At 72.1% G+C, this 55,228-nt stretch carries 55 protein-coding genes and 1 tRNA gene (1 of these 56 cut by a window edge); 38 read left to right on the top strand and 18 right to left on the bottom strand.

What is annotated here, in order from left to right:
- The 13 genes from ACFXMG_RS33965 to ACFXMG_RS33905 form a co-directional block, all read left to right on the top strand.
- Positions 1-1,151, top strand: the final stretch of a protein-coding gene (locus tag ACFXMG_RS33965; protein ID WP_383821576.1) for an ABC transporter family substrate-binding protein. Its footprint begins 1,189 nt before the window's first position; only the last 1,151 of its 2,340 coding nucleotides appear in the window; its start codon lies beyond the left edge, outside the window; it ends in the stop codon at positions 1,149-1,151.
- Positions 1,152-1,426: 275 nt separating this feature from the next.
- Complete coding sequence (typA, locus tag ACFXMG_RS33960) at positions 1,427-3,328, top strand: translational GTPase TypA (protein ID WP_383821573.1); 1,902 nt, start codon at positions 1,427-1,429, stop codon at positions 3,326-3,328.
- Between the two features lie 425 nt (positions 3,329-3,753).
- Entirely contained in the window at positions 3,754-5,394 is a 1,641-nt protein-coding gene (locus tag ACFXMG_RS33955; protein ID WP_383821571.1) for an ABC transporter substrate-binding protein, read from the top strand.
- A gap of 173 nt (positions 5,395-5,567) precedes the next feature.
- Positions 5,568-6,500, top strand: a complete 933-nt coding sequence (locus ACFXMG_RS33950) for an ABC transporter permease (RefSeq protein WP_383821675.1) — start codon at positions 5,568-5,570, stop codon at positions 6,498-6,500.
- Positions 6,493-7,440, top strand: coding sequence for an ABC transporter permease (locus ACFXMG_RS33945; protein WP_383821568.1), 948 nt, complete (start codon positions 6,493-6,495; stop codon positions 7,438-7,440). Before ACFXMG_RS33950 ends, ACFXMG_RS33945 begins: the two co-directional genes overlap by 8 nt.
- A 14-nt stretch (positions 7,441-7,454) precedes the next feature.
- Positions 7,455-8,513 (top strand): ABC transporter ATP-binding protein, encoded by a 1,059-nt coding sequence (locus ACFXMG_RS33940; RefSeq protein ID WP_383821565.1) that lies wholly within the window; start codon positions 7,455-7,457, stop codon positions 8,511-8,513.
- The gene (locus tag ACFXMG_RS33935; protein WP_383821562.1) at positions 8,506-9,594 is read left to right on the top strand and encodes an ABC transporter ATP-binding protein; all 1,089 of its coding nucleotides are present in this window, start codon (positions 8,506-8,508) and stop codon (positions 9,592-9,594) included. The genes ACFXMG_RS33940 and ACFXMG_RS33935 overlap by 8 nt, the downstream gene beginning before the upstream one ends.
- Before the next feature lie 244 nt (positions 9,595-9,838).
- Positions 9,839-11,464 carry an ABC transporter substrate-binding protein gene (locus ACFXMG_RS33930; protein ID WP_383821560.1) on the top strand — a complete coding sequence of 542 codons (1,626 nt, stop codon included), beginning with the start codon at positions 9,839-9,841 and terminating at the stop codon, positions 11,462-11,464.
- Between the two features lie 116 nt (positions 11,465-11,580).
- Positions 11,581-12,504, top strand: a complete 924-nt coding sequence (locus tag ACFXMG_RS33925; RefSeq protein WP_383821557.1) for an ABC transporter permease — start codon at positions 11,581-11,583, stop codon at positions 12,502-12,504.
- The gene (locus tag ACFXMG_RS33920; RefSeq protein ID WP_383821554.1) at positions 12,497-13,483 is read left to right on the top strand and encodes an ABC transporter permease; all 987 of its coding nucleotides are present in this window, start codon (positions 12,497-12,499) and stop codon (positions 13,481-13,483) included. The genes ACFXMG_RS33925 and ACFXMG_RS33920 overlap by 8 nt, the downstream gene beginning before the upstream one ends.
- A gap of 6 nt (positions 13,484-13,489) precedes the next feature.
- Positions 13,490-14,473, top strand: a complete 984-nt coding sequence (locus ACFXMG_RS33915; protein WP_383821551.1) for an ABC transporter ATP-binding protein — start codon at positions 13,490-13,492, stop codon at positions 14,471-14,473.
- A complete protein-coding gene (locus ACFXMG_RS33910; RefSeq protein WP_383821549.1) occupies positions 14,466-15,701 on the top strand; it encodes an ABC transporter ATP-binding protein in 1,236 nt (411 codons plus the stop codon). The genes ACFXMG_RS33915 and ACFXMG_RS33910 overlap by 8 nt, the downstream gene beginning before the upstream one ends.
- A 190-nt stretch (positions 15,702-15,891) precedes the next feature.
- A complete protein-coding gene (locus tag ACFXMG_RS33905) occupies positions 15,892-16,836 on the top strand; it encodes a hypothetical protein (RefSeq protein WP_383821546.1) in 945 nt (314 codons plus the stop codon).
- Here the strand turns inward: ACFXMG_RS33905 and ACFXMG_RS33900 are convergent.
- Positions 16,812-18,998 carry a prolyl oligopeptidase family serine peptidase gene (locus ACFXMG_RS33900; RefSeq protein ID WP_383821543.1) on the bottom strand — a complete coding sequence of 729 codons (2,187 nt, stop codon included), beginning with the start codon at positions 18,996-18,998 and terminating at the stop codon, positions 16,812-16,814. The genes ACFXMG_RS33905 and ACFXMG_RS33900 overlap by 25 nt on opposite strands.
- 226 nt (positions 18,999-19,224) lie before the next feature.
- Between ACFXMG_RS33900 and ACFXMG_RS33895 the strand changes: the two genes are divergently transcribed.
- From ACFXMG_RS33895 to ACFXMG_RS33880, 4 genes are all read left to right on the top strand, one after another.
- Positions 19,225-19,419, top strand: coding sequence for a hypothetical protein (locus ACFXMG_RS33895; RefSeq protein ID WP_360314411.1), 195 nt, complete (start codon positions 19,225-19,227; stop codon positions 19,417-19,419).
- Positions 19,420-19,460: 41 nt separating this feature from the next.
- On the top strand, positions 19,461-20,426 hold the full coding sequence (mshB, locus tag ACFXMG_RS33890) for an N-acetyl-1-D-myo-inositol-2-amino-2-deoxy-alpha-D-glucopyranoside deacetylase (protein WP_383821540.1): 966 nt from the start codon (positions 19,461-19,463) through the stop codon (positions 20,424-20,426).
- Positions 20,423-20,782, top strand: coding sequence for a DUF6113 family protein (locus tag ACFXMG_RS33885; protein WP_383821537.1), 360 nt, complete (start codon positions 20,423-20,425; stop codon positions 20,780-20,782). Before mshB ends, ACFXMG_RS33885 begins: the two co-directional genes overlap by 4 nt.
- A gap of 152 nt (positions 20,783-20,934) precedes the next feature.
- Positions 20,935-23,292: a hypothetical protein gene (locus tag ACFXMG_RS33880; protein ID WP_383821534.1), complete on the top strand. Its 2,358-nt coding sequence runs from the start codon at positions 20,935-20,937 to the stop codon at positions 23,290-23,292.
- Between the two features lie 77 nt (positions 23,293-23,369).
- Here ACFXMG_RS33880 and ACFXMG_RS33875 read toward each other — a convergent pair whose 3' ends face one another.
- Positions 23,370-23,732 carry a DUF1304 domain-containing protein gene (locus ACFXMG_RS33875; protein WP_383821531.1) on the bottom strand — a complete coding sequence of 121 codons (363 nt, stop codon included), beginning with the start codon at positions 23,730-23,732 and terminating at the stop codon, positions 23,370-23,372.
- 145 nt (positions 23,733-23,877) lie between these two features.
- Here ACFXMG_RS33875 and ACFXMG_RS33870 point away from each other — a divergent pair.
- Positions 23,878-23,952 (top strand) — tRNA-Ala (locus ACFXMG_RS33870).
- Positions 23,953-24,075: 123 nt separating this feature from the next.
- Positions 24,076-24,879, top strand: coding sequence for an inositol monophosphatase family protein (locus ACFXMG_RS33865; RefSeq protein WP_383821529.1), 804 nt, complete (start codon positions 24,076-24,078; stop codon positions 24,877-24,879).
- A 24-nt stretch (positions 24,880-24,903) separates the two neighbouring features.
- On the opposite strand, the gene ACFXMG_RS33860 is transcribed toward ACFXMG_RS33865, so the two are convergent.
- Positions 24,904-25,761, bottom strand: a complete 858-nt coding sequence (locus tag ACFXMG_RS33860) for a tetratricopeptide repeat protein (RefSeq protein WP_383821526.1) — start codon at positions 25,759-25,761, stop codon at positions 24,904-24,906.
- Between the two features lie 7 nt (positions 25,762-25,768).
- Positions 25,769-26,773, bottom strand: coding sequence for a GNAT family N-acetyltransferase (locus ACFXMG_RS33855; RefSeq protein ID WP_383821523.1), 1,005 nt, complete (start codon positions 26,771-26,773; stop codon positions 25,769-25,771).
- A gap of 112 nt (positions 26,774-26,885) precedes the next feature.
- Here ACFXMG_RS33855 and fdxA point away from each other — a divergent pair, with 112 nt between their 5' ends.
- Together fdxA and ACFXMG_RS33845 are read left to right on the top strand one after the other, a co-directional pair.
- Complete coding sequence (gene fdxA, locus ACFXMG_RS33850; RefSeq protein WP_030207635.1) at positions 26,886-27,206, top strand: ferredoxin; 321 nt, start codon at positions 26,886-26,888, stop codon at positions 27,204-27,206.
- Between the two features lie 92 nt (positions 27,207-27,298).
- Positions 27,299-28,393, top strand: coding sequence for a bifunctional succinyldiaminopimelate transaminase/glutamate-prephenate aminotransferase (locus tag ACFXMG_RS33845; RefSeq protein ID WP_383821519.1), 1,095 nt, complete (start codon positions 27,299-27,301; stop codon positions 28,391-28,393).
- Positions 28,394-28,459: 66 nt separating this feature from the next.
- Here ACFXMG_RS33845 and ACFXMG_RS33840 read toward each other — a convergent pair whose 3' ends face one another.
- A complete protein-coding gene (locus ACFXMG_RS33840) occupies positions 28,460-28,909 on the bottom strand; it encodes an ATP-binding protein (RefSeq protein ID WP_383829013.1) in 450 nt (149 codons plus the stop codon).
- Between the two features lie 679 nt (positions 28,910-29,588).
- The gene (locus ACFXMG_RS33835) at positions 29,589-30,488 is read right to left on the bottom strand and encodes a hypothetical protein (protein WP_383829015.1); all 900 of its coding nucleotides are present in this window, start codon (positions 30,486-30,488) and stop codon (positions 29,589-29,591) included.
- Positions 30,489-30,517: 29 nt separating this feature from the next.
- Here ACFXMG_RS33835 and dapE point away from each other — a divergent pair, with 29 nt between their 5' ends.
- A complete protein-coding gene (gene dapE, locus ACFXMG_RS33830) occupies positions 30,518-31,633 on the top strand; it encodes a succinyl-diaminopimelate desuccinylase (RefSeq protein WP_383829017.1) in 1,116 nt (371 codons plus the stop codon).
- Between the two features lie 79 nt (positions 31,634-31,712).
- Positions 31,713-32,462 carry a TIGR00730 family Rossman fold protein gene (locus tag ACFXMG_RS33825; RefSeq protein ID WP_383829019.1) on the top strand — a complete coding sequence of 250 codons (750 nt, stop codon included), beginning with the start codon at positions 31,713-31,715 and terminating at the stop codon, positions 32,460-32,462.
- 61 nt (positions 32,463-32,523) lie between these two features.
- Here the strand turns inward: ACFXMG_RS33825 and folP are convergent, their stop codons facing one another.
- Complete coding sequence (gene folP / locus ACFXMG_RS33820) at positions 32,524-33,384, bottom strand: dihydropteroate synthase (protein ID WP_383829020.1); 861 nt, start codon at positions 33,382-33,384, stop codon at positions 32,524-32,526.
- A gap of 121 nt (positions 33,385-33,505) precedes the next feature.
- On the opposite strand from folP, the gene ACFXMG_RS33815 reads away from it, so the two are divergent.
- Entirely contained in the window at positions 33,506-33,832 is a 327-nt protein-coding gene (locus ACFXMG_RS33815; RefSeq protein ID WP_383829022.1) for a DivIVA domain-containing protein, read from the top strand.
- Positions 33,829-34,413, top strand: coding sequence for a DNA-3-methyladenine glycosylase I (locus tag ACFXMG_RS33810; protein ID WP_383829024.1), 585 nt, complete (start codon positions 33,829-33,831; stop codon positions 34,411-34,413). The genes ACFXMG_RS33815 and ACFXMG_RS33810 overlap by 4 nt, the downstream gene beginning before the upstream one ends.
- A gap of 58 nt (positions 34,414-34,471) precedes the next feature.
- Here ACFXMG_RS33810 and ACFXMG_RS33805 read toward each other — a convergent pair whose 3' ends face one another.
- Complete coding sequence (locus tag ACFXMG_RS33805) at positions 34,472-35,275, bottom strand: enoyl-CoA hydratase/isomerase family protein (RefSeq protein ID WP_383829026.1); 804 nt, start codon at positions 35,273-35,275, stop codon at positions 34,472-34,474.
- 312 nt (positions 35,276-35,587) lie between these two features.
- Between ACFXMG_RS33805 and ACFXMG_RS33800 the strand changes: the two genes are divergently transcribed.
- Positions 35,588-35,755 (top strand): DUF3117 domain-containing protein, encoded by a 168-nt coding sequence (locus ACFXMG_RS33800; RefSeq protein WP_009997451.1) that lies wholly within the window; start codon positions 35,588-35,590, stop codon positions 35,753-35,755.
- Between the two features lie 116 nt (positions 35,756-35,871).
- Here the strand turns inward: ACFXMG_RS33800 and ACFXMG_RS33795 are convergent, their stop codons facing one another.
- Positions 35,872-36,537 carry an O-methyltransferase gene (locus tag ACFXMG_RS33795; protein ID WP_383829028.1) on the bottom strand — a complete coding sequence of 222 codons (666 nt, stop codon included), beginning with the start codon at positions 36,535-36,537 and terminating at the stop codon, positions 35,872-35,874.
- Between the two features lie 142 nt (positions 36,538-36,679).
- On the opposite strand from ACFXMG_RS33795, the gene sigE reads away from it, so the two are divergent.
- The 5 genes from sigE (at position 36,680) to ACFXMG_RS33770 (ending at position 41,163) form a co-directional block, all read left to right on the top strand.
- The gene (gene sigE / locus ACFXMG_RS33790) at positions 36,680-37,435 is read left to right on the top strand and encodes an RNA polymerase sigma factor SigE (protein WP_383829030.1); all 756 of its coding nucleotides are present in this window, start codon (positions 36,680-36,682) and stop codon (positions 37,433-37,435) included.
- Entirely contained in the window at positions 37,432-38,280 is an 849-nt protein-coding gene (locus ACFXMG_RS33785; protein WP_383829032.1) for an anti-sigma factor family protein, read from the top strand. Before sigE ends, ACFXMG_RS33785 begins: the two co-directional genes overlap by 4 nt.
- 76 nt (positions 38,281-38,356) lie before the next feature.
- Positions 38,357-39,949, top strand: coding sequence for a trypsin-like peptidase domain-containing protein (locus ACFXMG_RS33780; protein ID WP_383829034.1), 1,593 nt, complete (start codon positions 38,357-38,359; stop codon positions 39,947-39,949).
- Between the two features lie 93 nt (positions 39,950-40,042).
- On the top strand, positions 40,043-40,498 hold the full coding sequence (locus ACFXMG_RS33775) for a sec-independent translocase (RefSeq protein WP_383829036.1): 456 nt from the start codon (positions 40,043-40,045) through the stop codon (positions 40,496-40,498).
- A 62-nt stretch (positions 40,499-40,560) separates the two neighbouring features.
- Positions 40,561-41,163, top strand: a complete 603-nt coding sequence (locus tag ACFXMG_RS33770) for a hypothetical protein (protein WP_383829038.1) — start codon at positions 40,561-40,563, stop codon at positions 41,161-41,163.
- A gap of 126 nt (positions 41,164-41,289) precedes the next feature.
- Here the strand turns inward: ACFXMG_RS33770 and ACFXMG_RS33765 are convergent, their stop codons facing one another.
- Genes ACFXMG_RS33765 through ACFXMG_RS33755 form a run of 3 tightly spaced genes read right to left on the bottom strand, consistent with a single transcriptional unit; the run spans position 41,290 to position 44,304 of the window.
- Positions 41,290-42,423, bottom strand: a complete 1,134-nt coding sequence (locus ACFXMG_RS33765; protein ID WP_383829040.1) for an Mrp/NBP35 family ATP-binding protein — start codon at positions 42,421-42,423, stop codon at positions 41,290-41,292.
- Between the two features lie 44 nt (positions 42,424-42,467).
- The gene (locus tag ACFXMG_RS33760) at positions 42,468-43,043 is read right to left on the bottom strand and encodes a DUF1003 domain-containing protein (protein WP_383829042.1); all 576 of its coding nucleotides are present in this window, start codon (positions 43,041-43,043) and stop codon (positions 42,468-42,470) included.
- Positions 43,036-44,304 (bottom strand): magnesium transporter MgtE N-terminal domain-containing protein, encoded by a 1,269-nt coding sequence (locus tag ACFXMG_RS33755; protein WP_383829044.1) that lies wholly within the window; start codon positions 44,302-44,304, stop codon positions 43,036-43,038. Before ACFXMG_RS33755 ends, ACFXMG_RS33760 begins: the two co-directional genes overlap by 8 nt.
- Before the next feature lie 327 nt (positions 44,305-44,631).
- On the opposite strand from ACFXMG_RS33755, the gene ACFXMG_RS33750 reads away from it, so the two are divergent.
- The gene (locus ACFXMG_RS33750; RefSeq protein ID WP_383829063.1) at positions 44,632-45,411 is read left to right on the top strand and encodes a hypothetical protein; all 780 of its coding nucleotides are present in this window, start codon (positions 44,632-44,634) and stop codon (positions 45,409-45,411) included.
- A gap of 7 nt (positions 45,412-45,418) precedes the next feature.
- On the opposite strand, the gene ACFXMG_RS33745 is transcribed toward ACFXMG_RS33750, so the two are convergent.
- Entirely contained in the window at positions 45,419-45,787 is a 369-nt protein-coding gene (locus ACFXMG_RS33745) for a winged helix-turn-helix transcriptional regulator (protein ID WP_383829046.1), read from the bottom strand.
- Positions 45,788-45,849: 62 nt separating this feature from the next.
- Here ACFXMG_RS33745 and ACFXMG_RS33740 point away from each other — a divergent pair, with 62 nt between their 5' ends.
- On the top strand, positions 45,850-46,263 hold the full coding sequence (locus ACFXMG_RS33740; protein ID WP_383829048.1) for a YybH family protein: 414 nt from the start codon (positions 45,850-45,852) through the stop codon (positions 46,261-46,263).
- Here the strand turns inward: ACFXMG_RS33740 and ACFXMG_RS33735 are convergent.
- A complete protein-coding gene (locus ACFXMG_RS33735; RefSeq protein WP_383829050.1) occupies positions 46,260-46,760 on the bottom strand; it encodes a hypothetical protein in 501 nt (166 codons plus the stop codon). The genes ACFXMG_RS33740 and ACFXMG_RS33735 overlap by 4 nt on opposite strands.
- Positions 46,761-46,785: 25 nt before the next feature.
- A complete protein-coding gene (locus ACFXMG_RS33730; RefSeq protein ID WP_383829051.1) occupies positions 46,786-47,913 on the bottom strand; it encodes a magnesium and cobalt transport protein CorA in 1,128 nt (375 codons plus the stop codon).
- Positions 47,914-48,340: 427 nt separating this feature from the next.
- Here ACFXMG_RS33730 and ACFXMG_RS33725 point away from each other — a divergent pair, with 427 nt between their 5' ends.
- Positions 48,341-48,931 (top strand): suppressor of fused domain protein, encoded by a 591-nt coding sequence (locus ACFXMG_RS33725; RefSeq protein ID WP_383829053.1) that lies wholly within the window; start codon positions 48,341-48,343, stop codon positions 48,929-48,931.
- A 22-nt stretch (positions 48,932-48,953) separates the two neighbouring features.
- On the opposite strand, the gene ACFXMG_RS33720 is transcribed toward ACFXMG_RS33725, so the two are convergent.
- A complete protein-coding gene (locus tag ACFXMG_RS33720; RefSeq protein WP_383829055.1) occupies positions 48,954-50,237 on the bottom strand; it encodes an MFS transporter in 1,284 nt (427 codons plus the stop codon).
- A gap of 201 nt (positions 50,238-50,438) precedes the next feature.
- Between ACFXMG_RS33720 and ACFXMG_RS33715 the strand changes: the two genes are divergently transcribed.
- The 3 genes from ACFXMG_RS33715 (at position 50,439) to ACFXMG_RS33705 (ending at position 52,907) form a co-directional block, all read left to right on the top strand.
- Entirely contained in the window at positions 50,439-51,077 is a 639-nt protein-coding gene (locus ACFXMG_RS33715; protein WP_043230401.1) for a DUF6758 family protein, read from the top strand.
- Positions 51,078-51,201: 124 nt separating this feature from the next.
- Complete coding sequence (locus tag ACFXMG_RS33710; protein WP_383829057.1) at positions 51,202-52,068, top strand: PHP domain-containing protein; 867 nt, start codon at positions 51,202-51,204, stop codon at positions 52,066-52,068.
- Positions 52,069-52,301: 233 nt separating this feature from the next.
- Positions 52,302-52,907: a MarC family protein gene (locus ACFXMG_RS33705; protein WP_383829059.1), complete on the top strand. Its 606-nt coding sequence runs from the start codon at positions 52,302-52,304 to the stop codon at positions 52,905-52,907.
- An 88-nt stretch (positions 52,908-52,995) separates the two neighbouring features.
- Here the strand turns inward: ACFXMG_RS33705 and ACFXMG_RS33700 are convergent, their stop codons facing one another.
- Positions 52,996-53,148, bottom strand: coding sequence for a hypothetical protein (locus ACFXMG_RS33700; RefSeq protein WP_106978848.1), 153 nt, complete (start codon positions 53,146-53,148; stop codon positions 52,996-52,998).
- 184 nt (positions 53,149-53,332) lie between these two features.
- On the opposite strand from ACFXMG_RS33700, the gene ACFXMG_RS33695 reads away from it, so the two are divergent.
- A complete protein-coding gene (locus tag ACFXMG_RS33695) occupies positions 53,333-54,259 on the top strand; it encodes an NYN domain-containing protein (RefSeq protein WP_383829065.1) in 927 nt (308 codons plus the stop codon).
- On the opposite strand, the gene ACFXMG_RS33690 is transcribed toward ACFXMG_RS33695, so the two are convergent.
- Positions 54,243-55,151: an alpha/beta fold hydrolase gene (locus tag ACFXMG_RS33690; RefSeq protein ID WP_384119798.1), complete on the bottom strand. Its 909-nt coding sequence runs from the start codon at positions 55,149-55,151 to the stop codon at positions 54,243-54,245. The genes ACFXMG_RS33695 and ACFXMG_RS33690 overlap by 17 nt on opposite strands.
- Positions 55,152-55,228 lie beyond the last annotated feature (77 nt).

The following is a 55,228-nucleotide window of genomic DNA, read 5'->3' as shown; positions in this document are numbered from 1 at the left end:
ACGAGCGCGTCCGGCGCGCGGTCGCCCGCGCGATCGACCGCAAGGAGCTGGCCGAATCCGTGCTCAAGCCGCTCGGGCTCCCCTCCGACCCGCCCGGCAGCCACCTCGCCCTGGTCGGCCAGGCCGCCTACGCCGACAGCAGCGACGCCCTCGGCGACCAGGACACCCAGGAGGCCCGCGCCCTCCTCGCCGACGCCGGCTGGGTCCCCGGCGGGGCCCAGAAGAAGCCCGCGGGCACCAAGGCCGGCTCCGAGGCGGAGCGGAAGAAGCAGGGCGAGGCGGCCAAGAAGAAGACCGAGGACAAGGCGTCCGACGAGGGCCTCTACATCGTCGGCGACGACAAGCCCGGCGAGCTCCGCGCCGCCCCCCGGATCGGCCCCGGCGGCCCCGAGGCCGGCACCCGGGTCCTCGCCCCGGCCCCCGCCGCCGCCCGCGAGAGCGCCGCCCTCCTCGCCCGCGCCGAGGCCCTCGACACCGGCGCCCGCGCCGCCCGCCCCGGCAACACCAAGCCGGACAAGGGCGTCGCCGGCGCCTACGCCCCCATGGGCAGCGCCGCACCCGCCGCCGTCCCCGCCGCCTCCCAGGCTCTCGGCAAGGACGGCAAGGCCCTCAGCCTCCGCTTCGTCCTGCCCTCGGGACCCGGCTCGGAGACGCTGCGGGCGGTCGGCGACAAGATCGTCCGGATGCTCGACGCGGTCGGGATCCGTACCGAGGTCACCAAGGTCTCCGACGAGAGCTTCTTCAAGGACCACATCGCCTCGGGCGACTACGACCTGGCCCTCTACTCCTGGCCCGCGTCCGCCTTCCCGGCGACCGACGCCCGGCCGATCTTCGCCAAGCCCGAGCCCGCCTCGGACGGCTCCCTGCTGGTCGAGCAGAACTACTCACGCGTCGGCACGGACCGGATCGACCAGCTCTTCGACCAGGCGGCCGGCACCCTCGACGAGGAGGAGGCGGGCGAGCTGATCCGCCAGGCCGACGCCCGGATCTGGGCCGCGGCCGGATCCATCCCGCTGTACCAGCGCCCCCAGCTGGTCGCCGCGCGGCAGGACGTGGTGAACGCCGGAGCCTGGGGCTTCGCAGCCCCCCAGTACCAGGACATCGGTTTCAAGAAGAGCGAAACGACCAAGGGTAGCCCGTCGAACCGCTGAAATCACAGGTCACAACCTCAGAATCAGCTCAAGTTCCTTGCCCGCCGGTGATCCCGGCGGGCAGGATCGCGTCGGCCCCTTGACCCGGACCGCATGACCTTCCCCACACCCTGCGCACCACCCTGAAACGTCCCAGTAGACCCTCTCGGATCGATCCGGGGAAGCCCCTTGCACGGCAGCCCCGTACCATAGGACATAGCCGTGGCGCGTCCGCCCGGCGGGCGTAAGAGGAACTGACGCCGATTCCCACGATCCGAGAGAAGCGCAAGCCACCCATGCCCACGCGCCACGACATCCGTAACGTCGCCATCGTCGCCCACGTCGACCACGGCAAGACGACCATCGTCGACGCCATGCTCAAGCAGGCCGGTGCCTTCGCCGCCCACCAGCAGCTCGACGACCGCATGATGGACTCGAACGACCTGGAGCGTGAGAAGGGCATCACGATCCTCGCCAAGAACACGGCGGTGAAGTACCACCCCAAGGACGGCGGGGCCCCGATCACGATCAACATCATCGACACCCCCGGCCACGCCGACTTCGGCGGCGAGGTCGAGCGCGGTCTGTCGATGGTCGACGCCGTCGTCCTCCTGGTGGACGCCTCCGAGGGTCCGCTCCCGCAGACCCGCTTCGTGCTCCGCAAGGCGCTCCAGCAGCGCAAGCCCGTCATCCTCTGCATCAACAAGACGGACCGCCCGGACTCCCGGATCGACGAGGTCGTCAACGAGACCTACGACCTCTTCCTCGACCTGGACGCCGACGAGGACCAGATCGAGTTCCCGATCGTCTACGCCTGCGGCCGCGACGGCGTCGCCTCGCTGACCAAGCCGGAGGACGGCACCGTCCCCGCGGACAGCGACAGCCTGGAGCCGTTCTTCTCCGCGATCCTGGAGCACGTCCCGGCCCCGGTGTACGACGAGGAGGCCCCCCTCCAGGCCCACGTCACCAACCTGGACGCCGACAACTTCCTCGGCCGCATCGCGCTGCTCCGCGTCGAGCAGGGCGAGCTGCGCAAGGGCCAGACGGTCGCGTGGATCAAGCGGGACGGTTCGGTCTCCAACGTCCGCATCACCGAGCTGATGATGACCGAGGCGCTCACCCGCAAGCCCGCCGAGGTCGCCGGCCCCGGTGACATCTGCGCCGTCGCCGGTATCCCCGACATCATGATCGGCGAGACCCTGGCCGACCCGGAGAACCCGATCGCGCTTCCGCTGATCACGGTCGACCAGCCGGCCATCTCCATGACCATCGGCACCAACACCTCGCCGCTCGTCGGCCGCGGCGGCACCGGCAAGGGCGCCGAGGCCAAGTCCGCGGTCAAGGACCGCAAGGTCACTGCCCGCCAGGTGAAGGACCGCCTGGACCGCGAGCTGATCGGCAACGTCTCGCTCCGCGTCCTGGAGACCGAGCGCCCCGACGCCTGGGAGGTCCAGGGCCGCGGTGAGCTCGCGCTCGCCATCCTGGTCGAGCAGATGCGCCGCGAGGGCTTCGAGCTCACCATCGGCAAGCCCCAGGTCGTCACCAAGGAGGTCGACGGCAAGATCCACGAGCCCGTCGAGCGCCTCACGGTCGACGTGCCCGAGGAGCACATGGGCGCCGTCACCCAGCTCATGGGCGTCCGCAAGGGCCGCATGGACAACATGTCGAACCACGGCTCCGGCTGGGTCCGCATGGAGTTCGTCGTCCCGTCGCGCGGCCTGATCGGCTTCCGTACGGAGTTCCTCACCAACACCCGCGGCACCGGCATCGCCCACTCGATCCACGAGGGCCACGAGCCGTGGTTCGGCCAGCTCCAGACCCGTAACAACGGCTCCCTGGTCGCCGACCGCGCCGGTGCGGTCACCGCGTTCGCGATGACCAACCTCCAGGAGCGCGGCGTCCTGTTCACCGACCCCGGCACCGAGGTGTACGAGGGCATGATCGTCGGCGAGAACTCGCGCTCCGACGACATGGACGTGAACATCACCAAGGAGAAGAAGCTCACGAACATGCGGTCCTCGTCGGCCGACTCGTTCGAGGCGATCGTCCCGCCGCGCAAGCTCTCCCTGGAGCAGTCCCTGGAGTTCTGCCGCGACGACGAGTGCGTCGAGGTGACCCCGGAGGCCGTCCGCATCCGCAAGGTCGTCCTCGACCAGAAGGAGCGCAGCCGCTCCGCGTCGCGCGCCAAGAACGCCTGACGGAAGTCCGTCGAGATCGGCTGAGCCGCATCTCACACCAAGGGCCTGGCCACTCGCTAATGTGCGAGTGGCCAGGCCCTTTTCGTCAAACGCTTTGCCTCGACCGAGCGTCCGGATTCCGGTCATCGCTCTCCGGTACGTGTGTTAACAGTCCGTTTCGGGCGTGTCTGTCTGGGCTCATTTTGTCCGGATTTCGGTATCTGGGCCCGAGGTGATGTTGTCAAAACGAGACCGCTTAAGTGTGGTTTACAGCCCGGACGTACTTAATAGTTGGCTCCATTGAGCTCGGGTCAATGGGTCACGCACTGTGGGGAGTGCCGACTCACGAGCACACTCGGGGTACCGGGGGATCAGCGCCGTCAGGGGTGTCGGCAGGTCTCGAAGTGCCCTTCTTGATGACAAGTGGACTCATGAGGAGGAAACCCATGCGCGGTGCCAAGAGCGCCAAGTGGGTAACGGGCGCGATCATCGTCGCCCTGGCTGCGACCGCCTGTGGCGGTGGCAACGACGGCAAGGGCAACAGCGCCGGCGGCAAGGTCGACCCGAACGGCATCTTCTCCGTCGAGCTGGGCGAGCCGGAGAAGCTCCTGCACACCGGTGACACGATGGAGTCCAACGGCTCCGCGGTCATGGCCGGCCTGTTCTCGACCCTGGTCGACTACAAGGCCGACGGTTCGCTCGAGATGATCAACGCCGAGTCGGTCACCACGACGGACTCGAAGACGTGGACCGTCAAGCTCAAGAAGGGCTGGACCTTCCACGACGGCACCCCGGTGACCGCCAAGTCCTTCGTGGACGCGTGGAACTGGAACGCCAACATCGAGAACGCCCAGGGCCTCTCGTCCTGGTTCGCGGACATCAAGGGCTTCGAGAAGGTCCACCCCGAGGCGGAGGGCGCCAAGCCCACCTCCAAGACGCTCGACGGCCTGAAGGTCGTCGACGAGACCAGCTTCACCATCGAGCTCGCGAAGCCGGTTCCGTACTTCGCGCACAAGCTCGCCTACATCGTCTTCGCGCCGCTCCCGGAGTCCTTCTACAAGGACTCGAAGGCCGCGGGCCTGAAGCCGGTCGGCAACGGTCCCTACAAGTTCAAGTCGTGGGACCGCAAGAAGCAGATCGAGATCGTCCGTTACGACGACTACAAGGGCCCGAACAAGGCGAAGAACGGTGGTGTGACGTTCAAGAACTACACCACCCTCGAGGCCGCGTACGAGGACCTGAAGTCCGGCAACGTCGACGTCCTGCGTCAGATCGCCCCGAAGGACCTCCCGGTCTACCGTCAGGACCTCGGCGACCGCGCCGTGGACCAGGCGTACTCCGCGATCCAGACCATCGCCGTCGCCTTCTACGCCGACCAGTGGAAGAAGCCGAAGCCGGTCGACCCGCGCGTCGTCCAGGGCCTCTCCATGGCGATCGACCGCGCGACCATCACCAAGACGGTCCTCAACGGCACCCGTGAGCCCGCCACCGGCTGGGTCGCCAAGGGCGTGCTCGGCTACCAGCCGAACTCCGTCGAGATCACCAAGTTCGACCCCGCCAAGGCCAAGGAGCTCATCAAGGCCGGCGGCGGCGTCCCGAACAACAAGATCTCCATCCAGTACAACGCCGACGGTGGCCACAAGGAGTGGGTGGAGGCTGTCTGCAACTCCATCACCCAGGCCACGTCCGTCGAGTGTGTCGGCGACGGCAAGCCGGACTTCCAGTCCGACCTGAACGCCCGCAAGGAGAAGCAGGTCAAGTCCCTGTACCGCTCCGGCTGGGTGCTCGACTACCCGGTGAACGCCAACTTCATCTCGGACCTGTTCCGTACGGGTGCGGCCGGCAACCAGGGCGACTTCTCCAACAAGGAGCTGGACGCCAAGATCGCCAAGGCTGACGCCGCCGCCACGCTGGAGGAGTCGGTCAAGGAGTTCCAGGCCATCGAGAAGGACCTGGTCAACTACATGCCGTCCATCCCGCTCTGGTACTACAAGGTCAACGCGGGCTACTCGGAGAACGTCTCCGGTGTGGCGTACGGCCAGGACGGCGACCCGATCCTGACCGGCGTCGAGGTCAAGCAGAAGTAATCACCCGAGCGTAGTCCGCATGCCGTCACGGGACTGACGGATCGTCAGTCCCGTGTGCGGTGCCTTACGCAGCGGCTGGGGGGCCCTTCCGCGGCATCACGCTGTCCGAATCCGGGCAGCCATGTCGAGGGAGGGCCCGTCGGCTGCGGCCGTCACATCTCAACGGAGGCATGATGGGGCGCTATGTCGCACGACGACTGCTCCAGATGATCCCGGTCTTCTTCGGGACAACCCTGCTGATCTTCCTCATGGTCTACAGCCTGCCCGGCGACCCCGTGGCCGGACTGTTCGGAGACAAGGGGGCATCCCCCTCGACCCTGGCGGAACTCAGACACAAGTACGGTCTCGATCAGCACATCCTGAAGCAGTACTGGGACTACATCACCGGAATCGTCCTGCACTTCGATTTCGGTACGCAGTTCCGGAACGACCGGCCTGTGACCGAGGTCCTGGGCGACGCGTTCCCCGTCACGATCCAGCTGGCGGCCCTGGCCTTCGCGTTCGAGCTCGTCTTCGGCATCGGTCTCGGCATCATCGCCGGCCTCCGCGCCGGACGGCTCGCCGACAACGCGATCCTGATCTTCACCCTGCTGATCATCTCGATCCCGGTCTTCGTGCTCGGCTTCATCATCAAGATGGTGTTCGCCTTCCAGCTCGGCTGGATCCAGCCGAACGTGAGCAACGACCAACTGCTCTCCGAGATGATCGCTCCCGCCATCGTCCTCGGTGGCCTCTCGCTTGCCTATGTGGCACGGCTCACCCGTACCTCGATGGCGGAGAACCTGCGCGCCGACTACATGCGCACGGCCGTCGCCAAGGGTCTGCCGAAGCGCCGCGTCATCGGCGTCCACCTCATGCGCAACTCGATGATCCCGGTGATCACCTTCCTCGGCACCGACATCGGCGCCCTCATGGGCGGCGCGGTCGTGACCGAGGGCCTCTTCAACGTCAAGGGCGTCGGTGGCCTGATCTACGAGTCGATCACCCGCCGCGAGGGCTCCACCCTCGTCGGTCTCGTCACCGTGCTGGTGGTCGTCTACCTCATCACCAGCCTGCTCATCGACCTGCTGTACGCGGTCCTGGACCCGAGGATCCGGTATGCCTGACGTGACCAAGACCGCTGACGCGGCCGTCGTCGCCACCCCCTCGGTGGACGCCCCCGTGCCTCCGGTGAAGCAGGACAAGCCCCGCTCCCTGTGGGGCGACGCGTGGCGCGACCTGCGCCGCAACCCGTACTTCATCGTGTCGTCGGTGCTCATCTTCTTCCTGCTGCTCATCGCGGCGTTCCCGGGGATGTTCACCAGCGCCTCGCCCACCGCGGGCGACCTGGTGAAGCACTACATCGGCAAGCCGGAGCTGGGCAACGTCGGTTCGGCCGGCTGGCTCGGCTACGACATCCAGGGCCGGTCCGTCTACGCCCGCCTGATCTACGGCACCCGTGCCTCGGTCATCGTCGGCATCTGCGTGACCCTGATCGTCACCGTCGTCGGCGGCACCATGGGCATGCTCGCCGGCTACTTCGGCGGCTGGATCGACGCGGTCCTCTCCCGGATCACCGACGTCTTCTTCGGCATCCCCTTCCTGCTGGGCGCCATGGTCGTCCTCCAGGCGTTCACCGAGCGCACCGTCATGGTCGTCGTCTTCGCCCTCGCCTTCCTCGGCTGGACGCAGATGGCCCGCGTCATGCGCGGCGCCGTGATCACGGTCAAGCAGGCGGACTACGTCCACGCGGCCAAGGCGCTCGGCGCCGGCACCACGCGGATCCTGTTCCGGCACATCCTGCCGAACGCCATGGCTCCCGTGATCGTCGTCGCCACCATCGCGCTCGGCGGCTACATCTCCGCCGAGGCCACCCTGTCCTACCTCGGTCTCGGCTTCGCGGCCCCGACCGTCTCGTGGGGCCTCGACATCTCCGCCGGTGTTCAGGCGATCCGTACGTCGCAGCACATCCTGCTGTACCCGTCGATCATGCTGAGCCTCACCGTCCTGGCGTTCATCATGCTCGGCGAAGCCGTTCGCAACGCCCTCGACCCCAAGCTGCGCTGAGGAGGGCGTACATCGTGAGCACTATCGACAAGACCGCGAGTGTCCCGGCGCCGCGCGAGAGCGGCGAGCACAACGGACCGCTGCTCGAAGTCAAGGACCTGCACGTCGAGTTCCACACCCGTGACGGTGTGGCCAAGGCGGTGAACGGCGTCAACTACTCGGTCGACGCCGGCGAGACCCTCGCCGTCCTCGGCGAGTCCGGCTCCGGCAAGTCCGTCACCGCGCAGGCCATCATGGGCATCCTCGACATGCCGCCCGGCCGGATCCCGCAGGGCGAGATCCTCTTCCGCGGCGAAGACATGCTGAAGATGACCGACGAGGACCGCCGGAAGATCCGCGGCCGCAAGATCGCGATGATCTTCCAGGACGCGCTCTCCTCGCTGAACCCGGTCCTCTCCGTCGGCTACCAGCTCGGCGAGATGTTCCGCGTCCACCAGGGCATGTCCAAGAAGGACGCCACCCGCAAGGCCGTCGAGCTGATGGACAAGGTCAAGATCCCCGCCGCCAAGGCGCGGGTCACCGACTACCCCCACCAGTTCTCCGGCGGTATGCGCCAGCGCATCATGATCGCCATGGCGCTCGCCCTGGAGCCCGACCTGATCATCGCCGACGAGCCGACCACGGCCCTCGACGTGACGGTCCAGGCCCAGGTCATGGACCTCCTCGCGGAGCTCCAGCGCGAGTACAACATGGGCCTGATCCTGATCACCCACGACCTCGGCGTCGTCGCCGACGTCGCGGACAAGATCGCCGTCATGTACGCCGGCCGGATCGTCGAGCAGGCGCCCGTGCACGAGCTGTACGGCCGCCCGGCGCACCCTTACACCCGGGGTCTGCTGGACTCGATCCCGCGCCTGGACCAGAAGGGCCAGGAGCTCTACGCGATCAAGGGCCTCCCGCCGAACCTGCTCAAGGTCCCCACGGGCTGCGCCTTCAACCCGCGCTGCCCCAAGGCCACCGACCTCTGCCGTACGGAGATCCCGGCCCTGGTGCCGGTCACCGAGCAGGACGGCGCCGATCTGCCGGGCCGCAAGAGCGCCTGCCACTTCTGGAAGGAGACGATCCATGGCTGACCTCAGCAAGAACGACGAGGCCGTGGCCGCCGCCCTGGACGTCCCCGTCCAGCGTGGGGAGCCGATCCTCCAGGTGCGCAACCTCCAGAAGCACTTCCCGCTGACGCAGGGCATCCTCTTCAAGAAGCAGGTCGGCGCGGTCAAGGCCGTGGACGGGGTCTCCTTCGACCTCTACCAGGGCGAGACCCTCGGCATCGTCGGCGAGTCCGGCTGTGGCAAGTCCACGGTCGCCAAGCTCCTGATGAACCTGGAGCGCGCCACCGCGGGCGAGGTCTTCTACAAGGGCCAGGACATCACCAAGCTGTCCGGCCGCGCGCTGAAGGCCGTGCGCCGCAACATCCAGATGGTGTTCCAGGACCCGTACACCTCGCTGAACCCGCGCATGACGGTCGGCGACATCATCGGCGAGACCTTCGACATCCACCCCGAGGTGGCCCCGAAGGGCGACCGGCGCCGCAAGGTGCAGGACCTCCTCGACGTCGTGGGTCTGAACCCGGAGTACATCCACCGGTACCCGCACCAGTTCTCCGGCGGTCAGCGCCAGCGCATCGGCATCGCCCGCGGCCTCGCGCTCAACCCGGAGATCATCATCTGCGACGAGCCGGTCTCGGCCCTGGACGTCTCCGTCCAGGCGCAGGTGATCAACCTGATGGAGAAGCTCCAGGACGAGTTCAACCTGTCCTACATCTTCATCGCGCACGACCTGTCGATCGTCCGGCACATCTCGGACCGCGTGGGCGTCATGTACCTCGGCAAGCTCGCCGAGATCGGTACGGACGAGGAGATCTACGAGCACCCCACGCACCCGTACACCCAGGCGCTGCTCTCCGCGGTGCCGGTGCCGGACCCGCAGGCCCGTGCCAACCGGGACCGCATCATCCTGACGGGCGACGTGCCCTCGCCGGCGAACCCGCCGTCGGGCTGCCGCTTCCGCACCCGGTGCTGGAAGGCCCAGGAGAAGTGCTCCACGGAGCAGCCGGTCCTGGCGATCCCGGAGCGCTTCCGCGGCCAGGACACCCTCGCGGCCCACGAGTCGGCGTGCCACTTCGCCGAGGAGCGGGACGTCGTCCACGCGGGCTGACCGACCGTGACAGCCTGAAGGACCAGGGCCCCTCGCACCCCCGCCGGGTGCGGGGGGCCCTTTCCGCGTCCGCGCGCCCGCCCCCGTACCCCCGCGTCCCCTTCTTCCTCACCAGGACGCTCACCGGGACCCTCACCGGGACCCTCACGCAGGACGCTCACTCGGACGCCGTAAAAGTGCACTGCCGTCAATATCGGGTGATATTGGGCCCTAAGTCACGCTTAGGACAATCGGGAGGCACTCCATGCGCGGAGCCACGCACGCCAAGTGGGCCGCACTGGCCACCGCAGTCGCCCTCGCGGCGACCGCCTGCGGCGGCGGTGACGACAGCGGCGGCGGAGGGGCCGACGGCATCGTGAGCTCCTCCTGGGGCGACCCGCAGAACCCGCTGGAACCGGCGAACACCAATGAGGTGCAGGGCGGCAAGGTCCTGTCGATGATCTTCCGGGGCCTCAAGGAGTACGACCCGAAGACCGGCGAGGCCAAGGACATGCTCGCCGAGAAGATCGAGACCACCGACTCGACCAACTTCACCATCACCGTCAAGGACGGCTGGACCTTCTCCAACGGCGAGAAGGTCACCGCCCAGTCCTTCGTCGACGCCTGGAACTACGGCGCCAGCCTCAAGAACAACCAGAAGAACGCCTACTTCTTCGGCTACATCGAGGGCTACGACAAGGTCCACCCCGACGAGGGCGAGGCGACCGCCGAGACGATGTCCGGCCTCAAGGTCACCGGCCCGCAGACCTTCACGGTCAAGCTGACCCAGAAGTTCTCGACCTTCCCCGACACCCTCGGCTACGCGGCCTTCGCCCCGCTCCCGAAGGCGTTCTTCGACGACCACGACGCCTGGCTCTCGAAGCCCGTCGGCAACGGCCCGTACACCATCTCCTCGTACTCCAAGGGCTCCCAGATGGAGCTCAAGCGCTGGGACGACTACCCCGGCACGGACAAGGCCCAGAACGGCGGCATCACCCTCAAGGTCTACACGGACAACAACACCGCCTACACCGACCTCATCGCCGGCAACCTCGACCTCGTCGACGACGTCCCGGCCAGCCAGCTCAAGAACGTCTCCGCCGACCTCGGCGACCGCTACATCAACACCCCCGCCGGCATCATCCAGACCCTCTCCATCCCCTTCTACGACCCCGAGTGGAACAAGCCCGGCCAGGAGACGCTCCGCCAGGGCCTGTCGAGGGCGATCGACCGCGAGCAGATCACCGAGACGATCTTCCAGAAGACCCGCACCCCGGCCGTCGACTGGACCTCCCCGGTCCTCGGCGAGGAGGGCGGCTTCAAGGACATCTGCGGCGACCTCTGCAAGTACGACGCGGCGGAGGCGAAGAAGCTCGTCACCGAGGGCGGCGGCATCCCCGGCGGCACGATGAAGATCTCGTACAACGCCGACACCGGCTCCCACAAGGAGTGGGTGGACGCCGTCTGCAACTCCGTCAACCGCGCCCTCGGCGACAACAACGCGTGCGTCGGCAACCCGGTCGGCACCTTCGCGGACTTCCGCAACCAGGTCACCACCCAGAAGCTCGACGGACCCTTCCGGGCCGGCTGGCAGATGGACTACCCGCTCATCCAGAACTTCCTCCAGCCGCTGTACTTCACCAACGCCTCGTCCAACGACGGCAAGTACTCCAGCGCCGAGTTCGACAAGCTGGTGAACCAGGCCAACGCCGAGACCGACATCGCGAAGGCCGTCGGACTCTTCCAGCAGGCCGAGGAAGTCCTCCGCGACGACATGGGCGCCATCCCGCTCTGGTACCAGAACGGCAGCGCCGGCTACTCCGAGCGGGTCGGGAACGTCACCCTGAACCCCTTCAGCGTCCCGGTCTACCACCAGATCACGGTCAAGTGACCGGCTAGCAGGCCGTAGCAGATCGGCGCCGTACGGCCCGGCCCGCGGACCCCTCCCGCGCCGGGCCGTATGCCTTCCCCCAACTCCCCTCCCGGAGCCAACCCCCGGAGCCTCCCATGGGTCGATACGTGATCCGGCGGCTGCTGCAGATGATCCCGGTCTTCTTCGGCGCCACGCTGTTGATCTTCCTGATGGTGAACGTGATGGGCGATCCCATCGCCGGACTGTGCGGCGACCGCGCCTGCGACCCGGCCACCGCCGCCCAGCTGAGGAAGGAGTTCGGCCTCGACAAGCCGGTCTGGCAGCAATACCTGACCTACATGGGCAACGTCTTCACCGGCGACTTCGGCACCGCCTTCAACGGCCAGCCCGTCACCGAACTGATGGCCAACGCCTTCCCGGTGACCATCCGCCTCACCGTCGTCGCCATCCTCTTCGAGATCGTCATCGGCATCAGCCTCGGCGTGCTCACCGGCCTCAAGCGCGGCCGCCCCGTCGACACCACCGTCCTGCTGCTGACCCTGGTCGTCCTCTCCATCCCCACCTTCGTCACCGCCCTCCTCGCCCAGCTCCTGCTCGGCGTGAAGTGGGGCTGGATCGACCCGGCCGTCTCGCCCGCCGCGAGCTTCGACGAGCTGATCGTCCCCGGCCTGGTCCTCGCCTCCGTCTCCCTCGCGTACGTCACCCGGCTCACCCGCACCTCGATCGCCGAGAACAAGCGCGCCGACTACGTCCGCACCGCCGTCGCCAAGGGCCTCCCGCGCCACCGGGTGATCAGCCGCCACCTGCTGCGCAACAGCCTCATCCCCGTGGTCACCTTCATCGGCGCCGACATCGGCGCGCTCATGGGCGGCGCCATCGTCACCGAGCGGATCTTCAACATCCACGGCGTCGGCTACCAGCTCTACCAGGGCATCGTCCGGCAGAACACCCAGACCGTCGTCGGCTTCGTGACGATCCTCGTCCTGATCTTCCTCCTGGCCAACCTCCTGGTGGACCTCCTGTACGCCGTCCTTGACCCGAGGATTCGCTATGCCTGAGCCGATCGAGCCGTTCGAAGAGGGCCGTGCCATCGCCGCGACCGGCGGCGGGGGAGCGGCCGACCTCGCCATGGCCGAGGCCGAGACCCTCGAGAAGACGCCAGGGGGCCCCGAAGGCACCGGACCCGACAAGAAGCCGCGCTCCCTGTGGTCCGACGCCTGGCACGACCTGCGCCGCAACCCGGTCTTCATCGTCTCCGGGCTGATCATCCTCTTCCTGGTCGTCATCGCCATCTGGCCGTCCCTGATCGCCTCCGGCGACCCCCTCGACTGCGACCTCTCCAAGGCCCAGGAGGGCTCCCAGCCCGGCCACCCCTTCGGCTTCAACGGACAGGGCTGCGACGTCTACACCCGCACCGTCTACGGCGCCAGGGCCTCCATCCAGGTCGGCGTCTTCGCCACCCTCGGCGTCACGCTCCTCGGCTCCGTCCTCGGCGGACTCGCCGGCTTCTTCGGCGGCGCCTGGGACGGCCTCCTCTCCCGCATCACCGACATCTTCTTCGCCATCCCCGTCATCCTCGGCGGCCTCGTCCTGCTCTCCGTCGTCAGCAACAGCACCGTCTGGCCCGTCATCGGCTTCATGGTCCTGCTCGGCTGGCCCCAGATCTCCCGCATCGCCCGCGGCTCGGTGATCACCGCCAAACAGAACGACTACGTCCAGGCCGCCCGCGCGCTCGGCGCCTCCAACTCCCGGATGCTGCTCCGGCACATCACGCCCAACGCCGTCGCGCCCGTCATCGTCGTCGCCACCATCGCGCTGGGCACCTACATCGCCCTGGAGGCCACGCTCTCCTTCCTCGGCGTCGGCCTCAAGCCCCCCACCGTCTCCTGGGGCATCGACATCTCCTCGGCCTCGCAGTACGTCCGCAACGCCCCGCACATGCTGCTCTGGCCGGCCGGCGCGCTCGCCGTCACCGTGCTCGCCTTCATCATGCTCGGCGACGCCGTCCGCGACGCCCTCGACCCGAAGCTGAGGTAGGGACCCATGCTGCTCGAAGTGCGCGACCTGCACGTGGAGTTCCACACCCGCGACGGGGTGGCCAAGGCCGTCAACGGCGTCGACTACTCCGTCGACTCGGGGCAGACCCTCGCCGTCCTCGGCGAGTCCGGCTCCGGCAAGTCCGTCACCGCCCAGGCCATCATGGGCATCCTCGACATGCCCCCCGGCAAGATCACCGGCGGCGAGATCCTCTTCCAGGGCCAGGACCTCCTCACGCTCAAGGAGGAGGAGCGCAGGAAGGTCCGCGGCGCCAAGATGGCGATGATCTTCCAGGACGCGCTGTCCTCCCTCAACCCCGTCCTCAGCGTCGGCGAACAGCTCGGCGAGATGTTCATCGTCCACAAGGGCATGAGCAAGAAGGACGCCCGCGCCCAGGCCGTCGAACTCATGGACCGGGTCCGCATCCCCGCCGCCAAGGAACGCGTCGGCCAGTACCCCCACCAGTTCTCCGGCGGCATGCGCCAGCGCATCATGATCGCCATGGCGCTCGCCCTCGAACCCGAGCTGATCATCGCCGACGAGCCCACCACCGCCCTCGACGTCACCGTCCAGGCCCAGGTCATGGACCTCCTCGCCGAGCTCCAGCGCGAGCTCAACATGGGCCTCATCCTCATCACCCACGACCTCGGCGTCGTCGCCGACGTCGCCGACCACATCGCCGTCATGTACGCCGGGCGGATCGTCGAGCACGCCCCCGTCCACGAGATCTACAAGGCGCCCGCCCACCCCTACACCCGCGGCCTCCTCGACTCGATCCCGCGCCTCGACCAGAAGGGCCAGGAGCTCTACGCGATCAAGGGCCTCCCGCCCAACCTGCTCGCCATCCCGCCCGGCTGCGCCTTCAACCCGCGCTGCCCGATGGCCCAGGACGTCTGCCGCACCGACGTCCCCCCGCTGTACGAGGTCACCGAGTCGCCCGTCCCGCGCACGAGCGCCTGCCACTTCTGGAAGGAGTGCCTCCATGGCTGAGGCGATTCTCGAGGTCCGGGACCTGCACAAGCACTACCCGCTGACGCAGGGCATCCTCTTCAAGAAGCAGGTCGGCGCGGTCAAGGCGGTCGACGGCGTCGACTTCGACCTCGCCGCCGGCGAGACCCTCGGCATCGTCGGCGAGTCCGGCTGCGGCAAGTCGACCGTCGCGAAGATGCTGGTCAACCTGGAGAAGCCGACCTCCGGCTCGATCAAGTACAAGGGCGAGGACCTCACCCGGATGTCCCCCCGCGCCCTCAAGGCGGTGCGCCGCAACATCCAGATGGTCTTCCAGGACCCGTACACCTCGCTCAACCCCCGGATGACGGTCGGCGACATCATCGGCGAGCCTTACGAGATCCACCCCGAGGTCGCGCCGAAGGGGGACCGGCGCCGCAAGGTCCAGGACCTGCTCGACGTCGTCGGCCTGAACCCCGAGTACATCAACCGCTACCCGCACCAGTTCTCCGGCGGCCAGCGCCAGCGCATCGGCATCGCCCGCGGGCTCGCGCTCCAGCCCGAGATCATCGTGGCCGACGAGCCGGTCTCCGCCCTCGACGTCTCCGTCCAGGCCCAGGTCGTCAACCTGCTCGACCGGCTCCAGTCCGAGTTCTCCCTCAGTTACGTCTTCATCGCCCACGACCTCTCGATCGTGCGGCACATCTCCGACCGGGTCGGCGTCATGTACCTCGGCCGGATCGTGGAGATCGGCACCGACACCCAGATCTACGACCACCCCACGCACCCCTACACCCAGGCGCTGCTCTCCGCCGTGCCCGTGCCGGACCCGGAGGCGCGCGCCCACCGCGAGCGGATCATCCTCACCGGCGACGTGCCCTCCCCGGCCAACGTGCCCTCCGGCTGCCGCTTCCGCACCCGCTGCTGGAAGGCGCGGGAGCGGTGCGAGCTGGAGGTCCCGCTGCTCGCCGTCCCGGCCGTCTTCCGCCTCACCGACAGCCCGGCCAAACACGACTCCGCCTGCCACTTCGCCGAGGAGAAGCAGGTCGTCCCGCCGGAGGACTCCCTCACCCACGCGGGACCCCTGGAGGAGGGCCGGGCCCCGACGGAGGCGGCCCTGGAGGCGGAGTCCGAGCAGGCGGCGGAGGACGAGGCGGTGGCGGTGGCCGAGGCGGAGTCGGAGTCCCAGGCCGACGAGCACACCGAGACCGGGGGTGGGCCTGAAGAGCCGGGGCGGCCCGAGGAGCCGGGCGGGCCGAAGAGCCTGTAACGCCTCGGCAATCCAAGGGAATTGGATCCGATATACGGATATTGGATCCTGTGGAATATGCGGCCGTGCGGGTGCCGTCGGCCGGCGAGGGCCCCCCGGGGCCCCCGCCGGCCGTTACTCCGTCACCTCCGCCCCCACCGTTCCCCGGAACCGCTTGTTTCGGCCGCCGCTGACCGTGAGTATCGGCCCCGTGACTGTGACACGACCGGCACGTCTCACCGGCGCCGCGCTCGCCGCCGTACTCGCCCTCGTCCCCTTCGTGTGGATCCTGCGCGACCTCGCCGCCCTCGGCTCGCCCGAGGACCTGTTCTGGTACTGGGCCGGCGACAGCTTCCGCCTCACCCACGCCCGGGCGGCGACCACCCTGCTCGACCCGGTCCTCTGCCTCGCCGCCGCCGGCACCGCCCTCGCCGCCCTCCGCTCCCGGCACGCCGCCGCCGCGCTCGCCGCCACCGGCGCCGTCACCCTCGCCGTACGCCTCCCCGGCCTCTGGACTCACGGCACCGGCCCGCTCGTCACCGCCCTCGCCGAGCTCGCCCTCGCCGCCGGACTCCTCGTCACCGCCCTCGCCGGCCGCCGCCCGCCCGCCGGACCCGACGAGCCCCCGCCCACCCGGCCACGCCCCGGACCCGCCGTCGCCGCCGGAGTCCTGCTCGCCGTCGCCGCCCTCGTCCTGCTCGCCTGGGAGCTCCGCTGGGCCACCCGGCTCGACCCCCGCTTCGCCGTCGACCGCTTCACCGGCGGCCGGTCCGTCCTGAGCACCGCCCTCGGCGTACCGCCCGGCTGGCTCGCCGCCGTCCTCGTCGCGCTCCACCTGACCGCCGCCGTCTCCGCCTTCGCCGCCGCCCGGCACACCCGCCCCCTCGGCCTCCTCGCCGCCGGCCTCCTCCTCGCCGGAAGCCTCGCCGAACTCGCCCGGCTGATCCGCCTCCACCTCCTCCACGACCTCCGGGACGTCATGGCCCCCGAGGTGGGCGTCCCCGGCATCGCCACCACCGTCTACGGCGTGCTCGCCGGGGCCGCCGTCCTCGCCCTCCTCGCCGGGCGCGGCGCCCCCGACGCCACGCCCGCCCCCTGGGCCCCGGCGGCGCCCCCGGCCCCGCCGCCGCCCTACCCGCGCCCGCCCGGCTGGTGACCCGGGAAGCCGCCCAGCGACCGCTTCAGGAAGTCGACCTGGAGCAGCAGCAGGTTCTCCGCCACCTGCTCCTGCGGGGTCATGTGCGTCACCCCCGACAGCGGCAGCACCTCGTGCGGCCGGCCCGCCGCCAGCAGCGCCGACGACAGCCGCAGCGCGTGCGCCACCACCACGTTGTCGTCCGCCAGCCCGTGCACGATCATCATCGGCCGGGCCGGCTCCTCCGGCGCCGAGAGCCCGTCGTCCGTCAGCAGCGACTGCGCCGCGTACACCTCCGGATCCGCCTCCGGGGTGCCCAGGTACCGCTCGGTGTAGTGGGTGTCGTACAACCTCCAGTCCGTCACCGGCGCCCCCACCACCGCCGCGTGGAAGACGTCCGGCCGCCGCAGCACCGCCAGCGCCGCCAGATAGCCGCCGAACGACCACCCCCGCACCGCCACCCGGTCCAGATCCAGCGGGAACCGCTCCGCCAGCGCCCGCACCGCCGCCACCTGGTCCTCCAGCGTCACCGCGACGTCCCGCAGCACCGCCTTCTCCCACGCCGGCGAGCGCCACGGCGTCCCCCGCCCGTCCGCCACCACCACCGCGAAGCCCTGCTCCGCGAACCACTGCGAGGTCAGGTGCGCGTTGTGCGCGGCGACCGCCCGGGGCCCGTGCGGGCCGCCGTACGGATCCATCAGCACCGGCAGCGGCCCGTGCCCCTCCTCGTACCAGGACGGCAGCAGCACCGCGCAGGGGATCCGCCGCTCACCGGCCTCCGTGAGCACCGGCCGGGCCCGCAGCGGCGGTTCGACGGCGTACGAGCCCACCACCGCCACCGGCTTCCCGTCGCGCAGCACCCGCGCCACCGCGCCCGGCGCGTCCGGCCGCGAGGACACCAGCACGGTCACCGCGCCGGAGCGCACCGCCCCGTGCCAGCCCACCCCCTCCGACACCCGCTCCACGCCCGCCGCCGACACCCGGTACACATGCGTCTCACCCGTCTCCGGGGCCTCCGCCGCCGCGCCCGCCGACGCCGACACCAGCACGTCGTCCGCGCCCACGTCGAGCACCGCCCGCACGTGCAGCGCCGCGTCCGTCAGCCGCTCCTCGCCCACCGACAGCGCCCGCGCCCCGCTCTCGTCGCCGATCCGCACGAGCCGCCCGTCCGGCGACCAGGCCGGCACCCCCGGCATCAGCTCCAGCCAGGCCGGATCCTCCTCCGCCCACACCGTCGCCGTCGTCCCCGACGCGGTGTCCACCGCGAGCACCCGCTGGCTCCGCTGGTCCCGCGCCTGCACCAGCAGCAGCGGCGCGCCCGCCGACGACCAGTGCACGCGCGCGAGGTACGGGAAGAGCTCCCGGTCCCACACCACCTCGGTACGGGACCCGCCGAGGCCGTACAGGAAGAGCCGCACCTCCGCGTTGGGCGTCCCCGCCGCCGGGTACCCCACCCGCTGCGGTTCCCGGTCAGGACGCGCCGGGTCCGCGATGTACCACCGGCGCACCGCGCGGTCGTCCGCACGGGCCACCAGGAGCCCGTCCGAGGCGGGCGACCACCAGAATCCGCGGTCCCGGCCCATCTCCTCCGAGGCGATGAATTCGGCCAATCCGTAGGTGGTGTGTCCGTCCTCCGGAACGGCCAGTTCCACGTCACCGGAACCATCCGCTCCGACCACCCGCAGCGCACCCCCCGACACGTACGCCACCAGGCGTCCGTCCGGCGAGGGCCGGGGGTCGAGCACCGGTCCCGGCACCGGCAGCTCCCGCGCCGCCCCGGTCCTGAGCTCCGCCGCGAACAGCCGCCCCGACAGGGCGAACGCCGCGAACTCCACCGTCGCGTCCACCGCGTACCCGACGATCCCCGCCGACCCCTCCCGGCTGCGCTCCCGCCGGGCCCGCTCCTCCGCGGACAGCTCCTCCTCGGCCCCGCCGAGCAGCGCCGCCGGCTCCGCGACGACCCGCTCCACCGGCTCACCCCCGCCCGGGGGCAGGTCCAGCACCCACAGCCGGTGCGTCCGGTCCGTGCCCGAACCGGAGCGGAGGAACGCGATCCGCTCCCCGTCCGGAGAGACCGAGAAGCCGCGCGGCACCCCCAGACCGAACCGCTGGGTCCGGGCGTGCAGGCGCGGGAAGGAGAGCCCCACGGATGGGGCGGACGAGGACTGCTGAGGCATGGTCATACGGCTGAAAGTAGCGTTGTACGCCCCCTCTGTGCGCCCGTACGCCGATCGATGCGAGGGCACGGATAGTTATGATCCGTAGCGCTTGGTGGATGCCCCTGCGTGGGTATGCACATGTGGGCGAGCGCCGGGCACATGCCCGACGCCTCGACCACCGGCACCGCCCGAACGAGTTCCCGCTCGACTCCGTGCTCGCATATCCGACCGAAGGTGGAGGTGAACCGCCGTGGCACTCTCGATCTCCGTGGTGGTGCTGCTGGCGATCGTCGTCTTCCTGCTGATCCGGAAATCCGGGCTCAAAGCCGGACACGCGGCGATCTGCGCGCTCCTGGGCTTCTACCTGGCCAGCTCGTCCCTGTCCGACTCCATCACCACCCTGACCACCAACGTGGCGAGCATGATCTCCGGGCTCAAGTTCTGACCCGGGCGGTCACCCGCGGCCCCGCCTCGTAGGGTGGGGTCATGACCGATCTCCCCGCCCGTCGTCTGCTCCTCGTGCACGCGCACCCGGACGACGAGTCGATCAACAACGGCGCCACCATGGCCCGGTACGCGGCCGAAGGCGCCCTTGTCACCCTGGTCACCTGCACCCTCGGCGAGGAGGGCGAGGTCATCCCGCCCGAGCTGGCCCATCTGGCCCCCGACCGCGAGGACCGCCTCGGCCCCCACCGCGTCGGCGAACTCGCCGCCGCCATGGCCGCCCTCGGCGTCACCGACCACCGCTTCCTCGGCGGCGAGGGCCGCTTCCGCGACTCCGGCATGATGGGCGTCCCCCAGAACGAGCGCGAGAACGCCTTCTGGAACACGGACGTCGACACCGCCGCCGCCCCCCTCGTCGGGGTGATCCGCGAGACCCGCCCCCAGGTCCTCGTCACCTACGACCCCGACGGCGGCTACGGCCACCCGGACCACATCCAGGCCCACCGCGTCGCCATGCGCGCCGCCGACCTCGCCGCCGACCCCGGCCACCGCCCCGACCTCGGCCCCGCCCACGCCATCGCCAAGATTTACTGGAACCGGGTGCCGCGCCCCGTCGCCGAGTCCGGCTTCGCCCGCCTGGCCGCCGAGGGCTCCGCCTTCCCGAAGGACGCCGTCGTCGACGACGTGCCCGGCGTCGTGGACGAGGACCGGATCACCGCCGAGATCGACGGCGGCGACCTCGCGGAGCGGAGCTCGTACGCGGCCCGCAAGAGCGCCGCCATGGCCGCCCACGCCACCCAGGTCGCCGTCGACGGGCCATGGTTCGCCCTCTCCAACGACCTCGGCCAGCCCCTCTTCACCACCGAGTACTACGAACTCGTCCGCGGCACCTCGGGCGCCCCCGCCGGAGCGCGCGAGACGGACCTCTTCGCGGGCTTGCCGATCGAAGCCGGTGCGGGCGCGGGTGCGGGTTCCGGTGCGGGTGCGGGGGAGGTGGCGGGCCGATGACCACCCCCAGCCCCGCCGTCCGGTACGCCGCCTACGCCGCGCTCCTCGTCCTCGGCGCCCTCGTCGGCACCGCCGGAGCCCTCGTCCAGGCCGCCTGGTTCCCGCTCGGGCTGCTCCTCGCCCTGCTCGCCACCGCCGCCCTCTTCTACGGCGGCATGCGCGCCACCGGCAACCAGGTCGGCCTCGCCGCGGCGGGCGGTGGCTGGCTCCTCTCCGTCATCCTGCTCAGCCTCGGCCGCCCCGAGGGCGACGGCCTCTTCGGCGGCGGCCTCGGCGAGCTGCTCTTCCTCTTCGGGGGCATGGGCGCGGCTGTGATCTGCGCCACCGTCAGCAGGCTGCCGCAGAACACCCCGTAGGTCATCCTGTAGACCACCTGTGAGCGGCCGGACTTCGCACCGAGCGGATAACCGGCGGCGCCGGACAGTATGGTGGTGCGCGCCGCCGAACCGCCCGGGACAGAACGAGCATCAGCAAGAGCGGGCGGCGGAGCCAACCGGGAGATCCTGCTTTGAGTCGTGAAACTGGTCGTGAGACCGACAGTTCGTCCTCCGGCGCCCAGGGGCGCGGCGGGGCCGCCTACCCGTCGGGAACCCAGCCTTATGGATCCCGCCAGTATCCGTCGCTCCACCCGACGCAGGACGCGCCGGAGGGGAACTCCGCCGCGCCCGCGCCGCCGGAGGAGCCGAAGACCGAGACCACCCTCACCACCCGGATCCGCATCAACATTCCGGGTTCGCGGCCGATCCCGCCCGTCGTGGTCCGCACGCCCGTGGCGGAGGCCGACGCCGTCGCCCCGGCCGAGCCGGAGCGGCCCGCGCCGGCCCCGGAGCCCGAGCCCGAGCCGGCCCCCGCGCCGGTCCAGCCCGAGCCGCCGCAGGCCCTCGCCGAGGCCCCCAAGGCCAAGGAGACCAGCGACTGGTTCGCGCCCCGCAAGGGCGGCGCGGGCCCGGCCCCCGCGGCTCCCACGGGCGGCCCCGCAGCCCCGGCGGCGGCCCCCGCCCCGAAGGCCCTCGGCGGCCCGCAGGCCCCCGGCACCGGCTTCGCGGGCTCCGCGACCGCCGGCGTCCCCACGGTCGGCAACGCCCCCTCCAGCCGCCCCGTCAGCAACCCGCTGTACGACACCGGCACCCTCCCCGGCTACGACGGCACCCCGGCGGGCGGTACGCCGCTGTACGACGGCCCCCACCCCGCCACCCCGGCGGGCGGTACGGGCGCGTACGAAGGGACTCCTGCGGGCGGTACGCCGCTGTACGACGGCACCCCGGCGGGTGGCACGCGCGCGTACGACGGCACTCCCGCCGCCGGTACGCCCCTGTACGACGGCACCCCGGCGGCCGGCACCCCCCGGTACGACGGCCAACCGACCGGCCCGACCACGGGCCCGGTCAGCGGCATCGCCGACCTCGGCGGCGGCGCGCCCGCGCGCCCCGCCATGCCGAAGCGCCCGGGCGGGCCGAGGCAGGGTGGCCCGGCGGTCGGCGGCCCGGCTGCGGGGGGCCCGATGGTGGGAGGCCCGGCTGCGGGTGGCCCGATGATGGGAGGCCCGGCTGCGGGTGCTCCCATGGCCGGCGGCCCGGCTGCGGGTGGCCCCATGGCGGGTGGCCCGGTGCCGGGCGGTCCCGGCCCGCTTGGAGCCGGTAGCGCCGGCGGAGTCGGCGGGGCGCCGCGCCTGTCCGACGACACCGCGATCCTGACGCCGCAGCAGCCCGCGCCCCAGCCCGGTCCGGGCGGCCCTGGCGGCCCTGGCGGCCCGAGGGCGGGCGGCGGCCGGGTGTCCGGTGACACCCTCACGAGCGGCATCCCGGTCGTCCCGCCGACCGGTGGCCGCCCGACCCCGCCCCAGGGCCCGCGCCCCGGCCGGCAGGAGCAGGCCCCGAACCCGGCGCCCGCGCCCAAGCCCGCCCCGGCCCCGGCCAAGAAGGGCCGCTCGAAGCTGGTCCTCGCCGCCGTCGGCCTCGTCGGCATCGCCGGTGTCGCCTACGGCGCCGGACTCCTCCTCAACCACTCCGACGTGCCCAAGGGCACGACCGTCCTCGGCGTCGACATCGGCGGCGGTACGAAGGAGGAGGCCGTCAACAAGCTGGAGGCACAGCTCGGCAAGCGCGCCGCGACGCCCCTCCAGCTCACGGTCGGCGGCAAGAAGGTGCAGCTGGCGCCCGACAAGGCGGGTCTCACCCTGGACAGCCAGGAGACCGTCCGGGGTGCCGCGGGCAGCGACTACAACCCCGTCTCGGTGATCGGCTCCCTCTTCGGTGGCGAGCGTGTCGCCAAGCCGGTCTTCCCGGTGGACAGCGAGAAGCTCGCGGTCGCCCTGCGGGACCTCGCGGGCTCCTCGTCGTCGGCGACCGAGGCGACGATCCTGTTCGCCCCGAACAAGGTCACGGCCGTGGAGGGCAAGCCGGGGAACGGTCTCGACGTCCAGCGCTCGATGATCTCGGTCAAGGACGCGTTCCGCGCGCAGGTCGAGACAGGGCGGAGCAACGTCGTCGAACTCCCGGTCCGCGTCCTCCGGCCCACGGTCACCAAGGCCGAACTGGACCGGGCGATGAAGGAGTTCGCCGAGCCCGCGATGTCCGGCCGGATCACCATCCAGGCGGGCGGCAAGACGATCGACTTCGGCCCGGCCCGCTCGCTGCCGCAGATCCTCTCCATGAAGGCCGTCGACGGCCACCTGGTGGAGGTCTACGACAAGAAGGCGATCACCCGCCTCCTCGAAGGCACCTTCGAAGGCGTCATGATCACCAAGGGTGACGGCTCGAAGCACGAGGTCTCCGCCGACGACGTCGCGTTCGTCATGCGCGACGCACTCCGAGGCAAGACCAAGGCGGAACGCACGGCCACGATCGACCTCACGGGCAAGGGCTGAGCGGAGGCAGAGTGCCGCCTGGTGACCCTCCTCCACCTGCCGCCGGAGGAGGGTCACCAGACACCCCCGTACCGCGCTCAGCCCGCGACGAGCACGGCGGAGAGGGCGAGCGCACCGGGAAGCGCCTGGGCGTACAGGATCCGCCGGTTGGCGGTGGCGGCGCCGTAGAGCCCCGCGATGACGACGCAGGACAGGAAGAACACCCGTACGCGGAACCCCGTCGGTTCGTCGGCGATGAGCCCCCAGACGAGCCCGGCGGCGAGAAACCCGTTGTAGAGCCCCTGATTGGCGGCCATGGCGGCCGTCTCCCGAGCCATCCGCGCATCGAACCCGGAGAACCGCCGCCCGGTCTCCTTCTCCCACAGGAACATCTCCATCACGAGGATGTACCCGTGCAGAAGCGCGATGAGGGCAACAAGAATGTCGGCGGTCAGCGGCATCCCCCCATTCTGATCCGACCAGACCCGAGGACCCGCGCACGACGCACCCGTGCCTCCCCCCGCCCGCCCGCCTCGTGACTGGGCGTCAAGCGTGGGAAACCGTTTGGAGTCCGCTGGTCTCTCCTCTAGGCTCGGGGTTCTGGGAGCGGGGTCGTAGCACAGAGGTAATGCGCCGCGATGGCATCTCGGAGGACGCCGGTTCGAATCCGGTCGCCCCGCTCCCTCCTCAAACTCCCCTCGCCTTGGCCCCGTTACGGCGACGCCGCGAACGTGCGTCGGTACGTCCGGGGCGGTACCCCCTCCGCGCCGCTCAGGCCCCAGGGCGTCCGCGTACGCTCGCCGCATGATCATCCAGGAGCTCTCCGACGGCGAGGTCGCCGCTGCCGCCGCCCGTGCCGGTGCCGAGGTCGTGCGTGGCCTCTACGGGCGGGAACTCGACCGGGTCGACAAGGGGGCGGGCGACTTTGCCACCGCCGCCGATCTGGCGGCCGAGCGGGCCATCCTCGACGTGCTGCGCGCCGCCCGGCCCGACGATGCCGTGCTCGGCGAGGAGGGCGGGGCGCAGGGCGCGGCCGGGGGTCGTCGCCAGTGGCTCGTGGACCCCCTCTGCGGCACCCTCAACTACGCCGTCGGGAACAAGCTCGTGGCCGTCAACGTCGCCCTGCGCGGCGGGGCGGCGGCCGTCGCCGACCCGTTCGCCGACGGACCCCCCGGCTCGCCCGGCGAGGTGTTCCGTACCGATGGGACCACCGCCTGGGGCGCGGACGGGAAGTCGCTCGTCCCCTCCGCCGCCACCGGTCTCGTCGACGTGAACCTCGACCCGCCGTTCCCGGGCGCGCCCGGCTTCCGGGCCGTCGAGCTGCTCGCGCACCCGGACTTCGTCGCCGGGTTCCGGCCCCGCGTGGTGTCGACGACGCTCGCCCTCGCCTGGGTGGCGTCCGGGCAGCGGGCCGCTTACGTCACGGACGGCGGCGATCTGTCCGGCAGCGTCCACTTCGCCGCCGGGATCGCCCTGTGCCGGGCGGCCGGCTGCGTCGTCACCGGGATCGACGGCGCCCCGGTGGGGGAGGGCGGGCGCGGGCTCGTCGCCGCCGCAGACGCCACCACCCACGCCCGCCTGATGGCGATGATCCGGAAGTCTCTCTAGAGCCCCGGACATCCCTCCAGAGCCCTAGTTCAGCCGCGCCCGCGCCGCCTGCGCCTTGTGGCGGATCGCGGCCGCCGCGTCCGGGTCGACCGCGTCCATGATCTGCGCGTACGCCTCCATCTCCGCCGCTCCGGTGAGGAAGTCACCGCGCTGGACGAGGAGTTCGGCGCGTTCGTAGCGGAGGCGGGCCGGGTGGGAGGGGAGCAGCAGGGCCAGTTCCACCGCCCACAGGGCGACGTCGGAGCGTTCGGGGCGGGGGGTCGCCCAGGCGCGGATGTTGCCGAGGATGCGGAGCACGATGGCGCCGGGCTCGGCGGGGCGCAGCATGGAGCGGTCCAGGGCCTCGCCGGTCGCGCTCGCGACGAGCAGTTCGGCGTCCTCGGCGGTCATCGGGCGGCCGCCCGCGAAGGGGTCGGCGAGGTCGAGGTCGGCGGGGTCGCCGAAGCCGACGACGAAGTGGCCGGGGAGGCCGAGCCCGTACACGGGGGCGCCCGCCCGCCGGGCGACCTCCATCCACACGACGGACAGCAGGATCGGCAGGCCCCGGCGCCGGCGCAGCACCTCGTGGAGGAGGGAGGACTCCAGGCGCTGGTAGTCGGCGGGGACGCCCTCGAAGCCCTCGCGGCCGCCGAGGAGCGCCGCCAGCTCGTCCTTCCAGGCGCCGGTGAAGCGGGTGCCGTACGGGACGAGTCCGGCGAGCCGGTCGAGCTCGATGTCGGCCTCGACGAGGTCGTGCTCGGTGACGGCCGGGTCGGCCACGGCGCAGATCAGCAGGCAGAGGCGGGCGAGGTCGGGCCGCTCGGCCCGGGCCTCCTCCGCGAACTCCCGCCGCCGGTCGGGCGGCCGGTCGGCCTCTCGGTCCAGGGGGTCCTCCGCGCTCACGCCGCGCTCACGCCTCCGCCTGCCGGTAGTGGTGGTAGTGGTGGTGCACCGCGAAGCCCATCCCCTCGTACAGCGCCCGCGCGCCGCCGTTGTCGCTCTCGACCTGGAGCCAGGCCGCCGAGGCGCCCTCGTCGAGGGCCTGCCGGGCGAGGGCGGTCATGACGCTGGTGGCCAGGCCCCGGCGCCGGTGGGCCGGGTCGACCTCTATCGCCGTGAAACCGGCCCAGCGGCCGTCGACGACTAGCCGTCCGATGGCCGCCGGTACCCCTCCCGTGCCCGGCACGGACGCGAACCACACACTCGGGCCGGAGGCGAGCACGTGCCGTATCGCCGGGGTCGGCTCTGCGTCCGGGCGGTAGAGGCGCAGCCACGGCTCGTCCGGCGTCCGGGCGAGCTCCGCCCGGGGCAGCTCGTCGGTGTCCCGGTCGGCGAGCGGGGCGAGGGCGGCGATCCGGAGCTCGGCGGTGACCTCGCGGTGCCAGCCGAGCCGCTCCAGGTCGGTGCAGAGCAGCTCCTGGGTGCCCTCGGCGCCGGTGGCGGTCTGGACGTACGCGGGCAGCTTCCGGTCCGCGTACCACTCCCGTACGGCCTCCAGGGCCTCGGCGACGGGCCGTCCCGGATCGCCCGCCGGGAGCACCGAGTTGGCGCGGCGCGTAAAGCCGTCGGAGGCGCGCAGCGTCCACCCCCCGAGGGCCTCGCTCTCGACCGGCTGCCAGGCGCGGGCGGAGGCCCGGGAGAGCTCGGCGAAGGTCGCGGCGGGGCCCCTGCGGCGGGCCGGGGCGGGGGGCACGATCTTGCCCGCGACCAGGCGGAGTTCCGGGATCCGGACGGCCTCGCCGCTCTTTCGTGTGATCGTGAGCACACCGTCGTCCCATGATGTGAGAACCCCGACCGCGTCGGTGAAGCGCGCACCCGCCGCGGGGGACTCCGTCACGTACCGAACGGAGACACGTTTTCCCACGTCAGCGCTGGTGAGACGGACCTCTGCCCGCCCTCCTCCGGTGAATTCCACAGCTTCTCCGCCCCTCCTGTTCGGATCGCCCCCAAGAACGGAGATACTAGGTGCGGGCATCGACGACACCGCGCTCCCGCGCAGACCAGCCCTACCGAGGAGGAACGACAGCGTGACCTACGTCATCGCGCAGCCTTGTGTCGACGTCAAGGACAAGGCTTGCATCGAGGAGTGCCCCGTCGACTGCATCTACGAGGGCAAGCGATCTCTCTACATCCACCCGGACGAGTGCGTCGACTGTGGAGCCTGTGAGCCGGTCTGCCCGGTCGAGGCGATCTTCTACGAGGACGACACCCCGGAGGAGTGGAAGGACTACTACAAGGCGAACGTCGAGTTCTTCGACGACCTGGGTTCGCCCGGTGGCGCCTCCAAGCTCGGCGAGATCGAGCGCGACCACCCCTTCATCGCCGCCCTGCCGCCGCAGAACGGCTGATCTTTCGCCGCATCCGCTCTCGGTCCCGTACGGCTCCGCCGCCGTACGGGACCGACGCGTATCGCGTACGTACTGAGGAAGTGAGCAAAACCGTGAGCGCAGTCTCTTCGCGCCTGCCCGTCTTCCCCTGGGACAAGCTGGAGCCGTACAAGAAGACGGCCCTGGCGCACCCGGACGGGATCGTGGACCTGTCGGTCGGGACACCGGTCGACCCGGTCCCCGCGCTGATCCAGGAGGCCCTGGTGGCCGCGGCGGACTCGCCGGGCTATCCGACGGTCTGGGGCACGCCGGCGCTGCGCGACGCGCTCACCGGCTGGTGCGAGCGGCGCCTCGGCGCGGTCGGCTTCGCCCACGAGAACGTGCTGCCCGTGGTCGGCTCCAAGGAGCTCGTCGCCTGGCTGCCGACGCAGCTGGGGCTCGGCGCCGGGGACAAGGTGGCCTACCCGCGGCTGGCCTACCCGACGTACGAGGTCGGCGCGCGGCTCTGCGGCGCGGAGGCGGTCGTCTACGACGACCCGACGGAGCTCGACCCGGCCGGTCTGAAGCTGCTGTGGCTCAACTCCCCGTCGAACCCGACGGGCCGGGTCCTGCCCAAGGACGAGTTGGCCCGGATCGTGGCGTGGGCCCGCGAGCACGGCGTCCTCGTCTTCTCCGACGAGTGCTACCTCGAACTGGGCTGGGAGGCCGACCCGGTGTCGGTCCTGCACCCGGACGTCTCCGGCGGCTCGTACGAGGGCATCGTCGCCGTCCATTCCCTGTCCAAGCGCTCCAACCTGGCGGGCTACCGGGCGGCGTTCATCGCCGGGGACGCGGCCGTCCTCGGCGAGCTGCTCCAGATCCGCAAGCACGGCGGCATGATGACCGCGGCGCCGGTCCAGGCCGCCACGGTCGCCGCCCTCGGCGACGACACGCACGTCGCGGAGCAGCGCGAGCGGTACGCGGCCCGGCGCGGCGCCCTGAAGGCGGCCCTGGAGGCCCACGGCTTCCGCGTCGAGCACTCCGAGGCGAGCCTCTACCTGTGGGCGACGCGCGACGAGCCCTGCTGGGACACGGTGGCGTACCTGGCCGAGAAGGGCGTCCTGGTGGCCCCGGGCGACTTCTACGGCGAGGCGGGCGGGCACTTCGTCCGCGTGGCCTTCACGGCGACGGACGAGCGGGTGGCGGCGGCGGTCAAGCGCCTCGGCTGAGGAGTCGGTACGCGGAAGGGCCCGGGCGCCATGAGCGACCCGGGCCCTTCCGCGTACCCGCTGGGCTCAGCCGATGGGGAGGCCGCCGAGCATCTGGCCGGCCGGGGCGCCGCCCAGCGCGCCGCCGGCGGGGGTGCTGCCCGCGCTCTGGGCGGCGGCGCCGGCCGTCTCGCCCAGCGCCTCGCCGGCGCCGCCCGCGGTCTCGCCCGCGATCTTCTGCGCCGCCGGGGTGGCGGTCTTGCCGGCCGCGCCCACGGCCTTGCCGGCGGCCGGGACGGCCGTGCCGACGGCCTCGCCGCCGGTCGCGCCGGCGACACCGGTGGTGGTGCGGGCGGCACCGTCGACGGCCGAGCCCGCGTCCGCGGCGTCCAGCGCGGTCAGGCCGCCGAGCGCGCCGGCCGGCGCCAGGCTGTGGTCCAGAGCGCTCGCGGAACCGGCCGCGCCGACCACGGGGGCTGCGCCGGCCGCGACGATCAGGGCGGCACGGGCGATCCGACGGGTCAGGGGGAGGGACATGGTGCTCCTTCGACGGAGAGACGGTGGGGAGGTGTGCGCTTGCGGGCTGCACAACCGGGTGAGGGGCGGGGGAGGTTGCGGGGGCCGAAGGTAAAGGCTGGGCAATGCGTCGTATTGTCTGGTGGGGAGGAAAGCGGACGAACGGCGCCCCGCCCGCCCCCCTGCCGAACCGTCACTCCCCAGTCCCCCCAAGCCCCCACCCCCCTCACCGCTCCCCACCACCCCACCTCCCGCCGCCTCCCCCCGATCCCCCACCCCGAGCGACACCCCGCACACAAGTCCACCCCCACGGCCCGCCCCCGCCGCGGCGATACGTCCCGCTGGGGCGGTGCCCACCCCCGCGCCTCAGCCTGCGCGGGCGCCGGTCGGCCGCCGCCGTTCCGTTGTGGGCAATCGTTCCGCTGGGGCGGAACGGGTGGGCACAACGGAACGGCACCCTCTGCGGGTGCCTCCGCACACGTCCCTGACCCGCACCGGTACGGCGTCGTGCATCGGGTGTGGGTTGGGGCGCGGAAAGCCTTGGCCCGGCAGGGGGCTCCGTCCCGTGTGCCCACCCGTCCCGCCCCTAGCGGGACGCCTGCCCACACGGAGGTGCAGCAGAGGGCGCCGTCACGCGGGCGCGGGGGTGCTGTCCTCCGACGGGGGGATGCCCACGTGGGGGCAGGGCGCCGGGGAGGTTTCAGCGGGTTAGGCGGAGGTGGACTGTGGGGGAGGGGGGTGTGGGGGTCCAGCCGCCGTCTGAGTCGTCGGCTTTCCAGAGTTTGCCGCCGTAAGAGACTTCCGCGATCCGCAGCGCCTCCGCCCGCGCCACCGCCCACTGCGCCAGCTCCCAGCCGCGCCGCTCCGTGCCGCCGGGGACGGGGACGACGAGGACGGCCGGCTCCACCGCGGAGCGCCCCGCGCTGGCGCCGCCGGAGACGGAGGTGGGCGCCGCGGACTCGCCGAAGGCCCGTACCAGCTCCGTACGGACGAAGGCGGGGTCGCCGGGGCGGCCCTCCTTCACGTCCGCCGTGCACGTCAGCGCGGCCGCCGCGCGCCCCGTCAGCGCCGCCGACAGCAGCGTCGCGTCCGGCTCGTGCTTGGCGTACGCCTGCGGGAAGCCGCTCTTCTGGACCTTCTGCGCCGCCACCGTCAGCGGCATCCGCGAGTACCCGGGGACCTTCTCCAGGCCCTCGTAGAACTTCGACGCCGAGTACACCGGGTCCATGATCTGCTCCGGCGTGCCCCAGCCCATCGAAGGACGCTGCTGGAACAGGCCGAGCGAATCCCGGTCGCCGTGCTCGATGTTCCGCAGCGCCGACTCCTGGAGCGCCGTCGCCAGCGCGATCGTCACCGCCCGCTCCGGCAGCCCCCGCGAGGTGCCGACCGCCGCGATCGTCGCCGCGTTCGACGCCTGGTCGGGGGTGAACTCGTACCGGCTGTCCCCGCTGCCCACGGCGCACCGGGGCGCGCCTTTGCTGCCGGTCACCTGGTGGACGGCGATGTACGACGCGAGGCCGCACAGGACGGCGAGAGCGGCGGCCGAACGGGCGAGACGGCCGCGGCGGGCGGGGCGGGGGGACTCGGACACGGGGCCCACCGTACTGGAGGCCGGGTTAGGGTCGGCATATGGCTGACATCACCCCGCAGGAGACTGCTCAGGAGACCCCGCTCGACCTCGCCCTCGACGGGGCCGCGCTCACCGCCGCCCTCGTCGACTTCGCCTCCGTCAGCGGGACCGAGAAGCCGCTCGCCGACGCCATCGAGCGGGCCCTGCGGGCCCTGCCCCACCTCCGCGTCGACCGCCACGGCAACAACGTCGTCGCCCGGACCGCCCTCGGCCGCGCCGAGCGCGTCGTCCTCGCCGGCCACATCGACACCGTGCCGATCGCCGACAACGTCCCGTCCCGGCTCGACGGGAACGGGATCCTGTGGGGGTGCGGCACCGCCGACATGAAGTCCGGCGTCGCCGTCCAGCTCCGGATCGCCGCCACCGTCCCCGAGCCCAACCGCGACCTCACCTTCGTCTTCTACGACAACGAGGAGGTCGCCGCCGACCTCAACGGCCTCGGGAAGATCGCCGCCGCCCACCCGGAGTGGCTGGAGGGCGACTTCGCGGTCCTCCTCGAACCCTCCGACGGGCAGGTCGAGGGCGGCTGCCAGGGCACCCTCCGCGTCATCCTGCACACGGCCGGCGAGCGCGCCCACTCCGCCCGCTCCTGGATGGGCTCCAACGCCATCCACACCGCCGCGCCGATCCTCGCCCGCCTCGCCGCGTACGAGCCGCGCAAGCCGGTCATCGACGGCCTGGAGTACCACGAGGGGCTCAACGCGGTCGCGATCCAGGGCGGTGTCGCCACCAACGTCATCCCGGACGCCTGCACGGTCACGGTCAACTACCGGTACGCCCCCGACCGCTCGCCGGCCGAGGCGCTGGCGCACGTCCGCGAGGTCTTCGCGGAGTGCGACATCGCCGAGTTCGTCGTCGACGACGAGAGCCCCGGCGCGCTGCCCGGCCTCTCCCACCCGGCCGCCGAGGCGTTCATGAAGGCCGTGGGCGGCACCGCGATGCCCAAGTTCGGCTGGACCGACGTCTCCCGCTTCAGCGCGCTCGGCGTGCCCGCGGTCAACTACGGCCCCGGCGACCCGATCTACGCGCACAAGCGGGACGAGCACGTGCACGTCGACCGGATCCACCACTGCGAGGCACGGCTCCACGACTGGCTGACCGCCCGTCTCCCGTAATTTCGCGTTTCGTCACCTCGGTAGTCCTACGCTGACCCAAGAGCCAGAGAAGATCGTGGATCGGCGGAGGGAGCAGGCCATGGGCATTCCCGAGGGAATGGCGAAGCCGGAGGAGCAGCGGCTGGGTCCGGTGCTGAGGCGGAGGGACCAGGTCCAGCCGGGCACCACGGACCAGCGGCTGCTCGACACCGAGGGCGACTCGGAGTGGGTGCACACCGACCCCTGGCGGGTCATGCGGATCCAGTCCGAGTTCGTCGAGGGCTTCGGCGCGCTCGCCGAACTGCCGAGCGCGATCAGCGTGTTCGGCTCGGCCCGGACGAAGGCGGACTCGCCCGAGTACGAGGCGGGCGTACGGATCGGCAAGGCGCTCGTCGAGGCGGGCTTCGCGGTCATCACGGGCGGCGGCCCGGGCGCGATGGAGGCGGCCAACAAGGGCGCCCGGGAGGCGAAGGGCGTCTCGGTCGGCCTCGGCATCGAGCTCCCCTTCGAGCAGGGGCTCAACCAGCACGTCGACATCGGCGTGAACTTCCGGTACTTCTTCGTCCGCAAGACGATGTTCGTGAAGTACGCGCAGGGCTTCGTCGTCCTGCCCGGCGGTCTCGGCACCCTCGACGAGCTCTTCGAGGCGCTGACGCTGGTGCAGACCCGCAAGGTGACCCGCTTCCCGATCGTGCTGTTCGGCACGGAGTACTGGAAGGGGCTCGTCGACTGGCTGAAGGACACGGTCGTCGCCGGTGGCAAGGCGTCCGAGCGCGACCTGCTCCTCTTCCACGTCACGGACGACGTGGAGGAGGCGGTCGCGCTCGTCACCAAGGAGGTCGGCCGCTAGGGCCCTTCCGGGGTCCGTCCGGTGGGGTCCGTCCGGTGGGTCCGTCCGGTGGGGTCCGGCCTCAGGCCAGGCCCCGCCGGGCGACGGCGGGTTCGCGGTGGCCCGCGATCGTCGCGACCATGTCGAGGACCTGCCGGGTCTCGGCGACCTCGTGGACGCGGTAGACCTGGGCGCCGAGCCAGGCCGAGACGGCGGTCGTCGCCAGGGTGCCGAGGACGCGCTCCTTCACCGGCCGGTCCAGGGTCTCGCCGACGAAGTCCTTGTTGGAGAGCGACACGAGCACCGGCCAGCCGGTCTCCGTCATCTCGCCGAGGCGGCGGGTCGCCTCCAGGCTGTGCCGGGTGTTCTTCCCGAAGTCGTGCCCCGGGTCGATCATGATCCCGTCCGGCCGCACGCCCAGCGAGACCGCGCGTTCGGCCAGGCCCACGGTGACCCGCAGGATGTCGGCCATCACGTCCTCGTACGCGATCCGGTGCGGCCGGGTGCGCGGTTCGGCGCCGCCCGCGTGGGTGCAGACGAGCCCGGCGCCGTACTTCGCGGCGACCTCCGCGAGCCGGGGGTCGACCCCGCCCCACGCGTCGTTGAGCAGGTCCGCTCCGGCCTCGCAGACCGCCTCGCCGACGTCCGCCCGCCAGGTGTCCACGCTGATCACCACGTCGGGGTGGCGGCGGCGGACCTCCGCGACGAAGCCGACCGTGCGGCGGGCCTCCTCCTCGGGCGTGACCTCCTCGCCGGGGCCCGCCTTGACCCCGCCGATGTCGATGATCGCGGCGCCCTCGGCGACCGCCTGCTCGACCCGCGCGAGCGCCGGCTCGTCGCGGAAGGTCGCGCCCTGGTCGTAGAACGAGTCCGGGGTCCGGTTCACGATCGCCATGATCACCGGCTCGTGCGGCCCGAATTCACGCCGTCCCAAGCGCAGCATCCCTTATGTCCTCCCTCGCGACCGGTCGACGGCGTCCTGTGCAGTCGTCTGTGACCCTAACCGCCGGTGGCGCATGGCACGATCGGCACGGGATGTTTTCCACTCCGGGAGAGGCGCGCTGGTGTTCTGGTTTCTGCTCATCACGATGGTCGTGGTCGTCGCGGCCGTGACCCTCGCCGTGGTCGGCGGCGGCGACAGCGAGGTGCTGCCCGACGCGGCCCCCGAGCAGCTGGTGGACCCGCTGCCGCTGAGCCGCCCCGTCGACCGCGCCGATGTCGAGGCGCTGCGGCTGCCGGTCGCCGCGCGCGGCTACCGGATGGAGGACGTCGACGACGTCCTGGACCGGCTCGCCGCGGAGCTCGCCGAGCGCGACGCCCGGATCGCGGAGCTGGAGACGGCCCTCGCGGGCGCTCCGTCCGGCGAGGCGGCGGAGGGCGACGAGCGATGAGCGGCGGGGCGATCCCGGGCCCGGACGGGCTGCCGCGCTGCCCCTGGGGCCTGTCCACCGAGGACTACCGGGCCTACCACGACGAGGAGTGGGGCCGCCCGGTCCACGGCGACGACGCCCTGTTCGAACGGCTCTGTCTGGAGGCGTTCCAGTCGGGCCTGTCGTGGATCACGATCCTGCGGCGGCGCGAGGGCTTCCGCCGGGCCTTCGCGGGCTTCCGCATCGAGGCCGTCGCCGGTTTCGGGGACGCCGACCGCGAGCGGCTCCTCGCCGACGAGGGCATCATCCGCAACCGCGCCAAGATCGACGCGACGCTCGCCAACGCGAAGCTGCTCGCCGACTGGGCCCCCGGCGAGCTGGACGCCCTGATCTGGTCCCACGCCCCCGACCCGGCGACCCGCCCCGCCCCGCGCACCCTCGCGGACGTCCCGGCGGTCACCGACGCGTCCACGGCCCTCTCGAAGGCCCTCAAGAAGCGGGGCGTCCGCTTCGTGGGCCCCACCACGGCCTACGCCCTCATGCAGGCGTGCGGCCTGGTCGACGACCATCTGACCGACTGCGTGGCCCGCGGCGGGCGGTAGACCCCGCGCAGGGCGGTCCCGCCGGCCTCCGTGAGGCGCGGCGGGACCTGGTTCTCCGTCACCTGCCGAGGTACGTCGGCTTCTCCTTGGCGAGGAAGGCGCGGACCGCGATGGTGTGGTCCTCGGAGGCGCCGGCGAGGGTCTGGAGCTCGTCCTCCTTGTCGAGGGCCTCGTCGAGGGAGTGGTCGGCGCCGTAGGCGACGGACGCCTTGAGGGCGGCGTAGGCGACCGTGGGGCCCTCGGCGAGCCTGCGGGCGAGCAGGCCGGCCTCTTCCGCGAGCTCGGCGGCCGGGACCACGCGGTTCGCGATGCCCAGGTCGTACGCCTCCTGGGCGGTGAGCGTGCGCGGGAAGAGCAGCAGGTCGGAGGCGCGGCTCTGCCCGATGAGGCGGGGGAGCGTCCAGGACATGCCGGAGTCGGCGGTGAGCGCGACGCCCGCGAACGAGGTGTTGAAGGACGCGGTGTCGGCGACGATCCGGTAGTCCGCGGCGAGCGCGAAACCGAAACCGGCCCCGGCGGCGACGCCGTTGACCGCGGCGATCACGGGCTTCTTCATGCCGGTGAGCGCGCGGACGATCGGGTTGTAGTGGTCCCGGACCGTGTTCATCGTCGCGCTGGTGCCCGACTCCTGGTCCTGGAGGAGCAGACCGACGTGCTCCTTCAGGTCCTGGCCGACGCAGAACGCCCGGTCGCCCGCCGAGGTCAGCAGCACGGCCCGGACCGCGGGGTCGGCGGCGGCCGTCTCGGCAGCGTCCCGCAGCGCCACCTTCGCGGCGATGTTCATCGCGTTCATGGCCTCGGGCCGGTTGAGCGTGATGGTGGCGAGCCCGTCGCTCACTTCGTACAGGACCGTGTCGGCCATCGGGACCCCTTCGTCTCGTGGATGGGCTGATCCGCCCAGCATGACGGAGATCACCCGTACCGCCCATGTGAGCTGCGTCAAAGAATCGGGGCCCGCGGAGCGACCCGCGGCGGCGAAGTATCGCAGGCCGGACGCCGAAATGTGGGGTTTTGCGGGAGCGCGTTGCGCAAGCGATGCGGATCGATGTTGGTCATCGGGTCCTGCGATGCGGGATAATGACCTGGAAGCAATGTGTTCGAAGCCGGTGACGCGTGCTCCGTGGTACGGAGCTGCCCGGTTGGAGATGAGCTGGTTTCAGGAAGGGGAACGAGCATGGCGGCCATGAAGCCGCGGACGGGTGACGGCCCGCTCGAGGTGACCAAGGAGGGGCGGGGCATCGTCATGCGCGTTCCGCTCGAAGGCGGCGGTCGGCTCGTGGTCGAGCTGACCCCGGACGAGGCCGAGGCGCTCGGTGATGCCCTGAAGAAGGTCGTCGGCTGACCCTCCCCGTAGTTCCTCTGCACCGCTGCCCCGGTACGGCCCCGCCGTCCGGGGCAGCGGCATGCCGGGGGTCTCGCGTCCGGAGCTTCTGAAGGGCCGGGACTTTCCGGGAGCGGTCAGCCGCGCCGGACGGCGCAGAGCAGGCCGTCGCCCACCGGCAGCAGGGTCGGGAGCAGCTGGGAGCTCTCCCGGACGGTGCGCAGCAGTTCGCGGACCCGCTGCACCTCGGCGGGCTGGGCGCCGGAGTCGACCGTGCGGCCGTCCGCGAAGACGCCCTCGAAGCAGACCAGACCCCCAGGTCGGAGCAGGCGCAACGATTCAGCGAGATAGTCCGGGTACTCCCCGCGGTCGCCGTCGCAGAAGACGAGGTCGTACCCGCCGTCCGCGAGCCGCGGCAGCACGTCGAGCGCCCGGCCGGGGATGAACCGTGCCCGGTTGCCGGCGAAGCCCGCCTCCCGGAACGCCGCCTTCGCGAACTGCTGATGCTCCGGCTGCACGTCCACCGTGGTCAGGGTGCCGTCGGGGCGCATCCCGAGCAGCAGGTAGATGCCCGACACGCCCGTGCCCGTACCGATCTCGGCCACCGCCTTGGCGTCCGCGGACGCGGCCAGCAGACGGAGCGCCGCACCGGTGCCCGGCGACACCGAGGGCAGCCCTGCCTCGTGGGCCCGCTCCCGGGCCCAGCGCAGAGCGTCGTCCTCGGCGACAAAGGCGTCGGCGAACGCCCAGTTCGTCTGCCGGTTGGCGGTAATGGCCCTCTCCTGTCCCCTTAGTTGGCGCAACGGTGACTGTATCCGCTGTCAGCGGGAACCCGCAGATGGGACCGGGCGTTCACCAGGGGAAGGACGCGCACGAGGACCGGCGGGCGACCCCGATTCAAATGCGCGTAAAGATTCTTATCCGGAGCTAACGGGCGAGGTGGCTATGGTAGGGGCTCCACTGGACACCACCAGAGCCGATAGGGGAGGTGCGGCTGCGCCTGTGGATCGGAGAGGGGCGTTCAGGCGTCTTCTCAGGTCGGCGGGTGAGCCGAAATCCGTGACCGACACCGCTGACAGCATCCACACCACCACCGCACCGACCACCGCGACCTTCGCATCGGATGCGGAATCGCAGGCGTGGACTCCGCCCACCTGGGAGGAGATCGTCAGCACGCACAGCGGTCGTGTCTACCGCCTGGCCTACCGCCTCACCGGCAACCAGCACGACGCCGAGGACCTCACCCAGGAGGTCTTCGTCCGCGTCTTCCGCTCGCTGTCGACGTACACGCCGGGCACCTTCGAGGGCTGGCTGCACCGCATCACCACCAACCTCTTCCTCGACATGGTCCGCCGGAAGCAGCGCATCCGCTTCGACGCGCTCGCCGACGACGCCGCCGAGCGGCTCCCCAGCCGTGAGCCCTCCCCCCAGCAGGTGTTCAACGACACCCACTTCGACGCCGACGTCCAGCAGGCGCTCGACACGCTGGCGCCCGAGTTCCGCGCCGCCGTCGTCCTCTGCGACATCGAGGGGCTCTCGTACGAGGAGATCGCCGCGACCCTCGGCGTGAAGCTCGGCACCGTCCGCAGCCGCATCCACCGCGGCCGCTCCCACCTGCGCAAGGCGCTCAAGCACCGTTCGCCCGAGGCCCGGGCGGAGCGCGCCCTGGCCACCGTCGGATGGGAGGCCGGGACAGCGTGAGCGGCACCCGTCCTCCGTCCCCGAGCCCCGCGGAGCACCACCTCGGGGACCGGCTCGCCGCGCTCGTCGACGGCGAGCTCGGTCACGACGCCCGCGAGCGGGTCCTCGCCCACCTCGCCACCTGCGCCCGCTGCAAGGCCGAGGCCGACGCGCAGCGCGCCCTGAAGAGCGTCTTCGCGTCCAGCGGCGCCCCGCAGCCCTCCGAGGGCTTCCTCGCCCGCCTCCAGGGCCTTCCCGGCGGCCCCGGCGGTCCCGGAGACCCCGGGCGCTCACCGCTGGAGCAGCTCCTCGAAGCCGGCGGCGTGAAGAGCGACGGCTTCGCCACCGCGCCCCCCGCCGCGCCCGAGACCGGCACCGGCTTCCGCGTCCACGCCGTCACCCCGCCGGGGCGCGGCCGGCGCTTCGCCGTCGCCGCCGCCGGCGCGGTCTCCTTCGCGGCCATCGCCCTCGGCGGCACCCTGCCCGTCGACAGCTCCCTCACCACCGCCGCGCGCGGCGGACAGGGCACCGGCAGCACGGTCACCCCGCTCCGCGCGGGCGCCTCCGTGGGACCCGGCTCGGCGGCCGGACGTTCGGACCGCTCCGAGCGCTCCACCGGCGGCGCCCAGTCCCTCGGCAGCGCCCCCCTCGTCCCCGGCGGCACCGTCCCCTCGGGGGCCGTCCCCGCGGACCTGGACCGGGCCGGTCCGGTCGCGGCGGTACGGCTCCGAGCCGTACAGGCGCAGTCGTTCTTCGCGCTCTCGCCGTTCATACGCCCGACGGCGCCCGCTCTCCAGCTGGCCCTCGGCCCGGCCCCCAGTCCGGCGCCCAGCCCGCCCGGCATCCCGCCGGGCTCCCACCGCTGAGCCCCGACCTGGTTGAATCCTCGGTCAGAGCACCCGAACACAGGGGCGCTCACCGGCCAGCGGTTGCGGGGAGAGCATGAACGACGGGAAGCCGAACTGGTGGAGCCGGCCCTCGACGCCCCCGGAGGCGGCGCGGATACCCACGCCGCCCCCGGCGGAGGAGGACGACTTCCCCCTCCAGGCCCCTGACCCGGCCGAACCCACCGCGCCGGAGCCGGAGCCGACCGCGGAGGCGCCCGCCGCCCCCAAGGTCGACATGACGAAGGAACCCGCCCCGGCGGAGCCGGAGCCCGTACAAGAGCCCGCCCCCGCCGCGCCGCAGCCGCTTCACGAGCCCGACGAGTACCGGACGCCGCCGTACGGCGAGCCCGGGCCGTGGGCGCCCGCGCCGCCCGTGCAGCACCCCGCCGCGCCCGCGACCGCCCCGCAGCCCGCCGTGGCCCCGCAGGGAGCCGTCCCGCCGCCGCAGGCGCCCGCGCAGCCGCACGCCTGGGGCCAGTACGACCCCTGGGGCGGCGGCCCCGGAGCCGTACCCCCTCCCGCACGGAAGAAGTCCCGGCGCGGTCTCGCCCTCGTCGGAGCCCTCGCCTTCGCCCTGGTCACCGGAGTCATCGGCGGCGGCGTCGGCGCCTACATCGAGCGCAACGGCGGGATCGGCACCGTCCACCTGCCGCAGGCCGAGTCCGGGAACACCGACCGCGCGCCCGAGAGCGTCGCCGGCATCGCGGCCCGCGCCCTGCCCGGCGTCGTCACCCTGCACGTCAGCGGCGGCGGCTCGGCCGGCACCGGCACCGGCTTCGTCCTCGACAACCGGGGCCACATCCTCACCAACAACCACGTCGTCGACGCCGCCGCCACCTCCGGCGACATCACCGTCACCTTCTCCAGCGGCGAGACCGCCTCCGCCAAGCTCATCGGCAAGGACACCGGCTACGACCTCGCCGTCGTCCAGGTCACCGGCGTCACCGGCCTCAAGCCCCTCCCGCTCGGCAACTCCGACGACGTCCGCGTCGGCGACCCCGTCGTCGCCATCGGCGCCCCCTTCGACCTCTCCAACACCGTCACCTCCGGCATCATCAGCGCCAAGGAGCGCCCGATCACCGCCGGCGGGGAGAAGGGCGACGGCAGCGACATCTCCTACGTCGACGCCCTCCAGACCGACGCGCCCATCAACCCCGGCAACTCCGGCGGCCCCCTCCTCGACGGGCAGGGCCGCGTCATCGGCATCAACAGCGCCATCCGCGCCGCCGGCGGCTCCGGCGACGGGGACGGCGGCACCGGCGGCCAGGCCGGCTCCATCGGCCTCGGCTTCGCCATCCCCGTCAACCAGGGCAAGCGCGTCGCCGAGGAGCTCATCAACACCGGCAAGGCCACCCACCCCGTCATCGGCGTCAGCCTCGACATGCAGTTCAACGGCGACGGCGCCCGCGTCGGCGACAAGGGCAAGGACGGCACCCCGTCCGTCACCCCCGGCGGCCCCGCCGCCAAGGCCGGACTGCGCCCCGGCGACGTCATCACCAAGGTCGACGGGCAGCGCGTCCACAACGGCGAGGAGCTGATAGTGAAGATCCGCGCCCACCGCCCCGGCGACCAGCTCGCCCTCACCGTCACCCGCGACGGCAAGGAACTCACCAGGACCGTCACGCTCGGCTCGGCACAGGGCACCTGAGGTACATGTGACGGACATCGCGAGGTACCCGTCCGGCAGTCCGGGCGGGTACCTTGGACCGAGCCGCCCTGGTCCGGCGTGAAGGAGCTATAGGTGTTCAGCGACATAGGCGCACTCGAGCTGGTGACGCTCATCGTCCTCGCCGTGCTCGTTTTCGGGCCGGACAAGCTGCCGAAGGTCGTCCAGGACGTCTCGCGCTTCATCCGGAAGGTCCGCGAGTTCTCCGACAGCGCCAAGGAGGACATCCGCAGCGAGCTCGGACCGGACTTCAAGGACTTCGAGTTCGAGGACCTCAACCCGAAGACCTTCATCCGCAAGCAGCTCGACGGCAACGAGGACCTCAGCGAGCTCAAGGAGCTGCGCTCCACCTTCGACCTCCGCAAGGAGATGAACGAGGTCGCCGACGCTGTCAACAGCCGCGAGAGCGCCCCGGCCGCCGCGCCCTCCACCGCCCCGGCGACGGTCAACGGTTCCGCGCCCGACCTGCTGAAGAAGCAGGACAAGCCCGCCTCGCCCGAGCCGCCGCCATACGACTCCGACGCGACCTGACACGGGCGGTCACCGACCGGTCGCTATCCTCCTTGAGTTGACGGACACAGGAGGCGGCCGAGATGAAGACGACGAGTCGAGTGGAAGCCGAAGGGTTTCTGCGCGCGCCCTTCGCCTGGTACGGGCTGGACGAGGCGTTCACCGGCCCCCGCCGGCTGATGCAGATCGGCACGGCGGCGGACGGCACCGTCCAGCACGGCTCCGTGGGCCACGGCGACGAGCCGTCGATAAAGTCCGAGACCGCCGGCACGGAGAAGGAGCGGTTCGCCGTCGTCGTGACCGTCGCCGCGAACCCCGTCCGCCGCACCGGTGACGGCACCGGCGTCCTCGACGCCACCACCGTCTCCTCCGCCGCCTGGCTGGCCGGCTCCGGGCTGCTCGCCCACACCTGGCCCGCCTCGCTCGACCACGGGCTGCGCGACCACTGGCTGGACCAGCAGACCGAGACGGCCTTCGAGCTGGCGGACGACCTCGACGGGGCCGCGTGGACCTCGCTGTCGCTGCCCGTCGACGGCGTCCCGGTGCCGTTCCACTACCGCGAGTCCGAGTTCGGGTGGGTGCTGGCGGGGTCGACCGGCGAGGTGCACATCGGGGCGTACGGGCGGGGGATGAGTGCGTACGGGCTCGGGTTCGCGCAGATCAAGGAGCTCGGGGCGTACGCCTGACAGGACATACGAAGGGCGCCCCGCAGCGGGGGCGCCCTTCACGCTGTGCGGCCTGTGCGGCTCGCAGTTCCGGTTGTGCCCACCCGTTCCGCCCCTAGCGGAACGCATGCCCACAACCGGGGGCGGTCAGAACTTGTTGCGCGGGGTGATGCCGAGGCTCAGGCCCGAGAGGCCGCGCTGGCGGCCGCCCAGCTTGCCGGCGATGGCGCGGAGGGCCGCGCCGGCGGGGGAGTCGGGGGCTTCCAGGACGACCGGCTTGCCGGTGTCGCCGCCCTCGCGCAGGCGCACGTCGATCGGGATCGAGCCGAGCACCGGGACCGTCGTGCCCGTGGTGCGGGACAGGCCGTCCGCGACCAGCTGGCCGCCGCCCGTGCCGAAGACGTCCACCATCTCGTCGCAGTGCGGGCACGGCAGGCCCGACATGTTCTCGACGACGCCGACGATCTTCTGGTGGGTCTGCACCGCGATCGAGCCGGCCCGCTCGGCGACCTCGGCCGCCGCCTGCTGGGGCGTCGTCACGACCAGGATCTCCGCGTTCGGCACCAGCTGCGCGACGGAGATCGCGATGTCGCCGGTGCCCGGGGGCAGGTCGAGCAGCAGCACGTCCAGGTCGCCCCAGTACACGTCCGCCAGGAACTGCTGGAGGGCGCGGTGCAGCATCGGGCCGCGCCACACCACCGGCGCGTTGCCCGGGGTGAACATGCCGATGGAGATGACCTTCACGCCGTTCGCCGACGGCGGCATGATCATGTTCTCGACCTGGGTCGGACGCCCGTCCGCGCCCAGCATGCGGGGCACGCTGTGCCCGTAGATGTCCGCGTCGACGACACCGACCTTCAGACCGTCGGCGGCCATCGCCGCGGCCAGGTTCACGGTCACGGATGACTTGCCGACACCGCCCTTGCCGGAGGCGACCGCGTACACCCGGGTCAGCGAGCCCGGCTTCGCGAACGGCACCTCGCGCTCGGCGGTGGTGCCGCGCAGCGCCGCCGCCAGCTCCTTGCGCTGCTCGTCGCTCATCACGTCCAGCGTCACGTCGACACCCGTGACGCCCTCGACGCCCGAGACGGCCTCGGTGACGCGTTGCGTGATGGTGTCGCGCATCGGGCAGCCGGAGACCGTCAGGTAGACCGTCACCGCGACCCTGCCGTCCGGTCCGATCTCCACCGACTTGACCATGCCGAGTTCCGTGATCGGACGATTGATCTCGGGGTCGTTCACCGTCGCCAGTGCTTCGAGCACCGCGTCTTCCGTAGCCATAGGTCCGATGGTACGGCGACGACCGTCCCGTCATGAAAGGGCTGTCAACGGTCGGGTACGTCACTCCGCCGCTCGCCGTCCGGCGGGAATAGATCGCGTTCCTGTCCGCGCTCCTCCAGTTCCCTCACCAGGTCCTGGAGTTCGGACCGGATCCAGTCCCGGGTGGCGACCTCCCCGAGGCCCATCCGCAGCGCCGCGATCTCCCTGGTCAGGTACTCCGTGTCGGCGATCGAGCGCTCGTTCTGCTTCCGGTCCTGCTCCAGGTTGACCCGGTCCCGGTCGTCCTGCCGGTTCTGCGCCAGCAGGATCAGCGGAGCCGCGTACGACGCCTGGAGGGAGAGCATCAGGGTCAGGAAGATGAAGGGGTACTCGTCGAACTTCAGCGACGCCGGGGCGAAGATGTTCCACACCACCCAGGCGATGATGATCACCGTCATCCAGACGATGAACCGCCCCGTGCCGAGGAAGCGCGCGATCCGCTCCGACATGCGGCCGAACGCCTCGGGGTCGTACTCCGGCAGCAGCCGCGAGCGGCGAACCCGGGGCTGGTCGAGCCGGATGCGCGGCAGCGGCCGGTCCCGCTCCCGCTCGCGGTCCCGCTCCTGCGACCGCTCAGCCACCGCGCACCCCCTCCTCGTGGAACTCCGTCTCCCGCCAGTCGTCCGGCAGCAGGTGGTCGAGCACGTCGTCGACGGTGACCGCGCCCAGCAGCGAACCGCTCTCGTCCACGACCGGCGCCGCCACCAGGTTGTACGCGGCGAAGTAGCTGGTCACGGCCGGCAGCGGGGTGTCCGGGCCGAGCGGCGGAAGGTCGCTGTCGACGAGCGCGCTGACCAGGGTGAAGGGCGGGTCGCGCAGCAGCCGCTGGAAGTGCACCGTGCCCAGGTACTTCCCGGTCGGCGTCTCGTCCGGCGGCCGACACACGTAGACCTGCGCGGCGAGGGCCGGCGACAGGTCCTGCTGCCGTACGCGGGCGAGCGCGTCGGCCACCGTGGCGTCCGGGCGCAGCACGATCGGCTCGGTGGTCATCAGACCGCCCGCCGTCCGCTCCTCGTACGACATGAGCCGGCGCACGTCGGCCGCCTCCTCCGGCTGCATCAGGGTGAGCAGCCGCTCCTTCTCGTCCTCGGGCAGCTCGTTGAGGAGGTCGGCGGCGTCGTCGGGGTCCATCGCCTCCAGGACGTCGGCGGCCCGCTCCTCCTTGAGCTTGCCGAGGATCTCCACCTGGTCGTCCTCGGGCAGCTCCTCCAGGACGTCGGCGAGCCGGTCGTCGTCGAGGGCGGCGGCGACCTCGGCGCGCCGCTTGGGGGAGAGGTGGTGGAGCGCGTTGGCGAGGTCGGCGGGGCGGAGCTTCTCGAAGGTGGCGACGAGGCTCTCGGCGCCCTGTCCGTGCTCCTCCAGGGAGAAGCCGGTGACCGCCGACCACTCCACGGTCAGCGTCTCTCCCTTGCGCCGCAGGGCGCCGCCCTTGCCGCGCCGGACGAAGACCCGGTCGATCTCCCAGTCGCGGCGGGCGGGCAGCTGCTGGATGGCGATGTCGAGGACGGTGACCTCCTCGCCGGTCTGGGCCAGGGTCACCCGCCGGTCGAGGAGTTCGCCGAGGACGAGCCGCTCGGTCGGCCGCTGCTCGAAGCGGCGCATGTTCACCACGCCGGTGGTGATGACCTGTCCGGACTCGACGCCGGTGATCCGGGTCATCGGGACGAAGACCCGGCGCCGGCTCAGCACCTCGACGACCATGCCGAGCAGCCGGGGCGGGCGGCGGCCGACGCGGAGCATCGCCACCAGGTCGCTGACCCGGCCCACCTGGTCGCCGACGGGGTCGAAGACGGCCACGCCCGCGAGGTGGGAGACGAAGATCCGGGGGGCGCCTGCCGCCATGCCTCGCGCCTCCTCGGTGCCGCACCATCAGGGTCGCCGCGCCGCCCCGGGGCGTTTCGCGTCTTTCGCGGCGCCCTGGGCGGGCTTCGCATGGTTCAGGCTAGCCCGTGGTGGTGCACCCCGCTCCGGCAGCGCCGCCGTCCGGCTGCCTGCGGGGACGCCGGGCCCGCCCGGGTACGCTGCGGTCTGCCGCCCCCCACCGGCACCGGCCGGTCCGCCCGGCCGACCCCGGCGGCCCTTCCGCCGTGTGCGCACGGCCCGGGCCGTTCCCCCCTCACCGCAGAACGAGAGGCAGCGCAGGTGACCGTCCGCACCCCGTCATCGCGTATCCCGTCCGTACCGCCGGCGCGCGCCCGCAGGGCCTCCGCGGGCCGCCTCCGCAGGGCGGCCGTGCCGCTGGTGCTGTGCGCGGGGCTGACGGCGGGTCTGGCGGCCTGCGCGGCCGACCCGGACGAGGGGACGAACGGGGTCGGGAGGCTGTCGGCGCCGGAGATCGAGCGGGAGGCCCGCACGGCGGCGGACGCGGCGACGGCCGTCCGGCTGGCCGGCACCCTGGTCAGCAAGGGCGGCACCTTCAAGCTGAACATGCGGCTGAAGCAGAACGGCGCCACCGGCTCGGTGACCACGAAGAACAGCACCTTCGAGCTGCTGCGGGTCGGCGACGCGCTCTACCTCAAGGCCGACGCGGGCTTCTGGACGCACGAGGAGAAGGGCGACGACGAGCCCAGCGAGGCCGACACGGAGGCCGCCGACAAGCTGGACGACATGTACGTGAAGGTGCCGCACGACGACCCCTCGTACAAGCAGCTGCGCGGCTTCACCGAGATGGATCCGCTGCTGCGCGGGCTGATCGGCCTGCACGGGGAGGTCGTCAAGGGCGACCGGGACCAGATCGGCGGGGTCCGCACGGTGAAGGTGAAGGGCGGCCCGGACGGCGAGGGCGGCACCCTCGACGTGGCCCTGGAGGGCTCCCCGTACCCGCTCCAGCTCGCGCGCGGCGGCGGCGCCGGCCTGGTGGTCCTCTCCGAGTGGGACAAGGACTTCCCGCTGTCCGAGCCGAGCCGCGAGGAGACCCTCGACTACGGGCGCCAACTGCCGCGCACCTGAGCCGGGTTCAGCCCTCCGCCGCACCCCAGTCCCACAGCGCCTGGAGCACCGGTCCGAGCTCCCGGCCGCGCGGCGTGAGCCCGTACCGCACGGTCGGCGGCCAGCCGGGGCGCCGCTCGCGGACCACGACGCCCGCCTCGGCGAGCTGCGTCAGCCGCTCGGACAGGACCTTCTCCGAGAGCCTCGGCAGCGCCTCCCGCAGCTCGCTGTAGCCGCGGTCGCCGCTCAGCAGCTCGCGCACGACCAGGGTGGTCCAGCGGCCCCGCAGGGCGGCGAGGGCGATCTCGACCGGGCAGTCCGGGGCGGGCGCGTCGACGCGGGCGCGGGGATCGCCGTCCGGGAGCCCCGGCGGGTGGCCAACCGTTCGGTGAGTCACGAGGCCGCCTCCTAGCGTGTCGGGGGTCAGATTCTCCCGGTACGGAAGGACGTCCGTCGACCATGTCCACCACCCCGAGCGCCCTCGCCACCCGGCCCGAGGACGTGCCCGCCGTCTTCGCGGCCCGTTTCAACAGCGGTGACCCCGCGGCCCTCGCCGAGGTCTACGAGGAGGGCGCGGTCCTGGCCGCGGGACCGGGCGGCGCGCCGCTCACCGGCGCCGCCCTGCACGCCGCCAACGCGCGGCTCCAGGCGCTGGGCGTCCCGATCGCGGTCCGCCCGAGGCGGGTGTACGCGGCCGGCGGCCTGGCGCTGCTCGTCGTGGACTGGATCGTCGAGGGCACCGGCCCCGACGGGCACCCTGTACGGGTCGAGGGCACTGCCACGGACGTGGCCCGCCGCGGCGGGGACGGCCGGTGGCGCTATGTCGTCGACAGCCCCTTCGGGACGGCGCCCGGGGGGCTGCCGGAGAGCTAGCGCTTCCGCTTCCGGCCGAAGAGCAGCTTGGGGAGGGCGGCGGGGACGGGGTGGCGGGTGGTCGCCGCGGAGGGGAGGGGGACGGCGGCGAGCGAGCCGTCCGGGAGGTCGGTGGTGGCGGTGCGGGGGTCGAGGCGCAGGACGCGGCACTCGCGGGCCCAGCGGGCGGTCATGGCCTCGCCGTCGGGGGCGTTGAGCCGCTTGCCCTTCAGTTCGGCGACGGCCGCGTCCCACTCCTCGGTGCCGGGGGCGAGCTGGTGGACGGCGGCCGTCCAGGAGACGATCCGGCCGCCCTTGTCCTTGCTGCGGACGGTGACCTCGGCGGTGGCGCCGTCGGCGAGGCCGGGGAGCGGCTGCTCGCCGGGGCCGTCGCCGACCACGTGGGCGGCGCCGTCGTGCCAGACGTGCCAGAGCGCCCGGGCGGGCCCGGTGCCCCGGACCCAGACGAGGCCGGACTTCTTGGTGGCCTCCTCGACGAGGAACAGCTCTTCTGTCATGGCCCGAAGCCTAACGGCAGGCCCGTCAGAGCCAGCCGTTGCGCTTCAGGGTGCGGTGGATGGTGAAGCAGATGACGGCGATCCCGCCGAGGACCATCGGGTAGCCGTACTTCCAGTGCAGCTCCGGCATGTGGTCGAAGTTCATGCCGTACACGCCGCAGACCGCGGTGGGGACGGCGACGATCGCCGCCCACGAGGTGATCTTGCGCATGTCCTCGTTCTGCGCGACGGTCGCCTGCGCCAGGTTGGCCTGGAGGATCGAGTTCAGCAGCTCGTCGAAGCCGACGACCTGCTCCTGGACGCGCGCGAGGTGGTCGGCGACGTCCCGGAAGTACTTCTGGATGTCCGGGTCGACCAGCCGCATGGGCCGCTCGCTGAGCAGCTGCATCGGGCGCAGCAGCGGGGTGACGGCGCGCTTGAACTCCAGCACCTCGCGCTTGAGCTGGTAGATCCGGCCGGTGTCCGTGCCGCGCGTGGAGCCCTTCGCGGCCGGCGAGAAGACGTCGATCTCCAGTTGGTCGATGTCGAGCTCGACGGCGTCGGCGACGGCGATGTAGCCGTCGACGACGTGGTCGGCGAGGGCGTGCAGGACGGCGGAGGGGCCTTTGGCGAGGAGCTCGGGCTCGCCCTGGAGGCGGTGGCGGAGGTTGCGCAGGGAGCCCTGGCCGCCGTGGCGGACGGTGATGACGAAGTCGGGGCCGGTGAAGCACATCACCTCGCCGGTCTCCACCACCTCGCTGGTGGCGGTGAGTTCGGCGTGCTCGACGTAGTGGATCGTCTTGAAGACGGTGAAGAGGGTGTCGTCGTAACGCTCCAGCTTGGGCCGCTGGTGGGCGTGGACGGCGTCCTCGACGGCGAGCGGGTGGAGTCCGAACTCGGCGGCGATACCGGCGAATTCGGCCTCGGTCGGCTCGTGCAGACCGATCCAGGCGAAGCCGCCGGACTCGCGCACCTGGGACATGGCGCCGCGCGGGGTGAGGCAGGCGCGGTCGTCGACCCGGCTCCCGTCGCGGTAGACGGCGCAGTCGACGATGGCGCTGGAGGCGGAGTGGTCGCGGGTCGGGTCGTAGTTCGTGTACGTGGTCGGGGTCTTGCGCGGGCTCGGGCGCAGGCTCGGCCGAACGGCGGCACGCAGGTCACGGATCATCGACATGAGGGTGCTCTCCTTCACGGACAGGCCGTCGGTGATCGTGGCGCAACCCGGAATGGGGACGGGAACGAGACGTCGTCCACAAAGCGGGCGGCACCGGCGGATCGAGGCGACGGCGTTCGCAACTCAGACAGGCAAAGAGGGGATGCTCTTCCGTCGTACGCGATGCCGGGGAAAGGGGGTCCGCGGTTCAGGGACCCGGGGTCACCGGAGGGAGGAACGCACCCGACTCGGGTGCGGTGCGGCGGAAGAGCGGCTGGTACTGCCCGATCGACTTCGGTCCATCGCAGTCCCACCTCCTCCGGTCGGTCCCTCGTGAGGGATGACGTGTGACGCACAGTCGGGAAACCCGACCAGTGGCCAACACTATCAGCCGACCGAGGGTCAATCCCTTACTTTGCCCGTTCCATACGCGATCTATGCTCGCGGCATGGGAGAAGTTCTTGCACTGGTCGAGGCCCGGCTGCGTACGGCCCTTGGCGAACCGGACGCGCGGGCCGCGGTGACCTTCCTCGGCACCGACCGGATCGAGGTGCTCCGCTTCGTCGACGCGGAGGCGGGTCTCGTGCGCTACGCCACGCTCGGCATGTCGGCCGCGCCGATGGCCGACCCGACGGCGGCGCTCGCGGACCCGGTGAAGGGGCCGCGCGCGGAGCTGGTGCTGACCGTGCGGCTGGGGCGCGCCGACACCGACAAGGTGCTGCGTCCGCTGGCGGTGCTCGCCGCGACCCCGCAGGTGGAGGGCGTGATCGTGGCCCCCGGCGCCTCGCTGGACGTGGGCGATCCGCTGTGGCCGGAGGCCGGTTTCACTTCGGTGCTGGTGGCGGAGTCGGGCGGTCTTGTGGAGGACCTGGAGCTCGACGAGCCGATGGACCCGGTCCGCTTCCTGCCGCTGCTGCCGATGACCCCGAACGAGGCCGCCTGGAAGCGCGTCCACGGGGCGCAGGCCCTGGAGGAGCGCTGGCTCGCGCAGGGCACGGACCTGCGCGATCCCCTGCGCGGGTCCGTGGCCCTGGACTGATCCCGGTACGGGATCCGGTCCCTCAGTTCGCGAAGACGGAGACGCCGTCCTCGGTGGCGTGCCGCGGGGCGAGCTCCTCGGCGGTGGGGGTCCCCCCGTTCGAGCGAAGCCGAGAGTGGGGGAGCGTGAGGGAGGACCGGCGGACGACGACGATCCCGGCGCCGATGACGGCGGCGACCGCCGCGACGGTGAACGGCGTGTGGACGTCGCTCCACTCCTCGATCTTCGGCGCGAGGTAGGGGGCGGCGGCCGCCGCGAACCAGCGGACGAAGTTGTAGCCGGCGCTGGCCACCGGGCGCGGGGCGTCGGAGACGCCGAGGGCGAGCTCGGTGAAGACGGTGTTGTTGACGCCGATGAACGCGCCGGACAGGACCGTGCAGACGACGGCCGTGGTGTGGTTCCCGTACCCGAGGACGACCACGTCGGCGGCGAGCAGCACCAGCGATCCGGCCAGCACCGTCAGGGAGCCGAACCGGCGCTGGAGGCGGGGCGCGACGAGCACCGAGAAGACGGCGAGCAGCACGCCCCAGGCGAAGAAGACCGCGCCCGACTTGTACGGCGTCATGTTCAGCACGAACGGCGTGAACGCGAGGACCGTGAAGAACGCGTAGTTGTAGAAGAAGGCGGCCGCGGCGGCGGAGGCGAGCCCGCCGTGCCCGAGGGCCTTGAGCGGGTCGAGCAGTGAGGTCTTGCGGGCGGGCTTGGGCTGCTCCTTGAGGAAGACCGTGATGCAGACGAAGCCGATCGCCATGAGCGCGGCGGTGCCGAAGAACGGGTAGCGCCAACTGGCGTCGCCGAGGAGGGCGCCGAGCAGGGGCCCGCAGGCCATGCCGAGGCCGAGCGCCGACTCGTACAGGAGGATCGCGGCCGCGCTGCCGCCCGCCGCCGCGCCGACGATCACGGCGAGCGAGGTGGAGACGAAGAGCGCGTTGCCGAGGCCCCAGCCGGCCCGGTAGCCGACCAGTTCGCCGACGGAGTCCGAGGTGCCGGCGAGGGCGGCGAAGACGACGACGAGGGCGAGGCCCGCCAGGAGGGTGCGGCGGCCGCCGATCCGGCTGGAGACGTAGCCGGTCACCAGCATCGCGACGGCGGTGATGAGGAAGTACGAGGTGAAGAGCAGGGAGACCTGGCTCGGCGTGGCCTCCAGGCCCTGGGCGATGGACGGCAGGATCGGGTCGACGAGGCCGATGCCCATGAAGGCGACGACCGACGCGCCGGCCGTGGCCCAGACGGCGGGGGGCTGGCGCAGGATCCCGCCGCCGGACGCCTCGGCCGTTTCGAGGGGGTCTTCCGTTCGCTGCTCCATGGGGCCGCTCCTCGGCTCGGGATGAGTGGTATATGCACACAATAAGTTAGAGAGGCTAATGGATGCAAGATACATCTATCTCCGGGTTCCGGTACGTCCCCGGGCGGACCCGGGCGCCCGGGTGACGGGGCGCGGGCCGGACGGGTGATCGGTGGCGGTCGTCCTTGACGGGAGGCGCGAGCGGTAGGACCGTTGAGCCCTATGAGGGGCGAACCCAGTTGTCCGAAGTGCGGTGGGCGGGTCAGGGCGCCCGGTCTCTTCGCCGACTCCTGGCAGTGCGACGTACACGGACCCGTGCACCCGCTCCAGCCCGTGATCCCGCCCAGTGTCGAAGCCCTCGGCGTCGTCGTGCACCGCTCCCAGGTGCCCGTCTGGATGCCCTGGCCGCTCCCCGTCGGCTGGCTCTTCACCGGAGTCGCCTACGCAGGTGACGACCGCAGCGGCGGCCGCGCCACCGCCGTCGCGTGCTCGGGACCCGGCCCGCTCGGCGGCATCGGCGAGCTGCTGCTCGTCGCCGAGGAGCTCGGCGTCGGCCTCGGCGCCCGGTACGCGGGCATCGACGGCCCCGACCCCGGCTCCGGCATGGCCATCGACAAGCCGCCGCAGGCCAAGGTCCTCGCCGCCGGCCGCCCCACCCCGCTCTGGCACGTCACCGGCACCCCCCACGACCGGGCCGTCTTCGCCGGCGAGGCCCGCGGGCTCTGGCTCTGGGCGATCGTCTGGCCCGAGCAGTCCGGACTGCTGATGTACGACGAACTCGTCCTCACCGACCTGCGCGACGCGGGCGCCGAGGTCGAGCTGCTGCCCTGCGGCGCGCTCACCCCCCGCCTGCTCGGCTGACGACCCGTCGGCACCCGGGGTGCCGTAATGGGCGCCCACTGTCCCGGATCCGTACACCTGTGTGCGTATCGGCCGTTATGCTGAAGCGTCACTCGTCCGTGCCGAACCCCTGGAGAACCGCGTCGTGCGCATCGACCTGCACAGCCACTCCACGGCGTCCGACGGCACCGACACCCCCGCCGAGCTGGTGCGCAACGCCGCCGCGGCCGGACTGGACGTCGTCGCCCTCACCGACCACGACACCACCCGCGGGCACGCCGAGGCGCTCGCCGCCGCGCCCGAGGGCCTGACCGTCGTCCCCGGCGCCGAGCTCTCCTGCCGCCTCGACGGCATCGGCCTGCACATGCTCGCCTACCTCTTCGACCCCGAGGAGCCCGCCCTGCTCGCCGAGCGCGAGCTGGTCCGCGACGACCGGGTGCCGCGCGCCCGCGCCATGGTCGCCCGGCTCCAGGAGCTCGGCGTCCCCGTCACCTGGGACCAGGTCGCCCGGATCGCCGGGGACGGCTCCGTGGGCCGCCCGCACGTCGCCGAGGCGCTCGTCGAGCTGGGCGTCGTCCGCGACGTCTCCGGGGCCTTCACCGCCGAGTGGATCGCCGACGGCGGCCGCGCCCACGTCGAGAAGCACGAGCTCGACCCGGCGGACGCCGTCCGCCTCGTCAAGCGGGCCGGCGGCGTCACCGTCTTCGCCCACCCCGCCGCCGTCAAGCGCGGCCAGGTCGTGCCCGAGTCCGCGATAGCCGCCCTCGCCGAGGCCGGACTCGACGGCATCGAGGTCGACCACATGGACCACGACGAGCCCACCCGCGCGCGGCTGCGCGGGCTCGCCAAGGAGCTGGGACTGCTGGTCACCGGCTCCAGCGACTACCACGGCAGCCGCAAGACCTGCCGGCTCGGCGAGTACACCACCGACCCCGAGGTCTACGGCGAGATCACCCGCCGGGCCACCGGCGCCTTCCCCGTCCCCGGCGCCGGCGGAGCCCTCGCCGGCTAGGGCACACCCCTCAGGGCCCCCAGGGCCCTTTTCGGAGGTCGGCCGCCCTCCCCGCCGTCCCGCGACGGCGGGGTGCCGTGCCGTCCGGCCGCCCGCGCCCGTCCCGTACCGCCCCTGAGTCCCGCACGCCCGTCGTGCGGTGGCGGGGCACTCCTGCCACCGCGCCGGAACCTCTCGTTCCGGTCCGGTGCCCCTCTCCCTCGTTCGACCCTCACCCCGCAAGGCACCCCACTGTGTTCGACCTCGCCGTCTTCGGCTCGCTCTTCCTCACCCTCTTCGTGATCATGGACCCGCCCGGCATCACGCCGATCTTCCTGGCGCTCACCTCCGGCCGCCCGGCCAAGGTCCAGCGCCGGATGGCCTGGCAGGCCGTCGCCGTCGCCTTCGGGGTCATCACCGTCTTCGGCATCCTCGGCCAGCAGATCCTGGCCTACCTGCACGTCTCCGTCCCCGCGCTGATGATCGCGGGCGGTCTCCTGCTGCTGCTCATCGCGCTCGACCTGCTCACCGGCAAGACCGACGAGCCGAAGCAGACCAAGGACGTCAACGTCGCCCTGGTCCCGCTCGGCATGCCGCTGCTCGCCGGGCCCGGCGCCATCGTCTCCGTCATCCTCGCCGTCCAGCACGCCGACAGCGCCTCCGCCCAGATCTCCGTCTGGGCCGCCATCGCGGCCATGCACCTCGTGCTCTGGCTGACCATGCGCTACTCGCTGCTGATCATCCGCGTCATCAAGGACGGCGGCGTCGTGCTCGTCACCCGGCTCGCGGGCATGATGCTCTCCGCGATCGCCGTGCAGCAGATCATCAACGGCGTCACCCAGGTCATCCAGGGGAGCTGACCTTCCCCGGACACCACTGCGCCCCCGTGCGGATTCCGCCTGAGCGGAGTCCGCGCGGGGGCGCGGTGCGTGGTGTGGACCTGCCCCGTTACGAGGCGGAGGTCTCTGCGGGTCGGATCCAGATGCGCTGACCGATAGCGGCGGCCTGCTGCACGATCCGGTTGACGGAGGCGGCGTCCACGACGGTCGAGTCGACGGGCGTACCGTCGACGTCATCGAGGCGCAGGATTTCGAAGCGCATGGCTTCTCCCTTCGTCCGAGTTGATCCTCCATGCGGAGAACTTGTGTACGTATGGTCCAACGGCAGAGCCACCCAGAACATTCCTTACGCTAAAGAAAACTTTTGGATGGCTAACTACTCATGGGTAAGGGGATGTGGCGGCGCGCCCCGGCGAAGCGGACAATGAGGGCCGATGAACGACGCCATGAACCCCCCACCACCCCCCGCCGACGACACCCTCCGCGCCCTCGGCGCGCTGGACGCCCGCCTGGAGCGCACCAATGAGCTCCTGAGACGGATGCTGGCCGAGGTCGCCAAGACCCCGTCCACCCACGCCATCTTCGTCGACGCGGGTTACGTCCATGCTTCGGCCGGGTTGCTGGTGACCGGCACCGAGGACCGCCGCTCCTACGACCTCGACGCCGAGGGCCTCATCGAGGCGTTCATCGACACCGCGCGGACGATCTTCGCCGACAGCCGGCTGCTGCGCGTCTACTGGTACGACGGCGCCCGCCGCCGCATCCACACCCCCGAGCAGCAGTCCATCGCCGAGCTCCCCGACGTCAAGGTCCGCCTCGGCAACCTCAACGCCAACAACCAGCAGAAGGGCGTCGACTCCCTCATCCGCACCGACCTGGAGTCCCTCGCCCGCCACCGCGCCATCAGCGACGCCGCCCTGATCGGCGGCGACGAGGACCTGGTCTCCGCCGTCGAGGCCGCCCAGGGCTACGGCGCCCGCGTCCACCTCTGGGGCATCGAGGCCGCCGACGGACCCAACCAGGCCGAGGCGCTGCTCTGGGAGGTCGACAGCCAGCGCACCTTCGACCTCGACTTCTGCCGGCCGTACGTCACCCGCCGCCCGGTCACGATGTACGAGAACGAGACCGAGCCGCCGCCCTCGCGCGACGAGGTCCGCTTCGTCGGCGCCCAGATCGCCGCCACCTGGCTCGGCGAGCGGGGCCGCGACCGCCTCGCCGAACTCCTGCCCGGCGATCCGTACCTCCCCGCCGCCGTCGACCAGGACCTCCTCGTCGAGGCCGAGTCCCGGCTCAGCCGCTCCCTGCGCGGCCACGGCGCCCTCCGCCGCGCCCTGCGCGACGGCTTCTGGCAGTACCTCAGGGCGCAGTACTGACCTTCGCCGCGGACTCCTCGCGGGAGAGCGCGTCCACCCGCCGCCAGAACGCCGTGAGGCGCTCGGCCAGCTCGCGCGGGTGCGAGACGTTGGGGGAGTGGCCCGCGCCCTCCACCACCGTGTGGTGCGCGCCGGTACGGGCGGCGGCCGCCGCCAGCTCGGCCGGCGGCCAGACCATCTCGCCGGAGCCGTACGCCACGTGCACGGGCAGCGGCAGGGCGGCCAGCTCCGCCGCGCCGTCCGGGTCGCGCAGCAGCAGCCGCCCCGCGCCGGACAACTGGGAGATCCGGGTCAGCATCCAGCGGCGCCGCAGGAAGCCGAGCAGCTCCGCCGAGTCGACCTCCACGTCCGGCTCCTCGCCGCGGCTGTCCAGCCACCGCGTGGTCCGCCACACCCGGTCCTTCGCCAGCAGCGCGTGCCCGGCGCGCAGCGCCCGGATGCGGATCCGCTGGGGGCGGGCGACCCGGCCGGGGCCGGAGGAGAGCAGCGTCAGCGAGCGGAAGGCGCGCGGGGCGAGGACGGCGGCCGAGCGGGCGACGAGCCCGCCGAAGGAGTGCCCGAGCAGGTGCACGGGCCCGTCGCCGAGCGCCATCGCCTGCGCGACCGCGTCCAGGGCGAGCGCCCGGCGGCGGTAGGCGGCGCGGCCCCGGGGGCCGTACGACTCGTGCTGTCCCCGCCCGTCGACGGCGACGACGCGGTATCCGGCCTCGCTCAGCGGCCCGAGCAGGGCCAGGAAGTCCTCCTTGCTGCCGGTGTACCCCGGCAGCATCAGCACCGTCCCCCGCCGCTCGCCCGCCGCCCCGGCGTCGAGCACGGCGAACCCGCCGCGCACGGTCTCCAGACGGTGGGCCCGGGTGCGCGGCGGCAGCGACAGGGAGCGGGGCTTGCTCATGCAAGGACTGTAACCGGAGGACGCGCTCCGGAGCCCGGCCGGGAACGACGACGGCGGCCCGGCCCCTGGTGGGGGGC

The organism is Streptomyces sp. NPDC059201, assembly GCF_042754585.1.
Classification (GTDB): domain Bacteria; phylum Actinomycetota; class Actinomycetes; order Streptomycetales; family Streptomycetaceae; genus Streptomyces.
The sequence above is the reverse complement of the archived record's forward strand: the minus strand, read 5'-3'. Positions and strand labels throughout refer to the sequence as shown.

Bases quoted from the DNA above. Each gene is read 5' to 3' on its own strand.
- ACFXMG_RS33825 (WP_383829019.1), top strand. From the start codon at position 31,713: ATGGGCATTCCCGAGGGAATGGCGAAGCCGGAGGAGCAGCGGCTGGGT.
- ACFXMG_RS33935 (WP_383821562.1), top strand. From the start codon at position 8,506: ATGGCTGACCTCAGCAAGAACGACGAGGCCGTGGCCGCCGCCCTGGAC.
- typA (WP_383821573.1), top strand. From the start codon at position 1,427: ATGCCCACGCGCCACGACATCCGTAACGTCGCCATCGTCGCCCACGTC.
- ACFXMG_RS33910 (WP_383821549.1), top strand. From the start codon at position 14,466: ATGGCTGAGGCGATTCTCGAGGTCCGGGACCTGCACAAGCACTACCCG.
- ACFXMG_RS33840 (WP_383829013.1), bottom strand. From the start codon at position 28,909: ATGTCCCTCCCCCTGACCCGTCGGATCGCCCGTGCCGCCCTGATCGTC.
- ACFXMG_RS33740 (WP_383829048.1), top strand. From the start codon at position 45,850: ATGTCCACCACCCCGAGCGCCCTCGCCACCCGGCCCGAGGACGTGCCC.
- ACFXMG_RS33720 (WP_383829055.1), bottom strand. From the start codon at position 50,237: ATGGAGCAGCGAACGGAAGACCCCCTCGAAACGGCCGAGGCGTCCGGC.
- ACFXMG_RS33755 (WP_383829044.1), bottom strand. From the start codon at position 44,304: ATGGCGGCAGGCGCCCCCCGGATCTTCGTCTCCCACCTCGCGGGCGTG.
- ACFXMG_RS33875 (WP_383821531.1), bottom strand. From the start codon at position 23,732: ATGCCGCTGACCGCCGACATTCTTGTTGCCCTCATCGCGCTTCTGCAC.
- ACFXMG_RS33900 (WP_383821543.1), bottom strand. From the start codon at position 18,998: ATGACCATGCCTCAGCAGTCCTCGTCCGCCCCATCCGTGGGGCTCTCC.
- ACFXMG_RS33700 (WP_106978848.1), bottom strand. From the start codon at position 53,148: ATGCGCTTCGAAATCCTGCGCCTCGATGACGTCGACGGTACGCCCGTC.
- ACFXMG_RS33800 (WP_009997451.1), top strand. From the start codon at position 35,588: ATGGCGGCCATGAAGCCGCGGACGGGTGACGGCCCGCTCGAGGTGACC.
- ACFXMG_RS33945 (WP_383821568.1), top strand. From the start codon at position 6,493: ATGCCTGACGTGACCAAGACCGCTGACGCGGCCGTCGTCGCCACCCCC.
- ACFXMG_RS33695 (WP_383829065.1), top strand. From the start codon at position 53,333: ATGAACCCCCCACCACCCCCCGCCGACGACACCCTCCGCGCCCTCGGC.
- ACFXMG_RS33765 (WP_383829040.1), bottom strand. From the start codon at position 42,423: ATGGCTACGGAAGACGCGGTGCTCGAAGCACTGGCGACGGTGAACGAC.
- ACFXMG_RS33950 (WP_383821675.1), top strand. From the start codon at position 5,568: ATGGGGCGCTATGTCGCACGACGACTGCTCCAGATGATCCCGGTCTTC.
- ACFXMG_RS33915 (WP_383821551.1), top strand. From the start codon at position 13,490: ATGCTGCTCGAAGTGCGCGACCTGCACGTGGAGTTCCACACCCGCGAC.
- ACFXMG_RS33885 (WP_383821537.1), top strand. From the start codon at position 20,423: ATGACCACCCCCAGCCCCGCCGTCCGGTACGCCGCCTACGCCGCGCTC.
- ACFXMG_RS33770 (WP_383829038.1), top strand. From the start codon at position 40,561: ATGAAGACGACGAGTCGAGTGGAAGCCGAAGGGTTTCTGCGCGCGCCC.
- ACFXMG_RS33725 (WP_383829053.1), top strand. From the start codon at position 48,341: ATGGGAGAAGTTCTTGCACTGGTCGAGGCCCGGCTGCGTACGGCCCTT.
- ACFXMG_RS33920 (WP_383821554.1), top strand. From the start codon at position 12,497: ATGCCTGAGCCGATCGAGCCGTTCGAAGAGGGCCGTGCCATCGCCGCG.
- ACFXMG_RS33810 (WP_383829024.1), top strand. From the start codon at position 33,829: ATGAGCGGCGGGGCGATCCCGGGCCCGGACGGGCTGCCGCGCTGCCCC.
- ACFXMG_RS33930 (WP_383821560.1), top strand. From the start codon at position 9,839: ATGCGCGGAGCCACGCACGCCAAGTGGGCCGCACTGGCCACCGCAGTC.
- ACFXMG_RS33735 (WP_383829050.1), bottom strand. From the start codon at position 46,760: ATGACAGAAGAGCTGTTCCTCGTCGAGGAGGCCACCAAGAAGTCCGGC.
- ACFXMG_RS33805 (WP_383829026.1), bottom strand. From the start codon at position 35,275: ATGGCCGACACGGTCCTGTACGAAGTGAGCGACGGGCTCGCCACCATC.
- folP (WP_383829020.1), bottom strand. From the start codon at position 33,384: ATGCTGCGCTTGGGACGGCGTGAATTCGGGCCGCACGAGCCGGTGATC.
- ACFXMG_RS33925 (WP_383821557.1), top strand. From the start codon at position 11,581: ATGGGTCGATACGTGATCCGGCGGCTGCTGCAGATGATCCCGGTCTTC.
- mshB (WP_383821540.1), top strand. From the start codon at position 19,461: ATGACCGATCTCCCCGCCCGTCGTCTGCTCCTCGTGCACGCGCACCCG.
- ACFXMG_RS33780 (WP_383829034.1), top strand. From the start codon at position 38,357: ATGAACGACGGGAAGCCGAACTGGTGGAGCCGGCCCTCGACGCCCCCG.
- dapE (WP_383829017.1), top strand. From the start codon at position 30,518: ATGGCTGACATCACCCCGCAGGAGACTGCTCAGGAGACCCCGCTCGAC.
- ACFXMG_RS33690 (WP_384119798.1), bottom strand. From the start codon at position 55,151: ATGAGCAAGCCCCGCTCCCTGTCGCTGCCGCCGCGCACCCGGGCCCAC.
- ACFXMG_RS33730 (WP_383829051.1), bottom strand. From the start codon at position 47,913: ATGTCGATGATCCGTGACCTGCGTGCCGCCGTTCGGCCGAGCCTGCGC.
- sigE (WP_383829030.1), top strand. From the start codon at position 36,680: ATGGTAGGGGCTCCACTGGACACCACCAGAGCCGATAGGGGAGGTGCG.
- ACFXMG_RS33955 (WP_383821571.1), top strand. From the start codon at position 3,754: ATGCGCGGTGCCAAGAGCGCCAAGTGGGTAACGGGCGCGATCATCGTC.
- ACFXMG_RS33865 (WP_383821529.1), top strand. From the start codon at position 24,076: ATGATCATCCAGGAGCTCTCCGACGGCGAGGTCGCCGCTGCCGCCGCC.
- ACFXMG_RS33715 (WP_043230401.1), top strand. From the start codon at position 50,439: ATGAGGGGCGAACCCAGTTGTCCGAAGTGCGGTGGGCGGGTCAGGGCG.